This is a genomic window from Carboxylicivirga taeanensis (assembly GCF_051851475.1).
Lineage (GTDB): Bacteria > Bacteroidota > Bacteroidia > Bacteroidales > Marinilabiliaceae > Carboxylicivirga > Carboxylicivirga taeanensis.
Map to the genome: position 1 here is coordinate 576,716 of NZ_JBPUSJ010000001.1, position 57,671 is coordinate 634,386.

A 57,671-nucleotide genomic window follows, 5' to 3' on the forward strand; every position below is an offset into this window, starting at 1 on the left:
TAACAAAGGCTTAATTATCAGATAAAACCCATTTAACAATTACGTAACATGCGCTTTTTACATTTGCTCTCAAATAAAACTAATCATTATGAAAGCTCAATTGACCCTACTAATAGCCGCTTTGTTAATTAGCCTGTCGGGCCTTAACGCAACAGAAAAAGAACAGCCAAAAGTCACTTCCAGGGTTATAACCAGCAGCCTATCCGGAACAATTACAGATGCTGCAACTGGTGAAAACCTTGCTGGAGTAAAGGTGGTACTAAAAGAATTGGATACGGCTGTTTATACCGATTTCGAAGGGAATTTTGAATTTACTGATATTGCTCTTGGTAAATACACGGTAACTACCGATTATGTATCATACAAGTCAGCAAAAGCCCATGCTGTTAATACAACAGCTACGCCACCCCTGAAGATTGAATTGAAAACGGACCAGTGAGATTTAACCCATAAACATCAAAGGGACCACCATGTTTGGCAGCCCCTTTGATATACTAAGCTTTAATAGTTTTTTTGTCCAATTACTTTGCCGCTTTCGTCCCAGATGGTCCAGATGCTATCTTTCGTTCCCTGGTTGTAGGACATTTCGTAGCGTTTAACACCATTCTCATCCCAAATAAACCATTTACCGTGCTTTTTACCAAGCTTGTAGCTAGCTTCGCCGGTCTTCACACCTGTTGGTTCAAAGGTTAACCAAGTTCCATCCATTTTATTATTCGAAAACGAACGAACTTCTTTTACAGTACCATTTTCAAAATAAATAGTTGTAGTTCCTTGTTTTAAACCCTCTACAACATTCATCTCAATTTTTTTACCTCCCGATTCGTAATACTCTACGTACAAACCTGTGTAAAGCTCATTATTCTCATCGTAAAGTTTGCCGTCTTTCTCGGTCAGTTGTGCATTAAGAGATACACACCCAAACACAATCAATAATACTCCTACCAGCTTTTTCATAAGGCCTCCATTTTTAACGTTTATACCAACTCCCAAAAGTCCTGTGTGTATACTTTCGCATCGATATTACCGCACGAAACCTCATTTATCTTAACACAAAGTTAAGATTTAATTTACAGCCGCGACACATTCTAATGTTAAGTTTTACCGCGCATGCTGTAAAACAACTTTATTGAATTGCACTGGCAAAAACCTCAAGATTAAACTGTTTATCAGCCACGAAACGATTTTCGACCTTTTTAACTGTACAACATTCCACATAGTAGTCATGCTCAAAAAACAGCGTGATATGCTTTTGGACCGCCTCATTAAGGAACTCCTGCTTTTCTTTGATACTTTCCAGAGGTTGCGTATCGTAAGCCGATACCCAGGGCAAACGGATACTTGGAAGGACAGGAATTAAATCACCCATAAAAGCAATGGCGCCCTGCGGCGTATGGATAATGGGCAACACATTTCCCTGGGTATGCCCATTTAATAGTCTCACCTCTATACCGTCCATAATCATGCCATCATGCTCGATAAAGTTCAGAAGACCGGCTTCATAAACCGGCATCATGTTATCGGGAAAATAAACAACACCCTCGCGACTATTAGGCTGGACGTAGTTGTCCCATTGTGTTTTAGACACCCAGTGCTTCGCTTTTTCAAACATTAGCTGCGGCCGCTTTTTTTCGTCATAAACCACACAGCCACCACAATGATCCCAGTGCAAGTGGGTAAGTACCACATCGGTAATATCATCTGGCTGATAGCCGGCTGAAACGAGCGAATTTAGGAGTGTAGCCTCCCCGTTAAGGTAGTGCCACGAATAAAACTTATCGCTTTGTTTGGTTCCGGCACCTGTATCGATTAACACCTTGCGATCTCCCATATCGATTAACAGGCAACGCATGGTGAGGTTGCAATAATTATTACCATCGGCAGGATATTCCTTGCTCCACATCAGCTTTGGAATAACACCAAATAACGCACCGCCGTCGGCCATAAAATTACCTGTTTCGATTTTTAACAACTTCATTTAGCTTTCCCCCTTTTAATTATTGATTACTTTTACTTGATGAATTATTAAAAGCCTGCAAAGTTAGACTTTTGTAATAAGACAGCACAGAAACAGAAGAGTTGAATCAGACATAGATATTGTGTCAAAATATTATTGTATGAGAGTACATTTTATAGCTATTGGTGGCAGCGCTATGCATAACCTGGCCATCGCTCTCCACCTTAAAGGGTTTCATGTTACCGGTTCGGATGATGAAATATTTGAGCCTTCTAAAACACGGCTACAGAAGCATGGTCTACTACCAGCAAAGGAAGGCTGGAATCCCCAGGCTATTACAACTGAGCTGGATGCGATTATTCTTGGTATGCATGCCAAAAAAGACAATCCGGAATTACTGGCAGCCCAGCAGCTTGGTGTAAAAATTTACTCGTACCCGGAGTATTTATACGAGCAAACAAAAGATAAGAAGCGTGTGGTAATTGGAGGAAGCCATGGCAAAACAACCACCACGGCCATGGTTATGCATGTTCTAAAAACAATGGCCATCGATTTTGACTACATGGTTGGTGCACAACTGGATGGTTTTGATACCATGGTGAAGTTAACCCGGGAAGCGCCAATCGCTATTTTTGAAGGTGATGAATACTTATCTTCACCCATTGACCTAACGCCTAAATTTCATTGGTACAAGCCGCATATCGCCATGCTAACCGGCATTGCCTGGGATCATATGAATGTGTTTCCTACCTGGGAGAACTACATCAGTCAGTTTACAAAATTTGCCCAAAGGATAGAAAACCAAGGTGCCCTCATTTATTTTGAGGGAGATGAAGAATTACGAAAACTGGCGAAGAACCAAAAACAGGCGCTTCAGGTCATTCCTTACAACACCGCACCTCATCAACTTAAGGATGGCCAAGCCATTGTAGGCTGGGAAAGAAAAACCTATCCGATGGAAATATTCGGGGAGCACAACCTTCAAAACATGAACGGGGCCCGCCTGATATGCGAGCAATTGGGCCTGACTGCGCACGACTTTTTTACGGCCATGCAAAGCTTTAAGGGAGCATCGAAGCGTCTGCAGCTACTAAAAAAGAAGGAAGGAACTAATATTTATCTCGATTTTGCCCACTCTCCAAGTAAGCTGCAAGCCACCACTAAGGCGATGAAAGAACAGTTTACCAACAGGGCATTGATTGCTGTAATGGAGTTACACACTTTTAGCAGCCTGAATAAAGCTTTTCTGCCGCAATACAAAAATACCATGAATACGGCCGACAAGGCAATCGTGTATTATAATCCGGATGTTTTGGAACACAAGGGGCTTCCGGCCTTAACTCCCGAAGAAGTGATAGTTGCTTTTGGCAGAGAAGACTTGCAGGTGATGACTGACTCGTTGGAGCTTGTTAAGTGGCTGAAACAGCAGAATTACACAGACACTAACCTGCTAATTATGACATCGGGTAACCTCTCCGGCATCAATCTTAAGGACCTGGCCGAAGAGCTTATCTAACAAACTTTGTGAGTTGTAGTAATTGTAAGAGATTACTACAACTCAATTCCTATCAGCAACACATCGTCCACCTGCTTACAGTCTCCCATCCAATCATAAAAATCGTTTGAAAAGTGTCGCTCAAAGTGCGCCATGGTCTGATTAGGCTCCCCTTCCAGGGCTTCTCTAATGCGTTTAGCCTGATACTTCCGCCCTTTAGGTCCTCCTACCTGATCGGGCAGACCATCTGAGAAGATGAAGAACTGATCGCCTTTCTTATATTGAATAACATTATTCTCAAAATCTTTCTCAACCTTTTTAGCCAGCGGCTTGCCTCCAATACCCTTTCGCGAGCCTTTATAGACAGCTAACTCACCATCGCGGAGGTAATAAAGCGGGTTATGGGCCCCTGCAAATTGAAGTTCGTTGGTCGCCAAATCAATTTTTACCAAGGCCAAATCCATTCCATCACGCCCGTTGGACCCCTCCTGATCCTGTCGCAAAGTGCGGCGTACATCCAGATGTAAACTATCGAGTAATTCGGCCGCGGTGACATTCTCATTGGCACTCACAATGTTATTCATCAGGAAATAGCCGATAAAAGACAACAGGGCGCCTGGCACGCCGTGTCCAGTGCAGTCCACGGCAGCAATGTAGAAGTGATTATCCTTGATAAACATCCATGGGAAATCGCCACTAACCACATCTTTAGGACGGTAAAAGATAAAGGAGCGCGGGAAATACTGCTGCAGCACCTTGGTGTCGGGTAGTATAGCGGTTTGAATACGCTGTGCATAGTTAATACTGTCCGATATCTTTTTGTTTTTCTCTTTTATCTCCTGCTCAATCTTCTTGAAATCGGTCATATCATGCGCCACGAAGAGCACTGACTCCAAATCTCTGTCTTCGTTAAACTCAGGAATGGCCTTAATCTCCATAATTAAGATCTGCTCACCGGCCTCAACCTCAACCTCAGAAATTATCTGTTTCTCCTCGGCTCTGATTTGTTTTAATGACTCAAGCATATAGTCCTTGAATCGTTCATCGATATTTAAATCACCTACCCTGTTTTTAACCAAATCGGCAGCAGGGACACCAACAAAATTGGCTACTTTAGGATTGACATACACAAGCTTACCTCCGGTATTAATCCTGATAATCATATCTGGTGAATTCTCCGAAAGTGATTGCATCCGGCTTTTCATCCGTTCCTCTTTCTCTGCTCGCTTACGTTCGGTAATATCCTGAGTATTAAAAATAATTCCACGTATTGCCGGGTCGTGCAACAGGTTCTTTCCGGTGGTCTCCAGAAAGAGTTTCTCACCGCTTTTTTTCAGATAGGTGTATTGGGCCGACTTCTCGCCTCCTGGTGTTTCAAGCAGGTACTGAAACAGGTTATTGATCGTTTTATACCCGCGCGGAGTCATCAGTTCCGGATCCATTCCGGACACGTTATCCTCGGGTTCATAACCTAAAATATGGCGTACCGAAGGGCTCTCAAAAAGCAACTCTTGTTTTTCGTTATAGATGGAAATAAATTCAGACGCATTCGTCAGGAGCGCTTCAAGTCGTTGCTGAGCGTGCTCAACCTCCTGAATGTGTCCTTCCAGCAGCTTGTTGGATTTCTCCAATTCTTCCTGCGCTTCCAGCATTTCTGCCGCATTCAGCTGTAACTGCTTCTCATTTTCTTTGAGTGTTACAGTCATTTCCTGCGATTCCTTAAGCAGCATCTCTGTCTGCTCATTAATTTTGAGGTTGTAAAAAGTACGGCCAATGATACTGCTTAACTCTTGAGCAAATTTCAGTACATGCCTTGGCAGGCGCTCCTGCAGATAACCAATTTCAAACACCCCTTGTAACTGTTCTTCCTGCAAAAGTGGCACAATTAAGAGGCTCTTAGGCTTTCTTACGCCTAACAGACCCGATGTAATATGGAAGTAATCATCCGGAATTTCGGTGCGGTAAATCATTTGCTTTTCGTAAGCAACACTGCCCAGCAACCCTTTGCCCATAGGCACCACTTGCCTTTCAAAGCGCTTGCGATTATAGGCATAGGTGGCCACATTCACCAAATCCCTATCCTTTAAAAGATAAAGAGAGCCCTGCACACCGCCTGAATAATCAATTATCCCGCGTATCACATCATCGGCCAATTGATTAACCTTATTATGCGTGCGCAAAATATCTGAAATCTTTTCCTTTCCTTTTGAAATCCAATTATATGATTCCTCTTTCAGCTTTGTATTTCTCAGGTTAATTCCCAGGTTGTATAACGCTTCGGACAAATGCCCATCTTGTTGTTGAATATCATCCAGCTCCCCGCGGCCAATCTGCTCAGCTAACTCCACATTTTTAGTTAGTTGGCTTCTTAGTAATTCATTTTCTTGCTGCAGCTTTGACTTTTGCGCATTATTGTAATTTACAATAAACAGAATAACAAATGGCACAGAAATGACCAATAGGTCGATTGCCCACACCAGAATTGACCGGTGAATTGCTAATACATTACCCGGTGTCAGGTAAAGATTGTTGAAAGATAAAAATCCGGTCCAAACAAGAAGGAGGATAAAAACCAATCCCATTGACAATAAATACCAGTCGCGCTCTTTCAACACCGACATGGACAACAATTGCTTTATTTTATTGGATAATTTAAACATATCTTTCTTTTCTCAGATGTATTATTGAACGGATTGAAACTGACACCATACTTCTGGCAGATTGGTCTTTTTAAAGGTAGCTACCTCCAACAAAATACCCTTTTTGTTGCTTTGGATAAGCGGAAGTATATACAGATAAAGAGGTTTTGTACTTCCTGTCGCCGAGCCCACCTCGATATAGTCCGGGGGCACACTGTCAATTTCCAAAGCCCGGTTGTCGGCGATGGCCTGTGCATGTAATCCGTCAGCGGACTCAACAGCTGGCAACTCCAACTCTTCATCGATGCCATAAGTTTTAACCACACGATAATTTGTCCCGTCCAGACAATAAGCAATAGCAGCCATTGTTTCATACTGCTGTGTAAGCTCGTTAACCAGGGCCACTGCAGATTTCTTATCATACCCTTTAAACTGACGCTTTAAACGGTCGACAACAGCCTGACCATTGTTTTTATTCTTTTCAGTCTCTTCCGTCTGTTTTGTTTCAAGCACTTTTAATTTGGCTCTTAACCGTTCTATTTCGTTTTGCCGTTTAACACATTCTCTGTTTCTATGATCATCAGTGCCTTTAAGGCATAATTCCATGTAGTTTACCACGAAATATATCATAAACAACACTACAAGAAATGATAATATTTCAAACACGATAAAGCCAGACGACAATTGCTCTGCATTAAATGCATACTTAGCTAATGCTAACACAAAAAACAATGCCCCTAACCAGAAAATAGTTTTATTTTTCTTCATGTGTCTATAATTTATCAACAGCTGGTGTAGTTGTTATACTTAGATCAAGATAAATGGTTTAAATAATCTGCAATTTCATCGGGCGATAAAATCATATCAGGCTCAATGAGTCGTGCCACACTTTTGGGCATGGTATCCATTTCGCACGTTTTGGGGTCCTGTATGATTGTTATCCCTTTCTTTTCAGCAATATCTTTCATCCCTTTAGCGCCATCTTTATTAGCGCCGGTCAACACAATTCCAATCAGCTTGTTTCGGTATACGTAGGCAGCCGATGACAGGGTGTGATCGATGGCTGGCCGACTGTGATTAACAGGCTCCTCGGTTGATAGCGAAAAGGTGCCGTCATATTCGATGAACATGTGATAATTGGATGGTGCCAAATAGACTTTACCACTTGTAATTGGTTCCTTATCGTTTGGCTCAATCACATCCAGTTTAGATTTCAAGCGAATGCTTTCCACCAGGCCCGAACGCACGTGTTTTAAACGATGAAGACAAATGATAACAGGCAACGGGAAATCCTCTCTTAACTGCGATAACAGCTTAGAGACAACCGAAAAACTGCCGGCCGACCCTCCAATCACTACTGCTTTATACTTTGTTCGTATCATTAGTCTTTTAAAAAACTGTATTTACAATAAATTTTCTCCTTCTGATCAATACATTCAAAGCGCTCATTGCCGTTTGCCGGCAACTGCTCTTTTACACCTAAACACACGTAACCGCCTCCCATAAGCACTTTATCTATCATCGCCTGAACAGTTTCGTGATACTCTTTGGTGTAATAAAGCAAGCTGTTGCGTAAAATAACAAAATCGTACTTACTACCAGAGAGCTGCTCGATGCCACCTTTTGTAAAGCTAACGTTACTAAGCAAATCGGCATCAAAAAACGCCCCTTCAGAAGTATTGTTAAAATAATCGTCTAAACTGGCAGTTCCTTCGAAGCGCTTATAGTTATATGCATTTACATCATTTCTTTTGGCAGATAAAAAGCCCTTTTTTAAGGCTTCGATTCCCCTATCCGAAGTATTGTTAACCGTTACCTGCACCTGGCTGTAGCAGTTGATCTCCTTCAAAAGAATTAGCAGGCTGTACAACTCTTCACCCGAAGACACATCGGGAAACCACACTTTAAACCTTTTGCCAGTATAATTATCGGCAATGAGCTTTCGCAGCTGCCTCCAGAACCCGGCATCTCTAAAAAGCTCTGTGTTATTAACCGCGAAAAAATGGCAAAGCTGATCTACAAAACTGGCATCATCGAGGTTCTCGAGGAACTGCTCTGTTTTGCGCAAAGCATACTTTTCAAAAAACTGTCCGAGGCGCCGCTTCAAAAAGGAATGAGTCATGTAATTGAAAGGCAGTCCCAATTGTTGACTCATCTGCTCTGATAACATTCTGATTTCACTAATACTAAAACTTACTGCCATACTATTGATATTTAAAGTTAAAGGCATTGGTTTTAATATAAACCGGACCGCTTTTTTTAAACTTGGTATTGTAAAACCCCGTCAGGCTCTCATGATTCCCTAAGATCATAATACCCTTAGGATAAAGCTGATTATAAAACATCTGATACACTTTGGACTGTAGTTTGGCGTTAAAATAAATCAGCACATTTCTGCAAAAAATGATGTCGAATTTATTGTAAAAGGCCGCATCGTCCTTAACCAAATCATGCTGCCTCACCTCCACTTTATTACGCAAAAAATCTTTAGCAATAATTTTATCGTTGCCTGCATCGATATCAAAGTACTTACTAAAATCGATGTCATCAATCCCGTTTATGGGTGATTTTTTCAGAACACGCTTAAAGCTGGAAAGCTGCTTTTTATTAAACTGGTATTGATAACTCCCCCGTTTACAATGACGCAGCATATTGGCACTAATATCTGTAGCATAAATACGGGCTCGATCAAGCAAGCCCAACTCATGTAAAAGAATCATATTGGAATATACCTCCATACCGGAGCTGCAACCTGCATGCCAGATGTTAAAGGTCTTTTTACCTTTAAGCATTGGAAATATCCTTTCGTAGAAATTTGGCCACAATTCGGGATCGCGAAACAGTTCAGTTGTATTAACTGTAATGCCTTCCACTAAACGCTCAATAAACCCCTTATCATTTCGCGTTTTATCCAGTAACTCCTCAATTGATAAGTTGTTATCTGCAACCACCTTTTGTATGCGCCGATTTATTGAGTTATCTGAATAATCACTAAAATCGTATGGCGTATGCTCCTTCAACACTTGCAGATAATGCTTAAAATCCATTCTAATGGCTTTTTTGATTACCTAAAATAACTCAACCTCAACCTGCTGAATAAATGCGGTGTACGAATGATCTTCGCCAAATTCAGCTTCCGACAATAGGAAGAGCACCGGCTCTTCACTGCCTACTTTATTTTTAATTGGAGCTTCACGCCGCTCACCAATTATCTTAGTTTTTTCATTGGATACAAACGCTGAAATGAACTCATCATTATCAATGGAAGCTTGCGCAAAAAGCATGGAAACATGCTGACCAAGCACTTCACTTCGACTATATCCCCAAAGTTTTTCAGCAGCTGCATTAAAGAATTCAACGATACCATCCTTATTAGTGGTTATGATGGCATCCAGCGCTCCTTCAAGGGTTTTCTCGTTACGTATTTTAACCGCTTCAATTTCTTTAAATTGTTCGGTAACTTCCTTCTTCGCTTCTTCAAGCATAATGCCCAGCTCATCCTTACTGCGCTTCAGCTCTTCCTCCATATTTACCTGTTCGGTAATATCATTTTCAAGACTAAGAATCTTGATGATTTCCCCCTCATGATCAATAACTGGCGTATAGGTTGTAAGCAGATAAATTTCATCGCCCATTTTAGTACGTCTGCGCACTCGACCCTTAAAATTATGGCCGTTTCGCAAATCGGTCAGAATCTGATCAAGTTCCTCCACATCGTCCTTGAAAAAGAAAATCTTAATATTTTGACCTTCGATTTCTTCAGGATTATAGCGGAATGTTCTTAAAAAGTTCTGATTGACATTAATGAGGGTGCCATCAACTTCAAATTCGGAGCTTATAGCCGCATGATCAATGGCCTCCAAAATCCCTTTCATCTCCACTTCGCGCCTGTCACTCTCTTCCTGAGTTGCCTGCATCTCCTCCAGGTTCTGTCTCAACTCCTCTTCCTGCTGAAGCATTCGCTCGGCCTGGTTTTGAGTTTCCTTTAAGAGTTTGGTTGTTCGAATGGTATTTTGAACCGACGAGATGGTTAAGGCTATACTCTCGGCAATCTTTTCAACAAACTCGATCTCAAATTCTGCAAAATCTTTAAAGGAAGCCATCTCTATGACTCCAAAAATGGCATCATTGGTTTTAAGAGGTACGATGAGAATACTGCGCGGATTAGCTTCACCCAAACCCGAGGTAATATTTAAATAATTATCCGGAACATCGGTAAGATGAATGGTTTCCTTCTCCAGTGCACACCGCCCAATTAAACCTTCTTCCCAGTTAATGCGCTTATCGGCAAATTTCTTGCGGTCGTATGCCACACAGGCGGTTAATTCGAAATACTTATCGGTGCTGTTGATGGAGTTAAGCAGGTAAAATCCGGCCTGATTAATTTTCATATAATCCACCAGGTGTCGGATAATGTTATAGCTTAAGGCTTCAATGTTATCGTTATCCTTACGCAACAACTCTCCAAAATGTGCCAGCCCTTGTGTTACCCAGGTACGCTGCTCCTCTTCTACCCGACGCTGTTCTTCATCCTTTTTACTCTTTATGAGGTAATCGCGCAGGCGCAAGAGTGATTGTGTCAGCTTATCTTTTCGATCACTCAGCGCCAAATCCGCATCGAACTTATCTTGTCGTAAATTCTCTACAAATTCCAACACTTTTTCACTCTTCCCAGCTTCCTGCTTTATGTGCTTGCGCTGCTTACGAATAAACACCGCAAAATGTCCGGCTATTAAGTAGCCAGCCAAGCCGGTAATAAACGGTAAAAAGGTGATGACCCATAAGCCGGGAAAGAAACTGTATAAACCATACAGTGTTGGCTGTTGGTTAACATGCTCAAAAATACTGTTGCTCAAAAATAAGGTGAAAAGATAGATAACTAACCCGAGCATAAAACCACGCAAGGTATACCTGCTTCTCATATTCTTGATTTTGACCTTTGCCATATGAAATTTATTCTTTTAAATAGACGATTGGTAAAATTGTTAATAATGCGGTTACCTTAAACGGGATAACAAATAGGCCGCCATCTTATTCAATGGCAACACTTTATCTGCAGCACCCAACTTAACAGCTTCTTTTGGCATACCGTATACCACGGAAGAGGCTTCATCCTGAGCAATTGTGTGGGCGCCTGCCTCCTTCAATTCCAACAAGCCTTTAGCACCATCGTTGCCCATGCCAGTTAGTAAAATGCCGGTTGCATTGTTGCCCGCATAACGCGCGGCTGAGCGAAACAATACATCTACCGATGGACGATGACGGTTCACCAAAGGCCCTTCTTTTACCTCAACCATGTATTCTTTACCAACCCGTTTAAGTAACATGTGTTTATTACCAGGAGCAATCAATACCCTGCTTTGATAAAGCTTATCCCCATTCTCAGCTTCCTTTACCTCGAGATCACAGATGTTATTTAGGCTGTTGGCAAAAGATTTTGTAAAGCCTTCGGGCATATGCTGAACAATGGCTATACCAGGCACCTTAGCGGGCAACTCTTTTAAAAAACTGCGGATGGCTTCGGTGCCTCCGGTAGATGCGCCCAATACCACTATCTTTTCGGTGTCGATAATCTGCTTGAACCCGGTGGCTTTATTTAGCATCACATCGGCCGAATAACGGGGATGAACACTCGGTTTCACAACGGGTGCTGCTATGGTACGCCTTTTCAGTTTTACTTGTGCGGCTGCTTTTACTGCATCACACAGCATTATTTTCGATTCATTGATAAACTGCGCAGCGTTCATAGCCGGTTTACCAATAATTTCACTCGCCCCGTATTCCAGGGCTTTCATTGCTACCTCGGTGCCTTCTGTTGTAAGACTTGAAATCACTACGACCGGGATTGGGTGCTGCGACATAATTTTACGCAGAAAGGTCAATCCGTCCATCCGGGGCATTTCAATGTCAAGAGTTATAACATCCGGAATTTCTTTCATGATTTTTTTAACGGCAATAATTGGATCTGCTGCCGTGCCCATTACTTCAATGCCCGGATCAGATTCAAGGATGGATGACAAGCTCTGCCTGACAACCGCAGAATCATCAACGACTAATACTCGAATCTTTTTGTTCATGCGCAAAAATTTTTCGTTATCTGAAATCCCTACTCCCTTACATTCAGTCTTTCACAACAATCAATAAAAACACTCACTCATTTGTTTGGAACACCCACACTGGCTGGAAGCCAGCAGGTGTGTTTACTTATCACTTTCAACTGTATGCGACGCTTCGTGCAATACAGCTTTAATATACCTTTTTTTCAAGAAACTTATGCCTAACTTCCCCTGTATCGTTGAAAAAAATAATTTTCCGGCCTCTTCTTCCGCCTGTGCTTGAAGCCACAATTGGAATTCGTTTTTCCTCTAACATAAGACGCGCTACCCGAATGTTCCTTTCACCAATCATATTGGAGTTGCCAGTAGCTGTTTCAAGCAGCTCACCGCCTCCAAAAATTTTGGCCTGTATATTCCTGATATCGCTTCCCAAAAAAAGCATCCGTTCAACCAATTTATCAATCGCTATGTTCCCATATTTTGGTGATGCTAAATCGTTACCATTCCAGTTGGGGAGCATGAAGTGGTTCATTCCACCAATTTTCAACTTTGGATCCCACAAACAAATGGCAACGCAACTACCAAGTATGGTTTTAATCACATACGGGTCTTTGCTGGCAAACAGTGAAGAAGGGTATAGAAAGTGTTGCAAATATCTACTATCCATCTACCACTGTGTTAAAAAATCTCATCATCCTCATCAAAGAACACATCATTTCCATCGCCACTAAACCCTTCTACGATATTACGTGCTTCGGGCAGAACAATTGAGAAGGTTGAGCCCTCTCCTTTTTGGCTTTCGATGCCAATTTCTCCTCCTAACACATCCAGTAGTGCTTTAGTGATTGATAAGCCCAACCCGTGTCCACGATTGATTGAGTTAATCCCTGAATCCAGGCGTTTGAAGCGTTCGAAAATTATCTTCTGGTTCTTTTCTGATATTCCTGTTCCAAAATCCTGAACAGACGCGTGCAGCACATCTTCATCCACCCACATTTTAAGAATCACCTGGCTATCTTTATAACTGTACTTCAATGCGTTATTCAGCAGGTTGCTTAAAATAAGTTTTAATTTTTCGGAATCGGTTTTAAAGTAAAAGTTCTTTCCAAATCCGTGCTCAATATTAAACTCAATTTTAATATCGATACCCATTTTGCGGGAGATGATGTTGAAAGAGTCAACCACGGTTTGTACCAGGCTTCGAATATTAACTTTTGTGATGTTAGGAGCGATTTCTCCTGCTTCAATCTTAGCGGCCACAAAGATATTACGAAGCTGAAAATCGAGGTTAAAAGCTTCACTGTGTATAAGCGCTACCATTGAAACAACTTTCTTCCAGTCATTCTTTTCCACCGAAAGTATGGCTTTGGATAAACCAAGAATTGATGTAAATGGGTTTACTATTTCATTAGATATGTTTGAAATAAAGTGACTTTTTAAAGCTTCAGATTCCTTTAGTTTTTTTGTAACACCCTGGAAATCTTTCGATAACTCCTTCATCTCATTATCTAACTTTTTCCTTTCTTCAAGTCGTAACCTGAGTTCCCGTAAAAGTTGTTTGTCAGATAAGTTGCTCATAATTTATTTTTTATATTCCGGACTAATTATATTTTCCTAAAAATTGTTGGCCGTATATGCTCTAACGGCACATTCATTCCTGATAATGATTCGGAGTGACCAATAAAAAAGATCCCTCCCGGTTTAAGATAGTTACACAGTTTACTAATAACCCGCTCCTGCGTAACTCTGTCGAAATAAATCAACACATTGCGACAGAACACCACATCAAAAGTTTCATTCATGTCGTAATGGCTATCCATTAGATTAACATGCTTCAGCAAAACGTTGCGCTGCAATTCGGGCTTCACTCTAACGGTAGGTGTGACCCGATCCTTACTCTTCAAAAAATAGCGCTTCTTTAATTCTAATGGAATAACGGCTATTTTACTCTCGGCATACACGCCTTTGGCAGCTGTCTCCAGCACTTTATTAGAGATATCGGAGCCATGAATAGCGAAATTAAAACCGGGTGCTTCGCGCTGATACTCATTCAGCACAATTGATATTGTATACGGCTCTTCACCACTGGAACAACCAGCACTCCAAACTTTAAATAAACCACTCCCTTTGTGCTGGGGCAAAACTTCATTTCTCAAAAAATCGAAATGCACAGGTTCGCGAAAGAAATCTGTTTTATTAGTCGTTACTACATTCAGAAAGCTATATATCTCTTTCTTTTGCCCCTCTTTACTAAAAAAATACTCTTTGTACTCGCTGTAGGTGCGCATGTTTAGCTCGCGGAGCCGCTTTAAAAGACGCCCCTGCAACATCACACGTTTAACCGGTGGCATTTTAATGCCATACTCCTTATAGATAAAATCGCTAAACGCTTTAAAATCTTTTTCAGAAAGCTCTGCTTTAAAAGCATCCAGCTCTTTCTCCTTACCTATGTTACCCTCCCCAAACATCTGCCTGCTCCTACTTAACAGCCTTTATTATTTCGTCAAGGCTGATGATATCTTTCTCACTAAATATCTTATCCACATTCAAAATCATGACTAATTCATCAATTTTTTGATAAGACGCGGTGATATAACCAGGCTTGTAGTCGGTTTCAATTACCTTGAGCGAAGCATCGTCGGCTTCAAATACATCCGACACAGCATCCACCAAAATACCGATGTTCATCAGGCCACTACCATCTGCTTTATTAATTTCCAAAACGACGATACACGACTGAGGTGTGACCTCGACCTGACCGAGGTTAAACTTCACAGCAGCATCGACAATTGGAATGATCTGCTCACGATGGTCGGTGACTCCCTTAACATAGCTCATGCTTTCGGGAACAGACTTTGGTGTTGTATACTCTCTTATTTCGATGACTTTCTCAACGTGAACACCAAAAACATTGTTATCCAACGAAAAAGTAAGATATGCGTTAACTTCCTGGCTCATCCCTCTTTAATTTTCAATTTCCTGTACAACTTCAGTTAAATCAATGATGTGAATAAACTCATCATTTTTATAAATACTTCCCACAAATGTATGCACTAAACCTGTATTTCCATTGATAACAGATTCGCGCAACTCCGACTCTTCGAGATCAAAAACTTCCTTAACGCCGTCGACCACCAAACCTATTAATGACTCTGTTTTGTCATTGTCAGACACCACAATGACTGCAGTATCCTGTGTATTCTCAATGTCTTTAGCCTCCATCATCACCCTTAAATCGGCAATTGGAATAATATTTCCGTGCAGGTTAATCACCCCTAAAAGGTAGTCTTTTGTATTGGGCACCCACGTTACTTTATCAAATTCAAGAATATTACGTACTTTAAGTGTATCGAACGCAAATGCTTCTCCATTGATTAAAAACGATATAATTGATGTCATCTCTTCTAATTAATTAGTTTCTGGTTCGATATTTTTTTGCGGCATGATTATGAATGAGGCGGTTGGTATCAATCACCAAAGCAATTGTTCCATCGCCCAAGATAGATGCCCCTGAAATATTCTCTTGCTTTTTAAGGAAACGGCCAAGCGGTTTAACCACTGTTTGATATTCGCCTATCACCTGATCGACTAACAGTCCTACTCTTCTGTCTTCATATTTTACCAGAATCAACTGCTCAGTCCCTTTATTTTCAAGCTCCGTTTCGAAGGCCTCCCTTAGGTCAATGAACGGGTATTGGTCATCTTCGATGTTGACAACATGATTAAATGTTTTACCAAAAGAAACTGAATCAATGGCATATATTTTTTCAATATTGGCAATTGGGATAACGTATTGATTCTTGAACACGTTAACCAATAATCCATCAATGATGGACAAGGTCATTGGCAGCTCGAGAGTTAAAGTGGTGCCTTGGCCCATTTCTGAATCTAAGGATACTTCTCCACGTATTTCTCCAATCTTTTTCTTCACCACATCCATTCCAACACCACGACCAGATACATCAGTCACCTGCTCTTTTGTAGAAAATCCACTCAGGAACACCAGCTCGAAAATTTCTTTACGGGTCAGTTCAGTAGAACTATCAATCAGGCCCTTTGCAATGGCTTTTTTGCGGATGAACTCAGGATCAATTCCCTTACCGTCATCCATGACCTTAACAATAACGCTGGCTCCCGAATAAAAGGCCTTAAACAAAATGGTTCCTTTGGGCGATTTCCCGCTTTGAATACGTTCATCGGGAAGCTCAATACCATGATCAACTGCATTACGGATGATGTGTAAGAGAGGATCGGTAAGGTGTTCGATAATATTTTTATCGAGTTCGATGTCGCCCCCTTCAATCACAAAATCAATGTCTTTTTGCAACTCTTTAGAGAGGTCGCGCACTAATCGCTGAAAGCGCATCAACTCGCTTTGCAAAGGAATAAGACTGATTGAAAATGCATTGTCGCGTAATTGACGACTTAATTTTTGAATATTCTCAGCCAGGGCCAACGCGGCTGGGTTCCCATCATTTTCGGCAAACAGGTTTAATTGAGCCTGAATGGTTACCAATTCACTCACAAGGTTAACCAATTCGTCAATCTTGTTGGAATTAACCCGGATACTGGATATTTTATGTTCTTTAAGCTGAACCTTCTTTTTTAAGTCTTTCTTCTCATCACTGTCGTTTACCTGAGCAGCAATTGCAACCAGCTCCTCTTTTGAAAGTGCTTTTTGCTCTCTGGCAGCCTCCTCAATTTTGTCGTTCAGCTCGGTTGTAGTTAATAGATTACCGCTGCCAATTTGGGTGATTTTAATTTCACATTCATCTTCTACAAAAATGAATACATCCTTAATATCATTAACCGACTCACTGGTATTCAGCACTACCTGCCAGTGACAGTAGTTATTTACTGGATTAAAGTTATTTAGTACAGGTACTTTTTCATGATAGGCAATCACCTTGGCGGTGCCCATCGCGTGCAAATCATCCAGGAGATAAAATGGATTGGTTCCATTTTTTAAAATCTCTTCGTTAGGCTTTATTTCAATCAGGTAGGTTTTTGACCCATCGTCATCTACCTTTTCGGCTTTACTAACTTTTACGTCGGTTCTATCCATCACCGAATCACTGTTAGAAACCCGTTGCACACGTTCTATAAAGGCCTTCTGATTGTCAAGTTCATCTTGCTCCTCCACATCACCTACCTCGAGCATGTATTTAATATGGTCGATGGATTCAAACGTGAGCGAAATGATATCGTCAGTAATAACGAGCTTATTATTTCGAATCTGATCGAAAATTGTTTCGAGATGATGGGTAAATTCGCTCAACTGGTTAAAGCCAAACATAGCGCCACCCCCTTTAAGCGTGTGCATCGCACGGAAAATGCGCTCCACTATTTCTTTGTTCTCCGTATCCTTCTCGAGCAGCAATAATGCTTCCTCTAAATCGTGAACATTATCATTTGACTCCTCAACAAATTTTGCCTTAAACTTATCAATCATTATTTGCGCTTTTAACCTGTAATGGCGTTAAAGTAGTCTATCAACACCTCCTGCTCTTTTCCAGTTTGGGGTATTTGTGACTCATCACTAATTAGTAATTTTTGAATAACGGATACAGCTGATTTTGTTTGTTCAAGCATATAGGCGGTAATTAAAAGGTTCTTATTAAGTACCTCCTTATACGCCTGCTCAATTGGTGTTGCAATTTCAGGCAGGGCATTGAATCCCACCATTGGTGCCGTTCCCTTAATGTTATGCATGGTTCGTATAACCATCTCAATAGCATCGCGAGACAAGTTAACAGGCCTTGTTAGCTCTTGTTCAAGAACGGCCAGGTTTTCAGTTGTTTCCTTAATGAAAATATTTTTGATTTTCATTCTTTATCTCAAAACACGGGAAATGGCACTCAACAATTTGGCCGGAACGAAAGGTTTAATGATCCATCCGGTTGCACCAGCTTGTTTGGCTTCCATTTTTTTTGCGGCTTGCGACTCTGTTGTCAGGAACAAGATCGGAATATGCTTATAGTCTTCAATCTCTCTGATCTTTCGAATCAGGCCAAGACCATCAAGATTTGGCATGTGTAAGTCGGTAATTACAATATCAATCGCTCTACCATCCAGGAACTTTTGCGCGTCTTCACCATCTACTCCCACTAATACCTCATACCCTTCGTTTTGCAAGGTAAAGTTGACTACTTCGCGGATACTTTCTGAATCATCAACAATGAGAACTGTTTTAGCCATAATTATTGTTCTAGTTATTTTTTAGGTTAATTAATAACATACTGAAAACCTGAATTTTGAATCATCTTGGTAAGTTCATCATTCAACTCAGATTTTACTACTACTTTTTTTCCGTTCGCTGCTAAGGTTGCCTTAATAGCCAATACAAGCTGCATAAAGGTGACATCAACACTTTCCGGGCGTTCAATTTCAATTTGCAGATCTTTGCTGGCATTTAAGCCATCCTTAACCACACCGGTTATTCTTTCGATATGATTGATGATTAATTGTCCGGAAAAGCGCACAAGCGACTTTTCCGGCATTTCATCAATGGTCACTGTATATGGTAAGTTATCCATCATCTTCTCTTAGAACTTCTCGTAATTATCTAAATCAAAATCTTTATCAAAATTGGAAAAAGGATTTTCTGCCTTTTTGTGCGGCTTGGCTACGGGCTTTTCAGGGCTTTTGGCAGGTGCCTTTTTTACAGGTTTCTCCGTGGCAATTTTCACTTCAGAAGTCTTTGTTTCTTTGCCATTCATTTTTGGAGTCACTTTTACTTCCTTCGCATCCACCTTGAAATAGCTTACCACCTCATTCAGGTTATCGGCCAGGTTAGCCAGCACATCAGAACTTTGTGTCAGTTCGTCTGAAGATGACGCATTTTCCTGGGTAATCATATTCAGCTGTTGCATAGCCAGGTTAATTTGCTCGGCACCTGTTTTTTGCTCCATACTGGCAGCTGCAATTTCTTTAATGAGCTGAGTGGTCTTTTCAATATCAGGCACCAAAGCTTTTGCTTTTTTACCTGCTTCAGTCGACACCTTCAATCCGGTTGATACCAATGAAACGATTTCATCAGCGGCTGATTTACTTCTCTCGGCCAGCTTACGCACTTCGGCAGCTACAACTGAGAAGCCACGACCGTGCTCGCCAGCCCGGGCCGCTTCAACGGCCGCGTTAAGGGCCAAAATATTGGTCTGGAAGGCAATATCGCTAATAATGGTAATTTTCTCAGACACCTCTTTCATCACACTCGCAGACTGTGATGAAAGGTCATCAGCCACGGTAACATCCTTCGCTGTTTCCACCGTAATTTTCTCAGTTTCGATGGCGTTATCGGTGTTTTGATCAATGTTAGCAACCATTTCTTCAATGGAAGTCGAAACTTCCTCTGCCGATGCCGCCTGATCAGCCGATCCTTTCGACAGCTGCATAGAGCTGGACTTCAGCTGCGTACTCGATGTCACCAAATCGTTGGCATTAGACTTAATGGTGTTAACAGTATTTTTAAGGTTATCGGCCATTGCCACCAAGGCCTTAGCCAAGTCCCCAATTTCATCGTCCTGATCGACATCCACCGTAGCGGTTAAGTCGCCTTGCCCGATTGACCGGGCAAAAGTTACGCCTTTATTAAGTGGCGTTATAATGGAATTGTAAAGCAAGAATGCGGTTAACAAGGCACCTGCAATTACCAATAAACTCATGATAATAATAACCCACTGCAAAACTGTAAAGCTGCGGTTACTCCCCGACAGAGCCACATTTGTTTGCTCATCGTACTTGGCAGTCAGCGCCCTAATGTCCTTATCAATGCTTTCGCACAAAGTAATGATTTCACCACCATCCTGTACCATTGGTTCTACTTCAAACAGCACCATGGCATCCTCATAGGCCTCAAAAGAACTAAGGCTGCTCATCACATACTTTTGCATTTCAAACAAGGAATCGACCTCATTGAAAATGTCGGTGAGCATCTTTACATCTTCATCGTTTCCTTCTTCCACCCACTCCTTACTCAAAAGAAGCAGCTCGCTCTTTAATTCCTGATAGTCTTTCTCATGCAATTCTCCCAAACGCACTTTATCGGGCGTACCCGACTGTGTATCAATAAACACCCAACTACGGATGAGCATTTTCGAATCGTTTACTACATCGGCTAAACTTTCGAGCTTAGCAGATGAGGGAGAGTATAAACCTGTCAATTTTCTATTCAGATCTTTACTACTTGTCAGCGTTGAAAAGGTCCAGACACCGTTGATCACAATCAACAGCAGAATGATTCCAAACCCAGCCAACAATTTTTGGGCAATATTCAGTTTGATATTTTTCATGTTTACTTCTTATAAGCTAATTGCATTGGACATCCCTTCGAGCTTCGAGCTGATTTGCAAACCAACCTTTGCTGCATTGGTCTTATGGATCTCAAATTTAAGTTTCTGATCTCGAATCACAAAGTTTATCATAGCCCCATGATTACAGGCTCCTTCCGACTCGGTGATAATCAGTGTCCCTTTACCATTAACCTTATCAATAACAGTAGATGCGTACCTCGAGAAATTAACATTCGATGAGACGTACACTACCTGACAATCAACTATTTCTTCTGGCGATTTAAATTCTTTAATCACCACATTCTGAAACCCAAACTTTTTACCTGCAGATAATTTTGACATCCAATCAGCTACTTCCCGATCGCGCACAACGCCAATCACAAAATCGCCTTGTTTGGCAGCCTCCGTCCAACCGATGTGCCGGATGAAGCTCAGCGTAAAAACTGACTTGAACTTAGCTACTTGAGCTTGCCCCATCAAGGGCAGCAGCATTAAAGTCAAAATGAATAAAACCTTTTTCATAAATAAATCTGTCCTACAAAATTCAACATCTTAATTGGCTTTGGTACGCACGAGAGCCTATTATGTTACTTTTTACAACAATAATTTTATTTCATCGAAAAAAAGAATCGCATCTCGTTTTACTCTATTTGGGTCAATTCGGTTAACTTTGCAGGAGTTTTCCGCACTAGCCTAATGAACGTTTGGTCGCATTGATATCCTCAAACTATACATCAACTCAAAATAAGATAAAGTTGTTTAAGGAAATCATATTAATTGCATGAGTACTTTACCCAAACACGGTGCATAGGTATTGAAAATGAAATATAACAGACACATGAAATATACATCATTAAAGTTAGATACATCACTTTTTCTTTTGGAAAAAGCCAACGAAATACACAACGAACTAAGTGCCTTTTTATCCGATTTAAGCATCTCCACGGCCAGTATTATCAAGGTTGATTGCTACCTGCCAATGACCAATAAAGATGAATACACCGCATGCCATTCAGCTTTTGAGTCGACTATGGCACAGCTCTTTGGCTCCAGTAAACCTGCAAATACACTGATTAATCAAGAAACTGTAGGAGCAGGAAACCAGGCAATCTTCCGAATTGGCCTCATCGATCCTAAAAAGGCAAGGGTAACGCATAAACAGTTTCAGAAGCATGCCTATACCTTAGTGGAAATAAATGATGAAAAGGTTTTACTCTCAGGAAATATTCATTTCGACACTTCGGATGAGCTGCGGAACATTCAGCTGGCCTACGACTTTGCCGAACAGCTGTTGGACCATGAAGAGATGAATCTGGGACATATGGCCCTGCTGTCGGATTATATTAAGCAAGCAGAAAAAAGCAGGACGGATGATGAGAGCACCAATATGGCTGAAGAAGTTCGCACCCTCTATTTTGACCCAGTGTTATTTAAACATGGTTATCCGTTACAGCTAAAAAACAACAGTCGTCAAAGCGGCTACACAATTGACTTTATTGCAGCCTCAAAAGATGGGTTCCCAACGGCACAATATGCGTTCCAAAACAATGAGGACAAGCACTCAACTGTTGGATGCTACCTGCCTGCTCTACAGAAAATATTTATTGGAAATATACCGCTTAGTTCTGGCACTGAGGTACAAAATAAGACCCAAGAGGTGGTGAACGGCATTGCTGACATTTTGAAAAACTACAGCAAAACAACCAATGTGATTGACGAAATTAAGGTACGCGTGGCAGATGCGGCTCAGGTACGTGCTATTGAAGACCAGTTCACCAAACAACTGCCGCCTCACAAGCTCACTGTGCTAAAGCCAACTGCTCAACAATCCGCAGATAGCTTTATTGCTGAAGTGATTGTCACAAGCACTCTCTAATAAAATTAACCATTGCCGAACAAGCCCATTTTACCTATTTTCGCACAATTATAAAAAGAAGACGATTAACAGATGTGGATTTATATAGCACGCTTTATACTGCGTAACAGAATAGCCATTTTAATTGCTTTATTCCTGGTAACGGTATTTATGGGCATCATGTCGCGACAAATTGAAATGTCGTACCAATACGCCCCGTTATTGCCGGAAGACGACCCAACCTATCTGGAGTATCAGGAGTTTCTGAGCATCTATGGCACCGAAGGGAATATGGTGATAATTGGCCTTCAAAACGAGGACTTTTTTGAGCTTGAGGATTTCAACAACTGGCAAGACCTTTCAAAATCATTAATGGAGATAGAAGGGGTAACGTCGGTTTTTTCAATCGGTCAATCTTACAACCTTAAAAAAAACAGCCAGGAAAAATGCTTTGAGATAGAGCCCATTTTCCCCGATAAGGTAAGCTACCAAACAGAGCTCGATTCGCTTAAAAAAGTCTTTTACAGTCTGCCCTTTTACGACGAACTCCTGTACAACAAAAACACCGATGCCTATTTAATGGCACTCACACTTGATGCAGACATTTTGCACAGTAAAGAGCGGGTTGAACTGGTTAATCAGATTCAGAAAACCGGTCAGGCTTTTGTTCAAAAAACCAAGCAGGAAATTCATTACTCCGGACTTCCATACATTCGGGTGGTCACCGCTGAGATGATAAAGAAGGAGCTGAACATGTTTATTTTTCTGGCACTGGGCATTACTGCGCTGATAATCTTCTTGTTTTTCCGTTCCTTTAAAGTGGTCATGTTCTCAATGCTGGTGGTGGGTATTGCCGTTATTTGGGCTCTGGGTATTCAGGGCATTTTTGGCTATAAAATTACCATTCTAACAGGGATGATTCCGCCGCTTATTATTGTTATTGGCATTCCCAATTCGGTCTTTCTTCTTAACAAATACCATCAGGAATATCGCAAGCATCAAAATAAAATAAAGGCACTGCAACGGGTTATTCGAAAGATTGGAAATGCGACATTTCTCACCAACCTGACCACCGCCTCCGGTTTTGCTACTTTCATCTTTACAAGCAGTAAAATACTGGTTGAATTTGGGGTGATTGCCGCCATAAACATCATGGTGGTATTTATTTTATCCATCCTGCTGATTCCAATAATATTTAGTTTCCTCGATGGGCCCAAAGAGCGTCACCTGAACCACCTTAACAACCAAACCGTTGATAAGGCAGTTAAAGGACTGGTTCGCATCACCCTTAATCATCGCACAAAAATCTATTGGGTGGCCGGCTTCATGCTGTTTCTGGGCATTATTGGTATTTCAAAAATAAAAACCACAGGGTTTATGCTGGATGACATTCCGCACGACGATCCGCTTTACGTTGACCTCAAGTTTTTTGAGAGCAACTTCAATGGCCTCATGCCATTAGAGCTGATGATTGACACCAAAAAGCCCAACGGTGCTATTTCGGGAAGCAACCTGAAACGCATGGACAAGCTGCAGGAGGAGTTGAAAGAATTTGAGGCCATCTCACACCCGCTCTCAATGGTAGAAGTGGTGAAGTTTGCCCGTCAGGCATTTTACAACGGAAAGCAAAGCCATTATAAAGTACCAAGCAATCAGGAGCGCAACTTCATCCTTTCCTATGTTAATAAAAGTGATACGCAAAACACGGCCAACAATGGCCTGATCACTACTTTTATTGATTCAACCAAACAAAGGGCGCGACTAAGTTTTCGGATGAAAGATATCGGCACCACAGAGATGGCAGCGATGGATACAAAAATACGCGAAACCATTTCGAGCGTTTTCCCACCCGATAAATATTACACCTCCCTAACAGGCGCCAGTGTGGTGTTTTTCAAGGGAACCGATTACCTGGTGCGTAACCTGTTTACCAGCCTTTTACTGGCCATTGTGCTGATTGCATCCTTTATGGCCTGGATGTTTTCATCTAAACGGATGGTGCTGGTTTCGCTTATTCCCAACATTTTCCCATTGATTATGACCGCGGCGCTGATGGGCTTTTTCCATATTCCAATCAAGCCATCGACCATATTGGTATTCAGCATTGCGTTTGGTATCAGTGTTGATGACACCATTCACTACCTGGCCAAATACCGTCAGGAACTATCCGAAACCAATTGGAGCATTAGGGCCGCAGTGGTGTTGGCGCTAAAAGAAACAGGCGTTAGCATGATTTATACATCCATCATTCTGTTCTTTGGCTTTGGTATCTTTAGTGTGTCGCAGTTTGGGGGTACCGTAGCACTTGGCATTCTGGTAGCCGTCACACTCTTAATTGCCTTGTTTTCAAACCTTATTTTACTTCCTGCGTTGTTATTAACATTAGAAAAATCCATTACTAACCAGTCCTTTAAAGAGCCTCTGCTTCATATTTATGACGAAGATGAAGACATTGAGCTGGAAGAACTGAGGATAGAAAAAAAGAAAGACCTTAAATCAGTAAACAGCCATTAGTATGTACACAATATCTGACCTTCAAAAAATCGTTGAAAAAGAGCTGGCTAAACAAGATTACATTGTTGAACCGGCCAATTTATACCGCCCTATCGACTACGTGATGGGCATGGGTGGAAAACGCATTCGTCCGACACTATGCCTGGCCGGTTGCTATTTGTTTGATGATGATATACAAAACGCACTGAACCCGGGGTTATCGCTGGAGATTTTTCATAATTTCACCCTGCTGCACGACGACATTATGGATAAGGCAGATGTGCGACGCAACCAACCAACCGTGCATAAAAAATGGGATGAAAACACGGCCATCTTATCAGGCGATGCCATGTTGATAAAAGCCTATCAGTATGCAACGCTGACCGATGCCAGGTTTTTAAAAAAAGTATTGGACCTATTTAGCCAAACGGCTATTGAGGTCTGCGAGGGTCAGCAATACGACATGGAATTCGAACACCGCGATGATGTGAAGGTGGATGATTACCTAACGATGATTCGCCTTAAAACAGCTGTACTTCTGGCTGCCAGCTTAAAAACCGGCGCCATAGTAGGAGGGGCCTCCGATAAAAATGCTGATTTACTCTATGAATTTGGGGAGAACATTGGCTTAGCCTTTCAGCTGCAAGATGACTTTTTAGACGTGTATGGCAACATTGATACATTTGGGAAAGCTATTGGAGGAGATATTGTTGCCAATAAGAAAACATTTTTATTGCTTAATGCGTTACAATTGGCGTCGGGTTCATTGCGCGACGATCTTTTACATTGGATTAATGCAGAGACCTTTAATTCGGATGAAAAGATAGAAGCAGTTCGCAACATCTACAATACACTTGAGGTAGATGCATTGGCAAAAGATAAAATGGGTTTTTATTTCGACAAAGCCATAAATGCATTAAATCAGGTGGATGGACGCGAAACAATGAAGGATGAGCTCCGTAAGTTTGCAATGCAACTTATTGAGCGCTCCCGCTAGACAGAAACTTTAACAAAGCCAGAATAATACGCATAATATGGAAAAATTGGTTGGTACCATCATACAAATCGTTGGTCCGGTAGTAGACGTTAGCTTCGAATTAAGCGATGAGGAGCTGCCAAACATCTTGGATGCTCTAGAAATAAAGCGTGAAGGCCACCCTTCAATAATTATTGAGTGCCAGCAACATATTGGCGAAAGCACCATCCGCTGCATAGCCATGGATTCAACCGATGGCCTGATGCGAGGACTGGAGGTTACCCATTTGGGCAAACCCATCACCATGCCTGTTGGCGAAAGTGTTAAAGGTCGTCTGCTCAACGTTGTAGGTGATGCCATTGATGGCATTGGCGAGGTAAGCAAAGAAGGAGGTAACCCTATCCACAGAGACCCGCCATCATTTGAAGAATTATCAACACAAGCCGAAATATTATTCACGGGCATTAAGGTCGTGGATTTGATTGAACCTTATGCTAAAGGAGGAAAAATTGGTTTATTCGGCGGTGCCGGAGTAGGAAAAACCGTATTGATCCAGGAGCTGATTAACAACATTGCTAAAGGCCACGATGGACTATCGGTATTTGCAGGGGTAGGGGAGCGCACCCGTGAAGGAAATGACCTGCTGCGCGAAATGATTGAATCCGGGATTGTTAACTACGGCGAGGCCTTTAAAGAGGACATGGAGAAAGGTGGCTGGGACTTATCATTGGTGGACAAAAAAGCGCTGGATACCTCACAGGTAACCATGGTGTTTGGACAGATGAATGAGCCGCCAGGTGCACGGGCACGCGTTGCCCTGTCGGGCTTAACCGTAGCCGAGAGTTTCCGCGATGGAGACGGGACCGGCGCCGGACGTGATGTGCTGCTGTTTGTTGATAACATCTTCCGCTTTACACAAGCCGGTTCAGAGGTATCGGCACTATTGGGCCGCATGCCGTCAGCTGTAGGTTATCAGCCAACTCTCTCTTCGGAGATGGGAGCCTTGCAGGAGCGCATTGCCTCAACCAAACACGGCTCAATCACCTCAGTACAGGCCGTTTATGTGCCGGCCGATGACTTAACCGATCCGGCTCCGGCAACAACCTTTGCCCACCTGGATGCCAAAACTGTATTAAGCCGTAAAATTGCCGAGCTGGGTATTTATCCGGCGGTGGATCCGTTGGATTCGACCTCCCGAATGCTGACACCTGAAATAGTTGGTGATGATCATTACAGCACCGCTCAGGCCGTTATCGAGATACTACAGCGCTACAAGGAACTGCAAGATATTATTGCTATTCTGGGTATGGAAGAGCTATCGGAAGAAGATAAACTGGTAGTGCACCGTGCCCGCCGTGTACAGCGTTTCCTTTCACAACCCTTCCACGTTGCCGAACAGTTCACCGGTCTTAAAGGGGTCTTTGTATCCATTGAAGATACCATTAAAGGCTTTAAGATGATACTTAACGGGGAAGTGGATCAATACCCTGAAGCCGCTTTCAACCTGGTTGGAACCATTGAAGAGGCGATTGCCAAAGGTGAAGAATTGTTGAAACAAGCAAAATCAGCCTAATGGAAGATCTGCATTGCGAAATAGTAACACCGGTGAAAGTTATTTATGATGCACCCGTTGGATTAGTGACCGTTCCTGGCGAGAAAGGGCAATTTACCTTACTTAAAAATCACGCCCCCATTATTTCGGTGCTAAAAGAAGGCAAAATACGGGTGATAAGTAAAACCGGTCACGAGGAGTATTTTGACTGTAAAAGTGGCGTGTTAGAATGCGAAAACAACAAAGTGACCATCTTAATTCATAAGAGTTAAAAGTCAGTTTAGAAGATAACACCATTGAATCTCGGCAATACCCCGGGATTTTTTTATTTTTGCGAATAATCTAATAGCTGAAAGAAAGGGCTGAAGCGCCTCCTTTTATCTCAATACAAACAAAGCATGAAAATCCTTATAATCCGTTTAAGCTCAATTGGTGACATCATTCAATGCATGTCGGTGGTAACCGGACTGAAGAACAAGTTTCCGGAAGCAGAAATTCATTGGGTAGTCAGGGCTGATATGGAATCATTGGTGCGCATTGATCCACGCATCGATCACATTTGGGCGTTTGACCGTAAAGAAGGATTTGGTGGTGTTTTTAAACTCGGTTCCAGACTGAAAAGGGAACAGTTTGACCTGATTTATGACGCCCACAGTAACATTCGCTCAAACATCCTTAAACTGGTGCTCTGTCCATTTGGGCTCTGTAATCTGTTTAAAAGAAATAAGCTGGTCACCCGCCATAAGGATCGCCTCAAGCGTTTACTGCTATTCCGCTTCGGCATCAACCTGTTACCTAAACCATTTAAGGCTTTGGACTCCTTCCGTCACCCGCTAAAAAAGTGGGACGTAAGCGAGTTTAACACCCCTTTTAGCGACTGGAATTTTCCACGTGAAACAGAAGAAAAGATTGAACAACTGGTTCTGAAACAGCTGCCCGACCCCCGAAAGTTTGTTACTCTGGTTCCATCAGCCGCCTGGGAACTAAAACGTTGGCCAGTCAATTACTGGCAAGAGCTGGTAACCATAAGAAAAGACCTGCACTTTGTGGTACTGGGAGGACCAGGTGATACTTTTTGTGAAGAAATTAAAGCGTCCGCACCCGAGCGGGTGATTAACCTCGCTGGTAAAACATCTCTAATGGAGAGCTTTTGTGCTGTTTGGCATTCCCCTTATGTGATTAGTGGTGATACCGGGTTTTTACATGCTGCCGACTTATTTCAGAAGCCCGGTCAGGCAATCATTGGCCCAACGGCCTTTGGCTATCCATCGAACCCGAAAATGAAAGTGATGGAGGTGGATTTACCTTGCCGCCCATGTACCAAAGATGGCAGCACCAAATGCAAGTTAAAAGAAGAAAGGAAATGCCTGATGGACATCTCCCCTCTATTAGTTGCCAAGTCAATTGACTTATAGTTATTTCTGCTGAGATTGAATAAAGGCTACCACTTCCTGGTGGCCGTTTGATTGGGCAAAATCCAAAGACGATTCGCCATCCACATCTACCATTGAAAGGTCGGCTCCGTGGGCAACTAAAAGCTTTACGACATCCAGCTGGCCTTCGGAGGCCGCCATCATAACCGGTGTCCACTGCTCCTCGCTGTCGGTAGCATTAAGATTGGCACCCGCCTGTATCAGCGTCTCCACCGCTTGTGTAAACGGGCCGGTTGATGCAAACATCAAAGCGGTGCGGTTCACGCCGTCCACTGCATCTACCTTGGCGCCTTTTTCAAGTAAAACCGAAATAATATGATGATGTCCGTTATAAGCTGCCAGCATTAAAGCACTGTGCTGGTTATCGTCCGTGGCATTCACATCAACGCCACTACTAATAGCTTCCTTTACCTTCTCAAGATCGCCCTCTAAAGCAGCTTGAAAATAAGCTGACATACTGACGCTCAGTGCCTCTGTCGGCACAGCATCTGCCTGATCCAACTCGTTGCTTTGCTTTGCATCCTTCTTACCCGATGACTGACAAGCCATTAGGACAATCATCAATGTCACACCAGTCAGTGTTACTAATCTCTTCATTCGACTATTTTATTATTAAATTGCTCATGTATAAATGCCGTTTTAATTCCACAGCTATCGTGACTAATAGATGGCCTCTGCCACCTTTTTGGTGCTTGCAGTAGCCATCATGGTATAAAAGTGCAGAATGGGCACATTGTGTTCTATCAGCTCTTTAGCCTGGTGAATGCACCACTCAACACCCACCTGTTTGACCTCATCATTGTTTTTACATTTACGCATTTCCCTGGCAAAATCCTCAGGAATATCCACATGAAAGATTTTAGGTAACACTGTTAACTGATTCATTAATGTAATCGGCTTTAAACCGGGAACAATAGGAACGGTGATACCCATTTCCCGAGCTCTGTTTACAAACTCGAAGTACTTTTTATTGTCGAAGAACATTTGCGTAACAATGTACTCCGCACCGGCATCTACCTTTTGCTTTAACCAGTATAGATCCGAGTCCATATTAGGCGCCTCCTCATGCTTTTCGGGATAACCCGCCACGCCATAACTAAAAGGTGTATCAAAGGCATCGACCAGCGTACCATCGAGAAACTGACCCGCATTTAGTTCATTCACCTGCCTTACCAAATCCAAGGCATATTGATTCCCCTCTTCAGAGGCCCCGGCAAATTGCTTTTTACTGGCATTATCGCCTCTTAACACAAGTATATCGTGAATACCCAAGAAATTCAGGTCAATTAAGGCATACTCGGTTTCGCTCTTAGTAAAACCACTGCAAATAATGTGTGGCACCACCTTTAATCCGTACCTGTGCTGGATCGACGCAGCTACAGCCACTGTACCGGGCCGTTTGCGGATAACCCGGCGCTCATATAGACCATTGGCGGTATCCTTGTACTGCATCTCATCCCTGTGGGAAGTTATATTGATGTAAAGCGGGTTAAACTCCTTTAGTTGGTCAATGGTGTTAAACACTTTATCAATGCTATTCCCTTTGAGAGGTGGCAATAATTCAAAGGAGAAACCGGTTTTTACGGTTGATTTTATTTGTTCTGCTACGGTCATTATATCAATTGTGATTTGTTGAATCGTTGATTTGGAAATTTGCTGATTTGTAGACTTGAACTTATCAATTCAACAAATCAGCAAATCAACATTTCGACAATATCATTTTACTTATACTCCAAATTCAGAGGAATCCATTTTTCAACCTCTTGTTCGGTGCAACCTTTTCGCTTGGCAACATCCTGCACCTGGTCCTTACCAATTTTGCCAAGGCCAAAATAGATGGCATCCGGATGCGCCAGGTATATACCGCTTACCGAAGCATTAGGATACATGCTGTAGTGCTCGGTTAAGGTAATGCCTGCATTCTCCTCGGCCTGCAAGAGGTCAAAGAGGGTGCGCTTCTCACTATGATCCGGACAAGCCGGATAACCCAGTGCCGGACGAATACCGCGGTAACGCTCACGAACCAGGTTCTCGTGGTCAATCACCTCATCGGGAGCGTAACCCCAAAACTCCGTTCTGATTCGATAATGCAACAACTCAGCGAAGGCTTCAGCCAGGCGATCGGCCAATGATTTTAACAGGATGCTGCTGTAATCATCATGATCAGCTTCAAACTGCTCCAGCCACTTTTCAATTCCAATGCCCGCTGTTACGGCGAAACCGCCAATATGGTCGAAACGCTTGCTTTCTTTAGGTGCCACATAATCACTCAAACAGTGGAACACCTTTTTACCAGGCTTATCTTGTTGCTCGCGCAGATGATGGAACGTGGCCATCACCTCCTGTCGCGATTCATCGGTATACACCTCAATATCATCACCTACACTATTGGCCGGAAAGATGCCAAACACCGCGTTGGCCTGCAGCATATGCTCATTCTCAATCCGATCCAACATGGCTTGCGAGTCGCGATACAGCTTCAAGGCCTCCTCGGCTTTCGCTTTGGCGTCGTCGGTGCGGTAGCGTTCCAGCCACTTGGCTTTCGAAGCCTCATCCACCACCGAATCCATATCCGTGTAGTTACCCGTAAGGCGCCAGGCCTGGTAAAAGAACGTCCAGTCAATGAACTTACGAATCTCACTTATGGGATAATCCTCCAGCACGCGTACACCGGCCTCTGCGGGGAGTGGGGTAATGGTATTAGACCAGTCGATTTGGTGCTTTCGGGCCCGCGCCTCTTCAATGGGCAACAGACTGATGGTTTTTTTACTGGCATTGCGTTCACGCAGGCCTTCGTATTCCTGCTTAACGTTTTGCACGAACTTCTCTTTCTCTTTGGCTGAAAGCAAGGCACTCACCACCTGCGCACTCTTTGAAGCATCTTTGACGTGAACCACCGGACTGTCATACTCCGGTTCAATTTTTACAGCCGTGTGAATTTTTGAGGTAGTAGCCCCCCCAATCAACAATGGGATATTGAAACTGTTGCGCTTCATCTCCTTAGCTACATTCACCATTTCCTCGAGCGAAGGTGTAATCAACCCACTTAACCCGATGATATCGGCACCATGCTCAATCGCCTTCTTTAGAATTGCTTCGGTAGGCACCATCACCCCCAAATCGATTACTTCGTAGTTGTTACAGCCTAATATTACGCCCACAATATTTTTACCAATATCGTGCACATCACCCTTTACGGTCGCCATCAATATTTTGCCATTGGTTTTAGCTCCTCCGGTCAAAGCTTTTTCCTCCTCAATAATAGGCTGAAGAATGGCCACTGCTTTTTTCATCACACGCGCAGTTTTCACCACCTGTGGCAAAAACATCTTACCGCTTCCAAACAGTTCACCCACCACATTCATCCCATCCATCAGGGGCTGCTCAATAATATCAAGAGCCGTTGGGTACTTTTCCAAAGCTTCAGCTACATCTACGTCCAGGTAGTCGCTGATGCCTTTCACCAGGCAATGGCTCAGACGCTCTTCCAGGGTTCCTTCACGCCAGGCTGCTTGCTGGATTTCGCCTTGTGCCTGCTGGGTGTTTTTTATTTGCTCGGCATACTCTACCAAACGGTCAGTCGCATCACTGCGCTTGTTTAATACCACATCTTCGACATATGCCAGGAGTTCTTTGGGGATATCATCATATACCTGCAGCATGGCCGGATTCACAATTCCCATATCAAGACCTTCCTGAATAGCATAGTATAAGAATACTGAGTGAATGGCCTCGCGCACCACATTATTCCCTCTAAACGAGAACGATAAATTACTAATACCTCCACTAATGTGCGCATGTGGTAGGTTTTCTTTTATCCACTTACAGGTTTTAATAAAGTCGACTGCGTAGTTATTGTGCTCCTCAATGCCTGTTGCAATGGCCAGCACGTTCGGATCGAAAATGATGTCCTGAGGCGGGAAGTTCACTTTTTCGGTCAACAGTTTATAAGCCCTGCTACAAATTTCTTTACGCCGTTCAAAAGTATCGGCCTGTCCTTTTTCATCAAAAGCCATCACTACAACGGCAGCGCCATACTTTTTAATGGTACGGGCATGCTCAAGAAACAGTTCGTCGCCTTCTTTAAGGCTGATACTATTGACCACAGACTTACCCTGCAGACATTTCAACCCAGCTTCAATCACCTCAAATTTAGAGGAATCAACCATCACCGGCACTTTCGACACATCCGGGTCAGACATAAGCATATTCAGAAAAATCACCATCTCTTCTTTCGCGTCGAGCATGGCATCATCCATGTTTACATCTACTATTTGTGCCCCATTTTCAACCTGATGACGGGCAATATCCACTGCCTCTTCATATTTCTTCTCCTTTATTAAGCGCAAAAACTTACGAGAGCCGGCCACGTTACAACGTTCACCAATATTCACAAAGTTGGCCTCTTTACGCATCTGCAAGGATTCCAACCCACTTAGGTGCGTAATGGGAGAGGGCTGCACTTTTTGATGCCCATCGTACTTGGCAGCTACTTTAGCCATGGCGGCAATGTGCTCAGGCGTAGTTCCGCAGCAACCACCAATAATATTCACCTTGCCATCGGCCATCCAGTGCTCCACTAAAGCCGACATCTGAGAAGGCGACTGATCATACTCGCCAAACTGGTTTGGCAAACCCGCATTAGGGTGAGTACTGATATAGAAAGGGGCATTTTTTGACAATTCAGTCACATAGGGTTCCAGTTCCTCTGCGCCTAGCGAACAGTTAAGACCAATACTGAGAATGTCCATGTGCGAAATGGAATCGATAAAGGCCTGTAGCGTTTGCCCCGATAGGGTACGTCCGCTGGCATCGGTAATGGTTCCAGACACCATAATTGGCAATTTACACGCTTCCTCTTCAAACACTTCATCAATGGCAAACAGAGCGGCCTTGGCATTAAGTGTATCAAATACGGTTTCGATCATCAGCAGGTCAGCCCCTCCTTTGATAAGAGCTCTTACCTGCTCTTTATAGGCTTCTTTGACCTCATCAAAACTGGTTGAACGGTAGCCCGGATTATTCACATCTGGCGATAAAGACAAGGCCTTATTCAGTGGTCCAATGGAGCCACAAACAAAACGAGGTTTATCAGGATTTTTCGCGCTATAGACATCTGCCACTTCACGGGCGATACGAGCCGATTCGAAGTTGATGTCCCACACGGCCTCCTGCATGTCGTAATCGGCCTGCGAAATAGAAGTCGCATTAAAGGTATTGGTTTCAATAATGTCAGACCCTGCCTCTAGGTATTTGGCATGAATTTCCTTGATTATATCGGGCCGGGTTAACGACAAAATATCATTATTCCCTTTGATGAGCATGTGGTGATTTTTAAAACGCTCGCCTCTGTAATCTTCTTCCTCAAGCTTATAGGTCTGAATAAGGCTTCCCATGGCGCCATCAAGCAGCAGTACCCGTTCTTTGATGACTTTATACAACAATTCTGTTCGCGTCATATTGATTCTATGAATTTGAAAATTGTGGTTAATGTTTTTATGGTATTTGGTGTTTTACTTCAACTCAAACGGAGCAGTAAAAAGCAACTTCAGGTTAACTAACAATCCAATATCTTAATAGTTAGACCTGAATTAGCAAAATTACTATAATTTTTTTCCAATGAGATAAATAATGGCAGGAAGTGCCACACTGCGGCAGTTACAACCTGTATTCCCCATCTTCTCTGATTGATAATCAACCTTTAACCCGCGATTTTGTTATTTTTGAACAGACTAATCAATGTTCCTGATGACCACAACCAAACTCAAGATACTATTATTACTCGTTGCATGTCCCACTTTGCTGTTCAGCCAGTCGAAGATGGACATCATCAACAACAGCGAAAAGGCCGTTTTTGATGTGCGCACCTACAACAGTAATAAGCAGCTGACGGCCTCAGCTTCAGGCTTTTTTATAAGCAGCGATGGCCTTGCCATAACAATGGGGCAGGTTTTCGAAAAGGCAGATTCAGCCGTGATTACACTCAGAGGAGGAAAAAAGGTGGAAATAGAGCGAATCCTGTCGGTTCACCCAAACAGCAACATGGTGCTGATCAAAGTTAAACCGACGCGGCAAAAAACCTTCAGCTATTTAATTCCCGCCAAACAGTCCTTTACCAATAATGAGGAGCTCCTCATTTTTACTCATCCACTCGAATCACCGGATGGCATGACCCTGGCACCTGTAAAAAACCTGAGCTATTTCCATTACATTTCAAGGGTCGGCATTATTGACGGTCCGTTTACCTCTTTGTCTGCTGGTGCTCCCGCTATCTCGGACAAAGGACTGCTTTGTGGCATCCTTAACGTTTCGGATAATGGCTCACACAAAATACTCTACAGCAGCCACCTGCTGAACGACAGTAACTGGGTCAACATTAACCGGCCTTTTAGAAATACGTGGAGGCCAACAATACAACCCCTCTTTAATTCTCTGCTCAGCCAATCGCTGCTCAATATTAGCTGCCACGAATATGTTGAAGCAGCTAAAAATCTGAGCCAGCACATCAAAACGCACCCCAGAGACTATAAAGCCCATTGTCTAAGGGCATATGCCCGATTCAAATATGAGAACCTTACAGGGAGCCGCGCTGACTTTGAACTGTGCCAGGAGCTTAATCCGAATGGGTTTCTTCATCCATACTACCAAGGGCTTTTCCAATTGACAGAACAAAAAAATAGTGAGGCCCGCAATAGCTTTGAGACCTGTCTGGATAGGAAACTAAATTTCGCCCCGGCCATTATTCAACTTGCCAGGCTCAATTATGAGTCAAACAAGGCAGCACAAACAGCATTTGAATGGTACTCCGCCGCCATAGAGGCCGATTCGCTTTTAGCCGAGGGCTACTACGAACGGGCCCTGCTAAGAATGAAGCATTCTTCCTCCATGGATGGAACATTGAACGATATCGATAAAGCCATTTACCTCAACCCTGATTTACCGGGCCTCTTTTCCATACGCGGGGCCATTCATTTCAAGGAAAAAGACTACCTGCCAGCGATCAGTGATTTAGACCTGGCCATCGAGAAAGACCCAACAGATGTGCATGCCTGGTTTACACGCGGCATGGCTCACTATAACATCGGCATGCACGAAAAAGCCTGTTACGACTGGGACAAAGCCGGTCGATTAGGTAATTACGAGGCATTTACTTACCTGTCACGTTACTGTAAAGGAGTGAAGCTGGACAGTTACGACCGTTAATCAGCCCGTTTTTTATACCTTTGTATCTTTAATTTTGAATTATGATAACACAAGAAATACTTAAAGATTTATCGGGACGCGAGTTAGCGTTAAGGAGGTATCTTTGACATCGATCGTAAAAAGGTTGAGATAGAAGAAGAAGAGCTCCGATCACAGGCTCCTGATTTTTGGGACGATGCCCAAAAGGCAGAACAGCAAATGAAGAAACTGCGCGAGCTGAAAAGCTGGGTTTCGGACTATGAAGAGGTGGCCTCAGCAGTGGAAGACCTGCAGGTACTCTTTGATTTTCAGAAAGCAGGTGAAGCCGAAGCCGACGATGTGGACCAGCAGTATGAGCATGCGAAAATGCTTCTGGAGAACCTGGAGCTGAAAAACATGCTGCGCCGCGAAGAGGATAAGATGGGTGCTGTATTAAAAATAAATGCAGGAGCAGGTGGCACCGAAAGTCAGGATTGGGCGGAGATGCTTATGCGCATGTACATCCGTTGGGGGGAGTCGCACAACTACAAAATTAAAGAGGTTAACTACCAGCCTGGCGATGAAGCCGGGATAAAAACGGTGACCCTCCAGTTTGAAGGCGACTTTGCCTATGGCTACCTGAAGAGTGAAAACGGCGTGCACCGCTTAGTCCGTTTGTCGCCTTTTAATGCCGCCAATAAGCGCATGACATCGTTCACTTCGGTGTTCGTCATTCCGCTGATTGATGACACCATTGACATCGATATTAACCCCAGTGATATAACCTGGGAAACATTTCGCTCGGGAGGTGCTGGTGGACAGAATGTGAATAAAGTGGAAACAGGTGTTCGACTGCGACATGCGCCATCGGGCATTGTAATTGAAAACACCGAGTCACGCTCGCAGCTGGGTAATAAAGAAAATGCCATGCGTTTATTGAAATCTCAATTGTACGAGATTGAACTACGCAAAAAGCTGGAGGAACAAAACAAGGTAGAGTCACAAAAGAAAAAAATTGAGTGGGGATCGCAAATACGCTCGTATGTAATGCAACCCTATAAACTGGTTAAAGACGTGCGCACCAGCTACGAAACTTCTAATGTGCAGGCGGTGATGGATGGTGACATTGATGGTTTTATCAAAGCCTACCTGATGGAGTTTGGTGGCGAAGAAGTTTTTTAAACAAATGCTGCGCGTTATAGGTTAAATGAGTAGCAATAAATTAACAAGGTATGATTACAATATTACATAACCCACGATGCTCAAAAAGCCGTGCCGGCTTAGCGCTTCTGGAAGAAAAAGGTGTTGAATTTGAAGTGTGTAAATACCTCGATGATGCCTTAACGCCTGATGAGTTGGAAGAAATTGTTGACAAACTGGAGATCAGTCCATTGGATTTGATTCGTAAAAACGAAGAAGTTTATAAAACCGAGTTTGCCGACAAAGAATTGTCTGATGAAGAGTGGATATTGGCAATGCTTGAATACCCGCAACTCATTGAACGACCAATCGTTATTAACGGAGACAAAGCCGTTATCGGACGTCCAACAGAACTTATTGAAACTATTCTTTAACAGAACAGCCACAACAACAAATATAAAAACCGTTTAGCAAACAAGTCGCTAAACGGTTTTTTTAATATACCGGGAACAAATTCCCGGCCATCGAACCGTCTTTTTATCGGTAAGACTGACTACCCGAACTGCTGGTACCCGTCACTTTGATTGGGCCCTGCTCAATAATCAGATTTTTTCGACCACTACTCCCTTTTGCACTTAAGCTACCCGATGAAGCACTTAAAGCAAAGCTCAGCTCCTCTGCATCATTGCTTAGCTCCATAGATACGCTGCCCGATGATGATTTGAAAGTTGAATGGCCTGTTAGCTTGATGTTGGTGCCTCGCTGACTTCCGCTATTTGTTGACAGATGAACAGCACCTGTAACATTGTTCAAACTAATGCTGCCCGATGAAGCACCGGCCCGCACATCGCCTCTGACATTGCTAATTTTAAGGCTCCCGGAGCTAGCCTGGGCATAAAGATTATTTCCAATCGTTGCGATGGACTGACCACCCGATGAAGTTGTCACATCGGCTTCGCCCTTTACACCTTCTACTTTAATACCTCCCGACGAAGCTTTGGCTTTTAGATTGCCGCCTATGGTCATGTGTTTCTGACCGCCTGAGGAAGTAGTGGCGCGCACATCCCCTGCTATATCGGCCGTTGAAATACCTCCTGATGAAGCTTCAGCGCTTAGGTCAGAATCAATATTCTCTGCTTGAATACTCCCACTGGAAGTCTCCAGCTTCACAACCGCTTGTCCAACATTTGAAACATGAACACTCCCACTTGAGTTCTCCACATCAATATTCGTACTTTTCGGAACTTGTAATTCAAGCTTGCCTTTTACATTTCGTAACGAATTAGGTCGATCAATCCACACACGCAAGGTGCTGCCCGTTACATTGTGCCTAATTTTTACCTCGTAGCGTTCAGCCCCGGTTATTTCACCAGTCAGGCGCACATCGCTGCTATTAACACCCGAAATATTTACGTAACAAAACGATCCTTCCACCTCCACCGTTGTAATGTTGCTGAAGGAGGCATCCACTTTGTCAATCACATCTTGTGCATCAACCAATGGCAGCGTCATTAACGCGGCCATAAGTATCCAGCACCTTAATCTTGAAACTTTCATCATAGTATAAATTTGGTGTAAATTATTTGCTCACATAATAGGCCTGTCGGTCCTATCGAAAAATAGGACGCTCCAATGAGTGAATAAGTTACAGCTCTTCAGTACTTTTTTCAACAATAAGCAATAAATAATACTACCAACACGGGCTCGATGTATCCATAGAATAGTCACTACGCAACTTTTTTCATCAGGCATTGTTGCTTTCTTGAAACACAAAATACTTGTGCATTATAAGTGATTGATTAATTTTGAAACATGGCAGATATGACAACAGAAGAGTTTGAAAAGGAGTGGGACCAACTGATTCTTAAGTTCAGCAAACATTTTAAAGTTGAGGCAGAATATGAATTTATTCTGTTTATGCTTGGTATTCAGGAAATGGGCTGGGGCTTTCGTGAGTTCACCAAAACCGAAAAAATGGATCTGATTAATGTAGCCCGCTGCCGCATTTTGGTGCGTCAGGGTGTAATTAAAGAAACAGGCATTGACAGTGAAGGCTTTCCTATTTTTGAGAGTACAGCCAAACTAAAATCCATGATGCCGTCCTACCAGAACCAGCTCATCAAAAAAGGCCTCATCGACTATTTTAAAGACCTGGAGTTTGCATAACACCAATTGAACTAACAATATTACCATGAAGTATTTATTATCAATCAGCCTGGCCGTTATTCTATTTACAGCCTGTAAGCAGCAACCCAAAGAAGGGGTTATGCTGTTGATGGAAACCTCTAAGGGAACCATGAAGATTAAGCTGTATGACGAAACGCCACAGCACCGCGATAATTTTGTGAAACTAGCCGAATCGGGTTACTATGACTCCTTACTTTTTCACCGGGTTATCAACGAATTTATGATTCAGGGTGGCGACCCCGACTCTAAAGGGGCAGCCCCGGGAGCGATGTTAGGGAATGGCGGCCCTGGCTATCAGGTACCAGCCGAAATTAATTACCCGACGCTTTTCCATAAAAAAGGGGCACTGGCAGCAGCCCGCACAGGCGATAATGTCAACCCTGAGCGCAAATCATCGGGTTCGCAATTTTATATTGTACAAGGCAAAACCTACAACGACGAAGGATTTAGTGCCATTGAAAAGCGCTACCAGGATATGAAACGCCAACAACTCTTCTACCAAACACTCGAAGAATACAAAGACACCCTTCAAACACTGCAGCAAGCCGGTAACCAGGAAGGTTTTATGGGCATGCGGGTGCTCATTGAAGAAGAGGTAGAAAAAAAGTTGGCCAGCGCACCTAAGCAAACCATTCCGGAGTCGGTAAAAGAAGTATACCGTACCCAAGGCGGAGTGCCCCATCTGGATGATAACTACACCGTATTTGGCGAAGTTGTTGAAGGCTTAGAAGTAATCGATTCCATTGCCACCGTTTCAACCAACCAAATGGACCGTCCACTGGAAGATGTGTACATCCTTAAAGTAGAAGTGCTAAAATAGTTAAGAGAATATTAAATGACCAATCCGGTAGCTGAGCTTTGTTTCGACTACCGGATTCTTTTTTTATATCTTGCATTCTCAAACAGAATTACCATGCAAAAATATCTTCTTCTCATAATTAGTCTATTGTATTTTACGGCTGTTAGCGCGCAGGAGCCCATCTACTATGTTAACATATCAACCAACCTGGGAACCATGAAGGTGAAACTGTACAACGAGACACCTAATCACCGTGATGCCTTCTTAAAACTGGTTGGTGAAAAGCATTTTGACGGCACCCTGTTTTATCGCGTTGTGAAAGGCTTTGTTATTCAAGGTGGTTCATCCGACTCGCGCAATGCAGCTCCCGGTAGAGCCATTGGTTATGGCAAGGCCATCAATATTGATGCAGAATACCATGATAATTGCTTTCACAAACGAGGAGCCCTCTGCGCCCCTCGTCAGCCCGAAGAGGTAAACCATTTTAAGATGTCGGACGTGTCGCAGTTTTACATTGTTCAGGGACGCAAATACACCGACAAAGAGCTGGATTTAATTGAGAAGGCCACCAACAACCCCATCAAGATAGAGCTCAAAAGACAATACTACCTGCCCCACAAAGAAGAATTGGCCCGCTTAAAAAAAGAAGATCCAAAAGCTTTTAACAAGTTGTTGCGAGATATTAAAGACAAAATAAATTTTCACTACAGTATATCAGATAAGATAGAGTTCAACGAGGCCCAACGCAAAGCCTACAGTGCGATAGGCGGCACCCCCGAACTGGATGGTGACTACACAGTTTTTGGAGAAGTGGTAGCTGGCCTGGATGTGGTCAATAAAATTGCCGCTGTACCGGTGGACAAAAATAACCGCCCGCGTACCGATGTGAAAATTAAAGTGAGTATTGTAACAAAGTAAGGCATGCAGATAAATTCTTTACACTTTAAACCAACACTATTTAATCGCATTAACAACCTTTTTTTGAGCCTGTTGGTCGCCTCTTGCTTGATGGCGTGCAACAGCCAAACTGATAAACAACAGAGAACGATAGATACATTCAAAGGCTCCTATCAGGATAACGCTAAAGGCATCGTCAGCCTGCGCACCTTTGATCACTACACGCGCCGCCTGCAGGATGGATACGGCTTTTATGTGGCCCCCGACCTGGTGATAACCAACCTGAGCTTTATCAAAGGCGCCTACAAGGTCAAAGCTTCACCATTGGATCTCGATGATTTCTCAACAGTAAAAGGCTATGTGGCCTATGATCTTGACCTGGATCTGGCACTCCTAAAAGTCAGTCGCCGAAACCTCAACTACCTCAGTATTAAAGATGCCACCTTCAAAGCAGACTCGGTATATCAGCTCTTTAGAAAAAACCGTCAGCTGTTCTATCATCAAGGACAAATGGGAAAGGAAACGGCTAACGACAGCATCTCATTTAAAAGTTACCAGGGGGAGTTTAAACCGGGCAACCCGGTATTTGCTCATAGCCATCGGCTGGCGGGCATGGTTCAGGAGTCTGGTGACAGCACCCGCATTTTAGATGCTCAATGGATTGGCCAGCTAATCAAGCATAAAGAAAAACAACCTCAATCGATTTATGAGCTACGAAATAAGTCTAATAAGGTCTATATTTCGCACACGCAAGTAAAAGGCTTCCGCATCATCACCAACATGGGCAACATCGAAATTGCACTGTCTGATGAAACGCCCCGCTATCGCGATAATTTCATTAAACTGGTCAGCGATCATTTCTACGACAGCCTTCTGGTGCATCGGGTTATCAAAGATTTTTTAATTCAAACCGGAGCAGCCGATTCCAAATACGCGAAAAAAGACGATGTGGTGGGCTGGCAGGGACCAGGCTATACCCTAAAGATGAATATTGTTCCTGAGCTGTTTCACAAGCGAGGCATGCTGGCAGCATCTAAGCTGCCTGAGGATCGCAACAAGCACAACCGCAGCGATGGGTCCCAGTTTTACATTGTGGCCGGGCGCCTGTTTAGCGATGCTGAGCTGGATGATTTGGAAGCAGAAAAAGGGATTAAGTACACAGCTGAGCAACGGCGGGCCTACACAACTGTTGGCGGTGCCCCTTATCTGGATGGTGACTATACCGTATTTGGCTGGGTCACCAAAGGCATGGAAGTAGTAGACCGGATGGCCGCTGTTAAAACCTATGCGGTTGACAGACCCGTTGATGAAATACGGATTAAAACCATTCAATTTCTTAAAAAATAAGTTTTCATCCTGATATCAACAGCTATTTAAGGATAAATACCCGATCCGGCAAAAAAAAAGATTTGGGCATTATGCATCCATCATCCCAATCGTTTTATTAATTTTGCAAGTCGCTTTAATCAAGTAATTAAACAATCATGTTAGATAAAATCAATCAATTAGCTGAAGAAATTAAAAGCCTTGTCGCTTCAACGGCTGAAGAGGCTGAACAACTGAGAATAAAATATTTAAGTAAAAAAGGCCTGGTTTCTCAGCTGTTTGATGAGTTTAAGACCATTCCCAACGAACAAAAAAGAGAAGTAGGCCAGGTACTTAATACACTTAAATCTCAGGCTACTGATAAGATTAATGAGCTTAAGGAAAACTTTGCTTCAAACGGAGATGGAAAAGTAGGCATGGACCTTTCACTCCCTGGAACTTCATTTGAACTGGGAAGCCGTCACCCTTTATCAATTGTTAAAAACGAAATTGTTGATATCTTTTCACGTTTAGGCTTTACTGTCGCTGACGGTCCGGAAATTGAAGATGATCACCACGTATTCGAAGCACTTAACTTCCCACCTGAACACCCGGCACGTGACATGCAGGATACATTCTTTATCGCCACCAACCCGGATGTTCTGTTGCGTACCCATACCTCATCGGTTCAGGTACGAGTGATGGAGAAGCAGCGTCCACCCATGCGTGCCATTTTCCCCGGACGTGTGTTCCGTAACGAAGCCATTTCGGCACGTGCCCATTGCATCTTCCATCAGGTAGAAGGGCTGTTCATTGATAAAAACGTTTCTTTTGCCGACCTCAAACAAACCTTATTGTACTTCTCTAAAGAACTCTTTGGAGCTGATACCAAAATTCGTTTGCGCCCATCTTATTTCCCATTTACAGAGCCTTCGGCCGAGATGGACATCTCCTGCTCATTATGTGGTGGCAAAGGGTGTAACGTATGTAAATACACAGGTTGGGTAGAGATACTTGGATGTGGCATGGTAGATCCGGCTGTGTTAGAAGCCAGCGGCATCGATAGCAACGAGTACACTGGTTTTGCCTTTGGTATGGGCATCGAGCGTATCACCATGCTCAAATACCAGATTAAAGACATCAGACTGTTCTTTGAAAATGATAAGCGCTTCCTCGAGCAGTTTAAATCTGCTGAGTAAACATAAATATTATAAAACATTAAAAAACCCCTGTTTCGTTCGAGCAGGGGTTTCATTTTAATGGTTTCTAAAAGTCAAAATTTGATGTTTAATAACATTTTTTAAACTATTCGACCACCCGAATTTCGGTTGTAACCGGGATCGCTTTTTTATAAAGTGCCGACACACCACAGTATCTTTCCTCAGACAAACTCACCGCTTTTTCCAACTTATCCATTGGCAAATTCTGGCCTTTAAATTCATAGATTACGTGCATCTTCTCGTAATACTTAGGGTGCTCTTCTGTCAAATCTCCCTCTACAATTATCTGTAAATCTTCAATTTCCACACGCATCTTCTTTAGGATAGATACCACATCCATACCGGTGCACCCCGCCAGGGCAGTTAACATTAATACCTTTGGACGCGTGCCTTTATCTTCTCCTCCATTTTCAACACCTGCATCTAAAATTAATTTGTGTCCGAATAATTCGGTTTCCCAGGACATGTTCCCAGTCCATTTAATACTTGTTGACGTTTTCATATATTAATCTATTTAGATATTTAAGATAATGTTATTATCTAACCTTTTTATATCTTTGCCTCAAAATTATGACATTTATCACTTTTTTATTCATTCAGTTGTATTCAAGTTATGAAAAATATTCAAAGTGTCCCTTTCAGCGACGAAGTAGATTTGCTGTCATATGAAATCTTCAGCGGGTTAACAGAAGAGGAACTAGACTCTTTGACGCAGTCAATGAGCTGCACCCTCCACAAACGGGGTAACATTCTTTACCACGAAGGTAGTCGTATTAATGGAGCTTATGTAGTTATTAAGGGGATATTGAAGATCTACAAAACCGGATTTGACGGGAAAGAGCAGATCATCCGCTTTGCTAAAGATGGTGATTTAATTGGGTTTAGGTCGGTTGTGAGCGATGAATTGGCCTGCACAACTGCAAAGGTGGTTAATGATGCGGTGCTGTGTTACTTGCCTTCCGATGTGCTAACCAGTTTAATAAAGGTTAATCCTGAGTTTGCCATGTCGCTAATGAAATTGACTTGCCGGGAATTGGGTGAATCCAACAAGTTCTTAACCGATATTGCTCAAAAAACAGTGCGAGAGCGACTGGCCGAAGTGCTGCTGCTATTAATGGATACATTTGATTTGGATGAAGATAATACACTCCAGATTTCATTAACCCGCGAGGAACTGGCAAACATGGTTGGTACCGCTACCGAATCTGTTATCCGTCTGTTATCTGAATTTAAGTCTGATAAACTGATTGAACTGAATGGGCGTAAGATTAAGTTGATTAATATCCCTAAACTCATCAAGATAGGCAATGTGTATATCTAATCGCAAATCGTCTAAAAAAATACTTAACAGCTAACTAAGAACGCCTGAACTTGAACAATTCAGGCGTTTTTGTTTTATCCTAATTGTATTTTTAACGGAGGGATTGGAAAATCCTTTCCACCACGCGACAATCCTTGTCTCAACGGTGTTATTTCGGCAGGCTCTCCTAACTTTGCGCTTAAAGCGGCTAATACGGCAGAGCCGGTAGGTGTGCACAACTCATGTTCAATAGGCCCCAGCTTACAAGGTAAACCATGCTTTTCAAATATTATTTTAGTTGCTGGCGCTGGTACCGGCAGGTAACCATGCGAAAACGTAATATGTCCGCCTCCCAAACTCACCGGCGAGAGCAGTATCGCTTCGGTTGGGGCCTCCAACAGTTGCAAACCCATCACTGCTCCTGTAATATCAATAAGAATATCCTGCGCTTCATGTAAGTAGGCATCCTCGTGATGTTCATGCTCATGGTCGGCTCCTTCATGGTGATGATGAGCATGAATATGATCGGTGAGAAAGGTGTTCTCTTTATGCGCTTTAATTTCTGCTTTTACCAGCACCTCTAAAGCTCTGAAGCCAAATTGCTGATAGGGCTCTTCAATTCCGAGTTCGGCAAATATGGCTTCAAGCAAATGATAGGCCCGGTGGCCAGACAGGTGCCCGTGATGATGCTCTATATTGATGTGAAGCCGCTGCGCACCATCGTGCGAGAGTGAGGTTGTGATAGAGGCCACGCCAATTTTTTCAGCGGCCAGTGTCATGGCTCCAAGCATCTTCTTCTCATCAGCACCAGCCGATATAAGTGCGGCTGCAAACATGTCGCCGGCAATGCCTCCTGTTGCGTCAATTAATAATTGCATATTGGTAAAGGGCTATGAGCTAACATCTGCAGTTGATAGCTCTTATTATACATTAAATTCAACTTTTCCGTAATGGTTGCATTACAAAACGATTTCATCTTCTTCAGCCAAAATTCCTCTGTTGATAAAGCTGTTGTGAGGCTCCAACACTTCGATAATAGAACGCACGTGTGCCGAGGCCTTCTCGCCAATCAATTCGCTGTCTGATGCAAAGTGCAAAGGGGCAAATGATTTATACTTTAGCAAGTCAATGTCTTCAAAATCCTTTGGAAACCCTTTTGGAGGGCGCTTTAACTTGTCTTCAAATAGTTGAGGAAACACCCGTGTAAATTTTTCATCGTGGATAATGGCCTTGTACTCATCCGCAAAATTATAAATCTCTTTACGGATCGCTTTTAGCACATCAGCCGGCGGACAATAACTGCCACCCGCTACCATAGAAGCACCCGGCTCTACATGCAGATAGTACCCTGCTAAACTACTTTTGCGTCCTCCTTTGGCAACAAAACCACCCATGTTAGTTTTATAAGGCGATTTATCTTTAGCAAAGCGCGTATCTCTGTAAATGCGGAACACACAGTCCTTTGGTGTTAAAACTCCCACACTCGGATCAACAGCATAAACCATGTCGATAAAATGCTGCATCGATTGCTCAAAAGAGGCCTTGGCCTCCATATAAAAAGCTTTGTTATCGTTAAACCAATCTCGATTATTATTAGCCTTAAGCTGAGATAGAAAATCAAATACAAAAGGGTCGACCATATTATAGTGTTTGTAGATGAATGCGTAAAATACAAATTTAGCTTAATAGTTAAACAGGCACAAACACGAAGTTACTAACTAACAGGCAAGGTTTTTTTAATAAACATTAAACAGCAATAGGACGAATGCACCCAAAAACCTTGTGTTATTACCAAAGGCACATTAAATTTGGCACAGGGAGAAAATTAGAAACTTTGACCCAATGAACGAATGACAAACTATGCTATTATTGTTGCCGGAGGTAGCGGCACTCGTATGGGAAGCCATATTCCCAAGCAGTTTCTTAAAATTAATGGTCTACCGGTTTTAATGCATACCATTACTACTTTTTACAACTTCGACGCTTCTTTACAACTGATTCTGGTACTACCTGAGGATCAGATGGCCTATTGGCAAGAACTCTGCCAACAGCATCAGTTTACCATTGAACACTCTATCGCCAAAGGAGGGACTACTCGCTTTGAGAGTGTTAAAAACGGACTCCGGCACATTAAAGCACCTGCATTGGTTGGTATACACGATGGCGTGCGCCCATTTGTATCGCCCGATACACTTAAACGCTGCTATCACCATGCCAAAGCCTTGGGCAATGCAATTCCCGTGCTCGATGCCTTTGAATCGGTGCGACAGGTTAATGACGAATGCAGCAAGGCCCTCGATCGCTCTACTATTAAGCTGGTACAAACGCCTCAGGTATTTCATACCGACAACCTGCTTCCGGCCTATAACCAACCATACACGCCTCTCTTTACCGATGACGCCTCTGTGGTAGAAGCCTACGGCAAAACCATCCACCTGGTGGCTGGTAACCGCGAAAATATTAAGATTACCACCCCTTTTGACCTGGTATTGGCAGAGGCATTTATCAAGGCTGGATTTGAGGAAGTAGAGGAGGAGGAAGATGAAATTGCTCTGTAAACTTTAAGGACCCACATCCAATTATGCCGAAAATGCCATCTTCTCACTAACGCAAGCTGTGGTGAGACCAATCTGAAGAGGCGGGAAGTCAATTTAATAACGATTAATGGCAAGAAGCTTACGTTAGTCAGAAGGTGATTAGGTAATGGTCGTTCACCTTATCACCTTTCAAAAAAAGGCCTAAGCATATAAATGTGTATGTAATTGCCTTACCCAATTAATTAGATAAAAAAATAGCCGCTCTCGCAATGAGAACGGCTATATGTAGCTTATCGGTCTATCGTATTAATAGCGGTAATGCTCTGGCTTGTATGGGCCATCAGGATTTACGCCAATATAGGCTGCCTGCTCATCGCTCAGACGGGTAAGTTTAACACCTAACTGCGCCAGGTGCAAACGAGCAACTTCCTCATCCAGGTGCTTAGGCAAAGTATAGACGCCTACCTCGTAGTTATTTTTCCAGATTTCAATCTGGGCCAGTGTTTGGTTGGTAAACGAGTTACTCATCACAAAACTTGGGTGACCAGTGGCATTTCCAAGGTTAACCAAACGTCCACGGGACAACAGGATAATACTATGCCCATCGGGAAAACGGAACTTATCAACCTGCGGCTTGATGTTAATCTCTTCAATGCCCGGATAGTTTTCCAGCTTTTCAACCTGAATCTCATTATCAAAATGACCAATGTTACATACAATGGTTTGGTCTTTCATTTGCGCCATGTGATCAACAGTAATCACATCTTTGTTTCCGGTGGTCGTTACCACAATGTTAGCTTCGCACAAAGCGTCTTCAACAGTTGACACCTCAAAGCCTTCCATGGCGGCTTGCAGAGCACAAATAGGGTCTATCTCGGTTACGATTACTCGCGCCCCGAAACCACGCATACTCTGCGCACAACCTTTACCCACATCACCATAACCACAAACCAACACCGTTTTACCGGCCACCATCACATCGGTACCACGCTTAATACCATCGGCCAAACTTTCACGACAGCCATAAAGGTTATCAAACTTAGATTTTGTAACAGAATCGTTAACGTTAATTGCAGGGAACAATAGCTCACCACGCTCCATCATCTGATACAGACGGTGTACACCAGTAGTTGTCTCTTCACTTACGCCTTTAATGTCATCAGCAACTTTCTTCCAGCGCTGTGGATCTTCATTAAAAGTGCGCTTTACCAAGGCCATCAGCTCGCGAAAATCCTCACCTTCGCTACTGTAATCAGCCTCTAAAATGGCTGGGTTACTTAAAGCTTCAACTCCTTTGTGAATCATTAAAGTAGCATCACCACCATCGTCTACAATCATTTCAGGACCAAGGCCATCTCCAAAATTCAAGGCTTTTTCGGTACACCACCAGTACTCCTCAAGCGTTTCGCCTTTCCAGGCAAAGACCGGCACACCCGCCTCTGCAATTGCCGCGGCTGCATGGTCTTGTGTACTGTATATATTACAGCTACACCAGCGCACAGTTGCCCCTAACTCAACCAGTGTTTCGATTAAAACAGCCGTTTGAATAGTCATGTGCAACGAACCCATGATGCGTGCTCCTTTCAAAGGTTTTTCAGCCCCATATTTTGCCCGAAGTGCCATTAATCCAGGCATCTCCTTTTCGGCTATATCAATTTCTTTTCTCCCGTATTCAGCCAAACTCAGGTCAGCTACTTTAAAATCAGCCATAACTGTTATCTTATTTTGTTGATTTCTATTTAAAAAGGATTACAAAAGTAGTAAAAATTCTTTGAAAAAGCTGATAGCCAATTGCTACTGCTCTGAGGCTTTTGAAGAACAGGGGAGAAGGATGGTGTGAGCTGATGATTAATTGCCCTGTCAAGATATAATGAACCTAATGCAGCCGAAAGTCATCCTTCTGAGGACGACGCGGTTAATGAAGGATACAATAATCGATAAATAGAGGGCTGCTCCATACATTATGCCTGAGCTACAATGGCTCGGATGGTTACTTCGTCCTTTTTCAATTGAGCAATCAACTCATCAACATTGGTAAATTTTTGCTCATCTCGCACACGGCTGATAAATTGCAGTTCCACCTCTTCGGAATATATATCGTGGTTAAAATCAAAGATATGCACTTCCAGTGAACGATGATCAACATTGTGATTAACGGTTGGCCGATAACCAATATTTAACATGCCCCCATAATCTTTTCCCTCAACCCGCACCTTTACGGCATACACCCCATCGGGTGGAATAAGTTTGTGCGGCTCCTCCACTTCAATATTAGCCGTTGGGTAGCCGATGCGTCGTCCCAATTGCTGACCGCCCACAACACGCCCCGAAACGGTGTAACGGTAGCCCAATATTTTATTGGCCGCCTGCATTTGTCCAGCCAGCAAATGAGTCCGAATATCTGTTGAGCTGGTTTGCATGCCATCTGTTAGCACGGCCTCCACCATAGAAATTTGGAAATTATACTGACGTGCAAAGGTCTGGTATTCGTCATAGCTGTGCTGACGCCCCTTGCCAAACCGGTGATTATATCCAACCATCAAATGGTAGATACCCAGCTTATCGATAAGAATTTGTTGTATAAACTCTTCTGCTGTAAGGTTAGCAAGTTCGAGTGAAAATGGAATCAACACCAGGTGGTCAATGCCCAACTGACCAAACAGTTTGGTACGCTCCTCGGGCGAAGTTAAAAACCTCAGCTTATCAGCATCCTGCTTAAGCACCATGCGTGGGTGCGGCCAAAAGGTAATCACCACCGACTCGCCATCTACTTCTTTGGCTTTTTCGGTAAGGCGCCCTAAAAGCACCCGATGGCCTGTATGCACCCCATCAAACATGCCGATGGTTATAACTGGCCGCTGTGCTTTGAATTTTGATAAATCGGAGTGTACCTTCACAGAAAAAGTTTTGCGCAAAAATACTATTAAAGCGGCAAGAGTCAAGTTAAATGGCTTCAGAATATTACATTGTGAGTGAGAGGCAAGTATCAGCTCACCCTCTAACTTACTTACTCAGAATGGGGATAAACCTCCTGACTCTCATCGCAAAAGTGCCCATCTTTTTTAACCCTTCCTGTTATTTTTTACACTGATTTCAAGTTTCGTCATTCTTTCAGAAATCCATGAGTGCCTTTAATTTTTTATAGCCTGTCCGGCTAACTTTTAGCTTACAGTGAGAATTGAGAATGGCCAGAAAGGTATCTTTATCATACGGCTCAAGCCTTTCAATCTTCTCAACATTAACAATATAACTGCGATGAGTTCGAACAAAGCGGTTTTCGGGCAAGTGCTGTTCGAAGTACTTCATGGTCTTGGACTTCAGATAATGTCCTCCAGCCGTATGCAACATGACATAATCATCGTGTGCCTCAATATACAGCAAGTTATCCAGACTAATAACCTCTAGTTTAGTGCCTTTTTTAACCACAATACGCTCCAGCTGACTCTGCTGACTTACAGTAAGTGGATCCAACTGCTTATGCACTAACTCCCCGGTTCGAATTTTAACAAGTACTTTCTCTAGGGCTGCATCAAATCGTTTTTCATCATAAGGTTTCAACAAATAATCAACCGCATCAAGCTCAAAGGCCTTCAGTGCATACTCATCATAAGCGGTGCTAAAAATAACGTGCAGGGGCTCTTCGATGACCTCAAGCAATTCGAGTCCGCTAATTTTGGGCATTTGAATATCCAAAAACAAAATATCCGGTTGCACTTCCTTAATGGCTTTTATGGCTTCAAATCCGTTGGCACACTCACCTGCCACCTCAATCTCTGCATGCTTTTTAAGGTAAGCTCTGATAATGCTTCGGGCAGGTGGTTCGTCATCAATAATGAGTGCTTTATAACTAATCATGGGTATAGATTTACTGGATTAAACAACCGGCCACGCCTATGGAATGCGTAACACCACCTCAAAATAATGATTTTCAGAATTAATTGACAGCAAATCGGAGCGGTTATAGATTAACTGCAACCGCTCACGCACATTGGCCAGTCCCACACCTTCACCTTTATGGCTAATTGCATCGGCATCATGATTGTTAATAATGCTAAACTCCAGTTCATCACCTATCATCCGGCAATACGTGCGTATCGTTACCGGCTCGGTACTTTCGTAAACTCCATGTTTGACAGCGTTTTCGAATAGAGGCTGCAGGATGAGCACCGGTACCAAGTGTGCTTTGCAATTTTGCGGTACATGCGACTCACAGAGTAAGCGCTCGCCAAAACGTACTTTCTCAATATCAAGATAGCGTCCAATATTTTTTAGCTCCTCACTTAAAGGCAACAGCACTGCTTCGTTCTTTTTGAGTGAATAGCGCATAAACTCAGAGAGCTTGTTTATCATTTCGCGGGCAGCATCGGCATCGGTTATGGTTAAAGCACTTACACTGTTTAAACTATTGAATAAAAAATGCGGATTGAGCTGGGCTTTTAAAGCATTCAACTCCGTCTCCCGCAATAAACGATTCATCTGCTCATGCTGTCGGTTTTTCTCTTCTACTTCATTGTAAAAAATAAACATGTAATACACCATTACAAACACAATAAACAGTAGTCCGCCAAAAGCACCTCTAATAATGAAGGCATTCGTGTTAAACAACAAATCGATAGCATCTTCGGCAACAAGAATCCGAAATAGGCCATAAGCCATTAACAACCAGCTGCCAACCAAAATAATGCCTGCAATCAGGTACTGAATGAGCAGGCTGAGCCAATCCTTCTCCCGATCGATATAGCGTATCGGGTACCAAATGCTCAGCCCCATAAAAAACATTAAGACGTTGACTATTAAACTATCGAGAATGGCCAAATTGAAAGGCAGCTGATAAACTACTGCATTGATGAAAGCATACACAAGGGCCACAATCAGCCAAACAAAACCATATAGTTTAAAAATACGCGTTTCTGAAAAAATGGGGTGGTTCATAATAAAGAGTGATTAAATGCTTCTTATTTCACCCCCACCAAAAATGGCAACCCCCTTAATAATGATCGTTTTGGAAGGGTCGACACCGGTTTCAGAAAAAAAGTTGCGCTTATCCGCAAATCCCCCAAAAATAGAAACCACCTCTGTTTTGACATTCCAATCGCGCGGAACAATAATCTTTGTTCCACCAAACACCATGGCAATATCCAAAACAGCACCTTCGGGTGAGAGTAAGCAGCGATCGAGGTACACATCGCCACCACCAAAAACAGCCGTTATCTTTCCCCCTTTAAAATTTTTGGATTCAACCTGCGTAACACCGCCACCAAATATATCGACTTCATCAATAAACTCATCCGCACCTTTTGAGGTTCTGTACATGGGCGCCTGCTCGCGCCTTTTAAAATAAAAAGCCCCACCAATTAAAATGATTAATACCGGCCAGAATTTAAAAATATCGCGGTAACTGATGCCATCAATCAGGTGTGGCAATAGATAAAACGCACCAATGGATAAGGTGATGAGGGCGGCTGTATACTCCTTTTTTATCAGGTTAAAGATCCCAATAGCCACAAATATCATAGGCCAACGAAAAATCACGTCAGTTACCTCATAAGGCAGATATCCCAGGTTACCGAGCAATAACAACACACCTATTGCAATGAGAAAGCCTCCTAAAAGACCTCGCTTATTACGCTTTTTTCCTTCTTTCATATCATTAGATTTAAGTTAATTATACCTTTTTGCACTAAAGTAATGTAACTCAAATGACAATGCGAAAGAAATTCGGCCAACTGCGAAATTAAGCCGGTAGTCTGCGAAAAACCAGCTAAACTTAATCACACAGCTTATAGTTTGAAGTAAATGCCTCCTCTGTAGCCCAGCCCTTTAATAAGATCTGTTTCGCTCGCAAATCCCACAACATCACTTGTCAGCTCGGCATTTAAATACAGGAATGATGAAATTTTCACTAATAGTCCAGCACCCGCAAACAAGCTTAACCCTGTTTGGTTGAAACTGCCATTTTTATGAATAAGGTGCATGTTGATACCCAGATCGAATTTTGGTTTAATCCGCTTATAAGCCATCTGATACTCAAAGGCAATCGGAATCGTATAAATCTTATAATCACTGATTTCAAAACCTGTTGCTGTCTCTGATAGCAGGGTGTTAGTTGTGAATAGCAAACCCGATTTGGCATATACATTTTCATTATTTTGAGGCAACCAAAAGTAAAGCTGAATCCCGTACTGAGATTTATAATCCGCGAACATATTGGCTTTATAATACCCAAATACCGGCTCTACAGCTAAACTAAACTTCCTATCCTGCTTTGAATAGACTATACACTCAGTACTATTGCACTTTAAGTCATGGTAATCTTTGGCCAACTTAGTCAGGTTTCGCGAGTTGGGATGAGTAATACTTTCAATTTGTCGACTTAACTCAGGAGCATCATTAAAGTAGGATTTCAGAAAACCTATGTGTTGAGTGGACTGGACACCGTAATATTTGCCTTCTTTAACCACGGTTGTTTTCCTATACGGCAACGTAACAACCGTTGAGTCGTTATATGTAATCAGGAAAAAGTTACCTTCAGCTGTGCGGTAATAATAAAGATCTTTCTCACCATCAACCAGATACTCCACAAAAGCATCGGCTAATTCATCATTCTCGTGTTTTACTTTTTTTGAAACATAATACTTGCCCTTGGTAAATCTGTAGCTACGTATATCAAAAGGACGATATTGCTTTTCTTGGCCTTCTGCATTCATAAAATTACACAGCTGGCTATTTCGAACGTTGCCCCGAAAGTCAATCAACCCTTTTATTGTATCTCCGTTAAGTTGGACAATGTAACCTGGTCGATAATCGGATTGCGAAAAGGAAAGTGTACTGATCAGTAGAAACAAGGAAATTAAGGCCGTCTTCATTTAATATAATTTAATTTTATTCTGTGCAAATAAACTAAAATTATATCATATACCTAACTGAAAACAGCCTTATAAAGGGCTTAAAGCGCCCCAAACATTTCCAGCATCTGCCGCTGTTCATTATCGTCAGATTTGTAATAGCTGTCGATAAAACTTTCAGCTCCAGACCATACTGTGAGAATATTACCCTGGAAATTATCGCGCATGGCGGGCGTGGATTCGGCCCTGAATTTTAACATATCTTCCACCTGTACCATCGATACCTCAGGCTTCCGCCAGGAGCAGGTGGCTACCTTAAAACCCTTCATGGCAAAATACACGGCTGTTTTATCGGGTCGTTCGTAGTGCCAGTCGCAGATAAAAACATCTTTCGGTATCAGATCGATGGCGCGATGCGTATTGTTCATACTTGCTTCCCACATACCAATCCCTGTGGTTTTACCATCAATTAAACGATCGCCCCACATCCATAATTGACGGTTTTTGAGGGCCAGATGATTCCGAATCTTAGTCACTTCATTGGCATAAAGAACAGCTTTATCATGCCCGCTGCAACGTGGACAATTATCATCGCCAATGTAGAATACCTCGTCTAAACCGGCATGAAAGGCTGAGGCTTCAAAGGCTTCCATAAGCTCATCAACAAGCGCAAACACCACTTTATGCACATCGGGGTGCAGGGGACAATAGCTTTTGCAGTATAAGCCATGTTCATTGGGCCATTCATACTTGTCCATCATCGGAATATGAGGTGTTTCATCAAATTCGGGATACACTTTCAACAAATTCTCTAAGTCTTCGGCCCATGACTGATGCCCCAACAGATTAATTTGCGGAACAATGTTTATTGAATGCTTTTTGCCCATTGCAACCAGGCGCTTCACATCCTCGTTACTTAGAGTCTCTTTATCGCGAAGCTCAGGATGTGACTGGTAGGCATAATTATAATCAACACGTAATATCAGGGTATTAATTTGCAAGGGAACCAGTTCCTTTTCAACAAAGCCAATAAACTTATCAACGTGGCCGGCCTGTGGTGCTGCAATACTAAACCCACGAACCGGCAGCAAGGAGTCAATTTTACTTTGTGCCAACAGCGGCATCGATATTAACAATAATAAAATAATAAGGTTTCTCATAATAATATATTTTTAGTCTATCAATCGACTAAAGATAGTAATCTTAAAACAATATGATTGACGAAAGGTGATAATCAGAGAAGTGCAGCTTCCAGTAACAGGAGCTGATAATGCCTATGGCTGTTCGTTCACAAAGGCCATCATTCCATTTAAGTAGGTGTTGAAATCTATTTTCTCACTGCTTGAGTTGAGACAAACCACCACCATATTATGGGACGGAATAACCGTCACCCTCTGTCCTCTGTACCCATTAAAGAAGTACACATCAGCGGGCAAGTCGGGCATTAACTGACGAGATGCATTGAGCCACACATGCGCTCCATACTGACCTGACGATTGTTTAGCCGGAGTGGTGCTGTAGGCCACCCACCACGTGGGCAATAGTTGGTTCCCCTGCCAGTTTCCATTATTGAGATATAGCATTCCTAAACGCGCCCAGTCGCGTGCAGAACAATAGCCATATGAAGAAGCCACAAAATTACCTTGCGCATCTGTTTCAATCAGGCTATGCTGCATCCCAATGGGCGCAAACAAAGCCTGCTGAGGATATTGATAATACTCCTGATAAGTATCAAAACAAGAGCGGATAATTCCTGAAATAATATTGGTGGTGCCCGATGAGTAACTCCAGATTGCATTCGGCTTGGCAGCAACAGGTGCGGAACAGGCGTAATCAACCATGTCATTTTCGATGTACAACATACGCGAAACATCGGTTAAACTGGTGGTGGAGTAGTCCTCATTCCATTGTAACCCGCTACTCATCTGCAGCAGATTAGTTAAGGTAATAGACTGACGTTCATCACTACTCCATGCTGCAACGAGGCCCGACTGGTTAATTTGTAAGCGACCTTCCTCAACGAGTCGACCCACTATGGCTGCCGTTAGTGTTTTTGTCATGCTCCAGCCTAATAAAGGTGTGTATTCATCGATGCCTTCTGCATATTGCTCGGCAATAAGTTGCCCATCCTTAACCACAACAACTGCGCGAGAGATGGAAGTAAACTGCTTATTGATGTATGCTCTGAGCTTATGAACCTCTATATCTGCCGGAAAGGTATCAGCGATTAGCTCTCCCATAGGCCAGGCTAAATTTGTTAATAACGGTTTGGGAGCAGGAACTTTCCCTTCAATACTACTAAATCCTTTGGGAAAGAGGGTAGAGCCAGTCTCATCGGTATTTACAGCAAACTGCGAAACCACCCCAAGAACAGTACTGTTCACCACTCTGTCGTCGTAGTCAACCTCGTTATGTATATAATTAAAGGGGAATTTACTTAGTTCTCGGCGTTCAACTTGTTCCTGTGTTTGACCTTCGACAAAAATGCCAGAACACAGCATTTTAGCTGAGTAGCCGGTTGCTCCACGCAATAATGGGTACAGCACCCATCCGGCAGCTATCAACAACACAATAGCAATAATTGCTACCCATTTAAACCATCTTCCGAAATAGGACATGCGCTCGATTTAATCATTAGGCATGATAACGGTAAAAAAGTATGGCGCCTCAATAGCGGATAGGACTGCCAGACAAAATACCGTTTTCATGATAATAAAGGCCTAATAAATGTAAGATAATTAAGCCCCAAACGCCATTCTGCCTGAAAATATTTAGGTAAAAAATAGTACTCCCGTCAGAAAAATTAAGTCGCTTAGCCCATCATAGAGAAGAAAAGCGTTCCGATGGTGAGGTATAGAAACATGCCTATGATATCGTTCAATGTGGTGACAAAGGGCCCGGTAGCCACTGCCGGATCGATTTTTAGTCGATTAAGAAACAGCGGAACAAAGGTGCCAAACAAATTAGCAAAAACAACAACTGAGAACATGGCGGCACTCACCGTCAAGGTCAGTGCCAGATCGGCCCCAACCACTTTATTGTAGGAAAATATCAGGATGGTTAACAGGGAGGCATTTAAAAGAGATATCCCCAACTCTTTGAGCAACTTTCGCCAGCTGCTGTCCAGACCGACAGAACCGGAAGCCAAAGACTGCACCACGATAGCTGAAGACTGAATACCAACATTACCACCCATGGCGGCAATGAGGCCCATAAAAAAGGCTAATTGCGGGTGCTCATCGAGCACATCGACAAACCCACTGATTACGCGTGAACCCAAAATACCGCCCAACATGCCAATCAGCAGCCAGGGAATACGTGCCCTGGTGTGCTGCCACACGCTGTCTGACGGTTCAACATCCTCGGTGATACCTGATGCCAGCTGGTAATCCTTTTCAGCTTCTTCGCGCATCACATCCACCACATCATCAATGGTAATGCGCCCAACCAATCGGCCAATGGAATCCACAACCGGCAAAGCTACCAAATCGTACTTATCCATGATGTAACTGACATCTTCAGCATCCACATCA

At 42.9% G+C, this 57,671-nt stretch carries 54 protein-coding genes (1 of these 54 cut by a window edge); 18 read left to right on the plus strand and 36 right to left on the minus strand.

Annotated elements, in window-relative coordinates:
• The first annotated feature begins 88 nt into the window (after nt 1-88).
• Nucleotides 89-439 carry a carboxypeptidase-like regulatory domain-containing protein gene (locus tag ACSX1H_RS02480; RefSeq protein WP_439181987.1) on the plus strand — a complete coding sequence of 117 codons (351 nt, stop codon included), beginning with the start codon at nt 89-91 and terminating at the stop codon, nt 437-439.
• Nucleotides 440-501: 62 nt separating this feature from the next.
• On the opposite strand, the gene ACSX1H_RS02485 is transcribed toward ACSX1H_RS02480, so the two are convergent.
• Nucleotides 502-957: a toxin-antitoxin system YwqK family antitoxin gene (locus tag ACSX1H_RS02485; protein WP_439181988.1), complete on the minus strand. Its 456-nt coding sequence runs from the start codon at nt 955-957 to the stop codon at nt 502-504.
• A 169-nt stretch (nt 958-1,126) separates the two neighbouring features.
• Nucleotides 1,127-1,978: an MBL fold metallo-hydrolase gene (locus ACSX1H_RS02490; RefSeq protein WP_439181990.1), complete on the minus strand. Its 852-nt coding sequence runs from the start codon at nt 1,976-1,978 to the stop codon at nt 1,127-1,129.
• Nucleotides 1,979-2,117: 139 nt separating this feature from the next.
• Between ACSX1H_RS02490 and ACSX1H_RS02495 the strand changes: the two genes are divergently transcribed.
• Complete coding sequence (locus tag ACSX1H_RS02495; protein ID WP_439181991.1) at nt 2,118-3,473, plus strand: UDP-N-acetylmuramate--L-alanine ligase; 1,356 nt, start codon at nt 2,118-2,120, stop codon at nt 3,471-3,473.
• Between the two features lie 35 nt (nt 3,474-3,508).
• Here ACSX1H_RS02495 and ACSX1H_RS02500 read toward each other — a convergent pair whose 3' ends face one another.
• The 18 genes from ACSX1H_RS02500 to ACSX1H_RS02585 form a co-directional block, all read right to left on the minus strand.
• Complete coding sequence (locus ACSX1H_RS02500; protein WP_439181992.1) at nt 3,509-6,112, minus strand: PAS domain S-box protein; 2,604 nt, start codon at nt 6,110-6,112, stop codon at nt 3,509-3,511.
• Nucleotides 6,113-6,133: 21 nt separating this feature from the next.
• The gene (locus ACSX1H_RS02505) at nt 6,134-6,859 is read right to left on the minus strand and encodes a hypothetical protein (RefSeq protein WP_439181993.1); all 726 of its coding nucleotides are present in this window, start codon (nt 6,857-6,859) and stop codon (nt 6,134-6,136) included.
• 44 nt (nt 6,860-6,903) lie between these two features.
• Entirely contained in the window at nt 6,904-7,473 is a 570-nt protein-coding gene (locus ACSX1H_RS02510) for a chemotaxis protein CheB (protein ID WP_439181994.1), read from the minus strand.
• Nucleotides 7,473-8,294 (minus strand): CheR family methyltransferase, encoded by an 822-nt coding sequence (locus ACSX1H_RS02515; protein WP_439181995.1) that lies wholly within the window; start codon nt 8,292-8,294, stop codon nt 7,473-7,475. Before ACSX1H_RS02515 ends, ACSX1H_RS02510 begins: the two co-directional genes overlap by 1 nt.
• Nucleotide 8,295: 1 nt before the next feature.
• On the minus strand, nt 8,296-9,138 hold the full coding sequence (locus tag ACSX1H_RS02520) for a CheR family methyltransferase (protein WP_439181996.1): 843 nt from the start codon (nt 9,136-9,138) through the stop codon (nt 8,296-8,298).
• A 21-nt stretch (nt 9,139-9,159) separates the two neighbouring features.
• Nucleotides 9,160-11,037: a PAS domain S-box protein gene (locus ACSX1H_RS02525; RefSeq protein WP_439181997.1), complete on the minus strand. Its 1,878-nt coding sequence runs from the start codon at nt 11,035-11,037 to the stop codon at nt 9,160-9,162.
• Between the two features lie 51 nt (nt 11,038-11,088).
• On the minus strand, nt 11,089-12,168 hold the full coding sequence (locus ACSX1H_RS02530; RefSeq protein ID WP_439181998.1) for a protein-glutamate methylesterase/protein-glutamine glutaminase: 1,080 nt from the start codon (nt 12,166-12,168) through the stop codon (nt 11,089-11,091).
• A 169-nt stretch (nt 12,169-12,337) separates the two neighbouring features.
• A complete protein-coding gene (locus ACSX1H_RS02535) occupies nt 12,338-12,814 on the minus strand; it encodes a chemotaxis protein CheD (protein WP_439181999.1) in 477 nt (158 codons plus the stop codon).
• An 11-nt stretch (nt 12,815-12,825) separates the two neighbouring features.
• Nucleotides 12,826-13,725: a sensor histidine kinase gene (locus tag ACSX1H_RS02540; RefSeq protein WP_439182000.1), complete on the minus strand. Its 900-nt coding sequence runs from the start codon at nt 13,723-13,725 to the stop codon at nt 12,826-12,828.
• A 26-nt stretch (nt 13,726-13,751) separates the two neighbouring features.
• The gene (locus ACSX1H_RS02545) at nt 13,752-14,615 is read right to left on the minus strand and encodes a CheR family methyltransferase (RefSeq protein WP_439182002.1); all 864 of its coding nucleotides are present in this window, start codon (nt 14,613-14,615) and stop codon (nt 13,752-13,754) included.
• Nucleotides 14,616-14,625: 10 nt separating this feature from the next.
• Nucleotides 14,626-15,105, minus strand: coding sequence for a chemotaxis protein CheW (locus tag ACSX1H_RS02550; protein ID WP_439182003.1), 480 nt, complete (start codon nt 15,103-15,105; stop codon nt 14,626-14,628).
• Between the two features lie 6 nt (nt 15,106-15,111).
• Entirely contained in the window at nt 15,112-15,546 is a 435-nt protein-coding gene (locus ACSX1H_RS02555) for a chemotaxis protein CheW (protein WP_439182004.1), read from the minus strand.
• A 13-nt stretch (nt 15,547-15,559) separates the two neighbouring features.
• The gene (locus ACSX1H_RS02560) at nt 15,560-17,599 is read right to left on the minus strand and encodes a chemotaxis protein CheA (RefSeq protein WP_439182006.1); all 2,040 of its coding nucleotides are present in this window, start codon (nt 17,597-17,599) and stop codon (nt 15,560-15,562) included.
• Nucleotides 17,600-17,610: 11 nt separating this feature from the next.
• Nucleotides 17,611-17,976: an Hpt domain-containing protein gene (locus ACSX1H_RS02565; RefSeq protein ID WP_439182007.1), complete on the minus strand. Its 366-nt coding sequence runs from the start codon at nt 17,974-17,976 to the stop codon at nt 17,611-17,613.
• Between the two features lie 3 nt (nt 17,977-17,979).
• On the minus strand, nt 17,980-18,345 hold the full coding sequence (locus ACSX1H_RS02570; RefSeq protein WP_439182008.1) for a response regulator: 366 nt from the start codon (nt 18,343-18,345) through the stop codon (nt 17,980-17,982).
• Between the two features lie 26 nt (nt 18,346-18,371).
• The gene (locus ACSX1H_RS02575; RefSeq protein ID WP_439182009.1) at nt 18,372-18,686 is read right to left on the minus strand and encodes a hypothetical protein; all 315 of its coding nucleotides are present in this window, start codon (nt 18,684-18,686) and stop codon (nt 18,372-18,374) included.
• A 6-nt stretch (nt 18,687-18,692) separates the two neighbouring features.
• Nucleotides 18,693-20,438: a methyl-accepting chemotaxis protein gene (locus ACSX1H_RS02580; protein ID WP_439182010.1), complete on the minus strand. Its 1,746-nt coding sequence runs from the start codon at nt 20,436-20,438 to the stop codon at nt 18,693-18,695.
• 9 nt (nt 20,439-20,447) lie between these two features.
• On the minus strand, nt 20,448-20,960 hold the full coding sequence (locus ACSX1H_RS02585) for a YfiR family protein (RefSeq protein WP_439182011.1): 513 nt from the start codon (nt 20,958-20,960) through the stop codon (nt 20,448-20,450).
• A gap of 316 nt (nt 20,961-21,276) precedes the next feature.
• Between ACSX1H_RS02585 and ACSX1H_RS02590 the strand changes: the two genes are divergently transcribed.
• From ACSX1H_RS02590 to ACSX1H_RS02615, 6 genes are all read left to right on the plus strand, one after another.
• On the plus strand, nt 21,277-22,314 hold the full coding sequence (locus tag ACSX1H_RS02590; protein WP_439182012.1) for a hypothetical protein: 1,038 nt from the start codon (nt 21,277-21,279) through the stop codon (nt 22,312-22,314).
• A 72-nt stretch (nt 22,315-22,386) separates the two neighbouring features.
• A complete protein-coding gene (locus tag ACSX1H_RS02595; protein WP_439182013.1) occupies nt 22,387-24,807 on the plus strand; it encodes an efflux RND transporter permease subunit in 2,421 nt (806 codons plus the stop codon).
• 1 nt (nt 24,808) lies between these two features.
• Nucleotides 24,809-25,783 (plus strand): polyprenyl synthetase family protein, encoded by a 975-nt coding sequence (locus ACSX1H_RS02600; RefSeq protein ID WP_439182014.1) that lies wholly within the window; start codon nt 24,809-24,811, stop codon nt 25,781-25,783.
• A 37-nt stretch (nt 25,784-25,820) separates the two neighbouring features.
• Complete coding sequence (gene atpD, locus ACSX1H_RS02605; protein ID WP_439182016.1) at nt 25,821-27,335, plus strand: F0F1 ATP synthase subunit beta; 1,515 nt, start codon at nt 25,821-25,823, stop codon at nt 27,333-27,335.
• The gene (atpC, locus tag ACSX1H_RS02610; RefSeq protein WP_439182017.1) at nt 27,335-27,586 is read left to right on the plus strand and encodes an ATP synthase F1 subunit epsilon; all 252 of its coding nucleotides are present in this window, start codon (nt 27,335-27,337) and stop codon (nt 27,584-27,586) included. Before atpD ends, atpC begins: the two co-directional genes overlap by 1 nt.
• Before the next feature lie 126 nt (nt 27,587-27,712).
• A complete protein-coding gene (locus ACSX1H_RS02615) occupies nt 27,713-28,729 on the plus strand; it encodes a glycosyltransferase family 9 protein (protein WP_439182018.1) in 1,017 nt (338 codons plus the stop codon).
• Here the strand turns inward: ACSX1H_RS02615 and ACSX1H_RS02620 are convergent, their stop codons facing one another.
• The 3 genes from ACSX1H_RS02620 to metH all read right to left on the minus strand — a co-directional run bounded on the left by ACSX1H_RS02620 (nt 28,730) and on the right by metH (nt 34,206).
• A complete protein-coding gene (locus ACSX1H_RS02620; RefSeq protein ID WP_439182019.1) occupies nt 28,730-29,344 on the minus strand; it encodes an ankyrin repeat domain-containing protein in 615 nt (204 codons plus the stop codon). It abuts the gene before it with no gap.
• A 63-nt stretch (nt 29,345-29,407) separates the two neighbouring features.
• The gene (gene metF / locus ACSX1H_RS02625) at nt 29,408-30,361 is read right to left on the minus strand and encodes a methylenetetrahydrofolate reductase [NAD(P)H] (RefSeq protein WP_439182020.1); all 954 of its coding nucleotides are present in this window, start codon (nt 30,359-30,361) and stop codon (nt 29,408-29,410) included.
• Nucleotides 30,362-30,468: 107 nt separating this feature from the next.
• Nucleotides 30,469-34,206, minus strand: coding sequence for a methionine synthase (gene metH / locus ACSX1H_RS02630; RefSeq protein WP_439182021.1), 3,738 nt, complete (start codon nt 34,204-34,206; stop codon nt 30,469-30,471).
• A 289-nt stretch (nt 34,207-34,495) separates the two neighbouring features.
• On the opposite strand from metH, the gene ACSX1H_RS02635 reads away from it, so the two are divergent.
• The 3 genes from ACSX1H_RS02635 (at nt 34,496) to arsC (ending at nt 37,482) form a co-directional block, all read left to right on the plus strand.
• Complete coding sequence (locus tag ACSX1H_RS02635) at nt 34,496-35,950, plus strand: trypsin-like peptidase domain-containing protein (protein WP_439182023.1); 1,455 nt, start codon at nt 34,496-34,498, stop codon at nt 35,948-35,950.
• Nucleotides 35,951-35,991: 41 nt separating this feature from the next.
• Nucleotides 35,992-37,090 (plus strand): peptide chain release factor 2 gene (gene prfB, locus ACSX1H_RS02640; protein ID WP_439182024.1). Its coding sequence is split into 2 segments (ribosomal slippage): nt 35,992-36,054 and nt 36,056-37,090, totalling 1,098 coding nucleotides; the frame shifts between segments, so codons are not numbered across the junction.
• A gap of 50 nt (nt 37,091-37,140) precedes the next feature.
• Nucleotides 37,141-37,482 (plus strand): arsenate reductase (glutaredoxin), encoded by a 342-nt coding sequence (arsC, locus tag ACSX1H_RS02645; protein ID WP_439182025.1) that lies wholly within the window; start codon nt 37,141-37,143, stop codon nt 37,480-37,482.
• Nucleotides 37,483-37,585: 103 nt separating this feature from the next.
• On the opposite strand, the gene ACSX1H_RS02650 is transcribed toward arsC, so the two are convergent.
• Nucleotides 37,586-38,608, minus strand: coding sequence for a DUF4097 family beta strand repeat-containing protein (locus ACSX1H_RS02650; RefSeq protein WP_439182026.1), 1,023 nt, complete (start codon nt 38,606-38,608; stop codon nt 37,586-37,588).
• A gap of 252 nt (nt 38,609-38,860) precedes the next feature.
• Between ACSX1H_RS02650 and ACSX1H_RS02655 the strand changes: the two genes are divergently transcribed.
• The 5 genes from ACSX1H_RS02655 (at nt 38,861) to pheS (ending at nt 43,435) form a co-directional block, all read left to right on the plus strand.
• Nucleotides 38,861-39,214 (plus strand): hypothetical protein, encoded by a 354-nt coding sequence (locus ACSX1H_RS02655; protein ID WP_439182027.1) that lies wholly within the window; start codon nt 38,861-38,863, stop codon nt 39,212-39,214.
• A gap of 25 nt (nt 39,215-39,239) precedes the next feature.
• Nucleotides 39,240-40,055 (plus strand): peptidylprolyl isomerase, encoded by an 816-nt coding sequence (locus ACSX1H_RS02660; protein WP_439182028.1) that lies wholly within the window; start codon nt 39,240-39,242, stop codon nt 40,053-40,055.
• A gap of 93 nt (nt 40,056-40,148) precedes the next feature.
• The gene (locus tag ACSX1H_RS02665; RefSeq protein WP_439182029.1) at nt 40,149-40,952 is read left to right on the plus strand and encodes a peptidylprolyl isomerase; all 804 of its coding nucleotides are present in this window, start codon (nt 40,149-40,151) and stop codon (nt 40,950-40,952) included.
• Between the two features lie 3 nt (nt 40,953-40,955).
• Entirely contained in the window at nt 40,956-42,278 is a 1,323-nt protein-coding gene (locus ACSX1H_RS02670; protein WP_439182030.1) for a peptidylprolyl isomerase, read from the plus strand.
• 137 nt (nt 42,279-42,415) lie between these two features.
• Entirely contained in the window at nt 42,416-43,435 is a 1,020-nt protein-coding gene (gene pheS / locus ACSX1H_RS02675) for a phenylalanine--tRNA ligase subunit alpha (protein WP_439182031.1), read from the plus strand.
• A gap of 106 nt (nt 43,436-43,541) precedes the next feature.
• Here pheS and ACSX1H_RS02680 read toward each other — a convergent pair whose 3' ends face one another.
• Complete coding sequence (locus ACSX1H_RS02680; protein ID WP_439182033.1) at nt 43,542-43,958, minus strand: OsmC family protein; 417 nt, start codon at nt 43,956-43,958, stop codon at nt 43,542-43,544.
• A 111-nt stretch (nt 43,959-44,069) separates the two neighbouring features.
• Between ACSX1H_RS02680 and ACSX1H_RS02685 the strand changes: the two genes are divergently transcribed.
• On the plus strand, nt 44,070-44,777 hold the full coding sequence (locus ACSX1H_RS02685; RefSeq protein ID WP_439182035.1) for a Crp/Fnr family transcriptional regulator: 708 nt from the start codon (nt 44,070-44,072) through the stop codon (nt 44,775-44,777).
• A gap of 74 nt (nt 44,778-44,851) precedes the next feature.
• Here the strand turns inward: ACSX1H_RS02685 and larC are convergent, their stop codons facing one another.
• Together larC and ACSX1H_RS02695 are read right to left on the minus strand one after the other, a co-directional pair.
• Nucleotides 44,852-45,634: a nickel pincer cofactor biosynthesis protein LarC gene (larC, locus tag ACSX1H_RS02690; RefSeq protein ID WP_439182036.1), complete on the minus strand. Its 783-nt coding sequence runs from the start codon at nt 45,632-45,634 to the stop codon at nt 44,852-44,854.
• Between the two features lie 81 nt (nt 45,635-45,715).
• Nucleotides 45,716-46,396, minus strand: coding sequence for a DUF2461 domain-containing protein (locus ACSX1H_RS02695; protein ID WP_439182038.1), 681 nt, complete (start codon nt 46,394-46,396; stop codon nt 45,716-45,718).
• 210 nt (nt 46,397-46,606) lie between these two features.
• On the opposite strand from ACSX1H_RS02695, the gene ACSX1H_RS02700 reads away from it, so the two are divergent.
• Nucleotides 46,607-47,314, plus strand: a complete 708-nt coding sequence (locus ACSX1H_RS02700) for a 2-C-methyl-D-erythritol 4-phosphate cytidylyltransferase (protein ID WP_439182040.1) — start codon at nt 46,607-46,609, stop codon at nt 47,312-47,314.
• Between the two features lie 285 nt (nt 47,315-47,599).
• Here the strand turns inward: ACSX1H_RS02700 and ahcY are convergent, their stop codons facing one another.
• The 9 genes from ahcY to mgtE form a co-directional block, all read right to left on the minus strand.
• Nucleotides 47,600-49,003, minus strand: coding sequence for an adenosylhomocysteinase (gene ahcY, locus ACSX1H_RS02705; protein WP_439182042.1), 1,404 nt, complete (start codon nt 49,001-49,003; stop codon nt 47,600-47,602).
• Between the two features lie 251 nt (nt 49,004-49,254).
• Nucleotides 49,255-50,190 carry a bifunctional riboflavin kinase/FAD synthetase gene (locus ACSX1H_RS02710; RefSeq protein ID WP_439182044.1) on the minus strand — a complete coding sequence of 312 codons (936 nt, stop codon included), beginning with the start codon at nt 50,188-50,190 and terminating at the stop codon, nt 49,255-49,257.
• A gap of 214 nt (nt 50,191-50,404) precedes the next feature.
• Nucleotides 50,405-51,148, minus strand: a complete 744-nt coding sequence (locus ACSX1H_RS02715) for a LytR/AlgR family response regulator transcription factor (protein ID WP_439182046.1) — start codon at nt 51,146-51,148, stop codon at nt 50,405-50,407.
• Between the two features lie 36 nt (nt 51,149-51,184).
• Nucleotides 51,185-52,225: a sensor histidine kinase gene (locus ACSX1H_RS02720; RefSeq protein ID WP_439182047.1), complete on the minus strand. Its 1,041-nt coding sequence runs from the start codon at nt 52,223-52,225 to the stop codon at nt 51,185-51,187.
• Between the two features lie 12 nt (nt 52,226-52,237).
• On the minus strand, nt 52,238-52,939 hold the full coding sequence (locus tag ACSX1H_RS02725; protein WP_439182048.1) for a LiaF transmembrane domain-containing protein: 702 nt from the start codon (nt 52,937-52,939) through the stop codon (nt 52,238-52,240).
• A gap of 134 nt (nt 52,940-53,073) precedes the next feature.
• Nucleotides 53,074-54,159: a hypothetical protein gene (locus ACSX1H_RS02730; protein WP_439182049.1), complete on the minus strand. Its 1,086-nt coding sequence runs from the start codon at nt 54,157-54,159 to the stop codon at nt 53,074-53,076.
• A gap of 80 nt (nt 54,160-54,239) precedes the next feature.
• Entirely contained in the window at nt 54,240-55,298 is a 1,059-nt protein-coding gene (locus ACSX1H_RS02735; protein ID WP_439182051.1) for a family 20 glycosylhydrolase, read from the minus strand.
• Nucleotides 55,299-55,412: 114 nt separating this feature from the next.
• Nucleotides 55,413-56,756 (minus strand): serine hydrolase domain-containing protein, encoded by a 1,344-nt coding sequence (locus tag ACSX1H_RS02740; RefSeq protein WP_439182052.1) that lies wholly within the window; start codon nt 56,754-56,756, stop codon nt 55,413-55,415.
• A 194-nt stretch (nt 56,757-56,950) separates the two neighbouring features.
• Nucleotides 56,951-57,671: the 3' portion of a magnesium transporter gene (gene mgtE, locus ACSX1H_RS02745; protein ID WP_439182053.1), read on the minus strand. Its footprint extends 644 nt past the window's final position; only the last 721 of its 1,365 coding nucleotides appear in the window; its start codon lies beyond the right edge, outside the window; the stop codon is at nt 56,951-56,953.

Excerpts from the sequence above, each read along its gene's own strand:
- ACSX1H_RS02735 (WP_439182051.1), bottom strand. The coding sequence starts at position 55,298 with ATGAGAAACCTTATTATTTTATTATTGTTAATATCGATGCCGCTGTTG.
- ACSX1H_RS02590 (WP_439182012.1), top strand. The coding sequence starts at position 21,277 with ATGAAATATACATCATTAAAGTTAGATACATCACTTTTTCTTTTGGAA.
- ACSX1H_RS02535 (WP_439181999.1), bottom strand. The coding sequence starts at position 12,814 with ATGGATAGTAGATATTTGCAACACTTTCTATACCCTTCTTCACTGTTT.
- ACSX1H_RS02650 (WP_439182026.1), bottom strand. The coding sequence starts at position 38,608 with ATGATGAAAGTTTCAAGATTAAGGTGCTGGATACTTATGGCCGCGTTA.
- ACSX1H_RS02490 (WP_439181990.1), bottom strand. The coding sequence starts at position 1,978 with ATGAAGTTGTTAAAAATCGAAACAGGTAATTTTATGGCCGACGGCGGT.
- ACSX1H_RS02720 (WP_439182047.1), bottom strand. The coding sequence starts at position 52,225 with ATGAACCACCCCATTTTTTCAGAAACGCGTATTTTTAAACTATATGGT.
- ACSX1H_RS02620 (WP_439182019.1), bottom strand. The coding sequence starts at position 29,344 with ATGAAGAGATTAGTAACACTGACTGGTGTGACATTGATGATTGTCCTA.
- ACSX1H_RS02505 (WP_439181993.1), bottom strand. The coding sequence starts at position 6,859 with ATGAAGAAAAATAAAACTATTTTCTGGTTAGGGGCATTGTTTTTTGTG.
- ACSX1H_RS02525 (WP_439181997.1), bottom strand. The coding sequence starts at position 11,037 with ATGGCAAAGGTCAAAATCAAGAATATGAGAAGCAGGTATACCTTGCGT.
- ACSX1H_RS02575 (WP_439182009.1), bottom strand. The coding sequence starts at position 18,686 with ATGATGGATAACTTACCATATACAGTGACCATTGATGAAATGCCGGAA.
- ACSX1H_RS02580 (WP_439182010.1), bottom strand. The coding sequence starts at position 20,438 with ATGAAAAATATCAAACTGAATATTGCCCAAAAATTGTTGGCTGGGTTT.
- ACSX1H_RS02615 (WP_439182018.1), top strand. The coding sequence starts at position 27,713 with ATGAAAATCCTTATAATCCGTTTAAGCTCAATTGGTGACATCATTCAA.
- ACSX1H_RS02565 (WP_439182007.1), bottom strand. The coding sequence starts at position 17,976 with ATGAAAATCAAAAATATTTTCATTAAGGAAACAACTGAAAACCTGGCC.
- ACSX1H_RS02560 (WP_439182006.1), bottom strand. The coding sequence starts at position 17,599 with ATGATTGATAAGTTTAAGGCAAAATTTGTTGAGGAGTCAAATGATAAT.
- larC (WP_439182036.1), bottom strand. The coding sequence starts at position 45,634 with ATGCAATTATTAATTGACGCAACAGGAGGCATTGCCGGCGACATGTTT.
- ACSX1H_RS02695 (WP_439182038.1), bottom strand. The coding sequence starts at position 46,396 with ATGGTCGACCCTTTTGTATTTGATTTTCTATCTCAGCTTAAGGCTAAT.
- ACSX1H_RS02660 (WP_439182028.1), top strand. The coding sequence starts at position 39,240 with ATGAAGTATTTATTATCAATCAGCCTGGCCGTTATTCTATTTACAGCC.
- ahcY (WP_439182042.1), bottom strand. The coding sequence starts at position 49,003 with ATGGCTGATTTTAAAGTAGCTGACCTGAGTTTGGCTGAATACGGGAGA.
- ACSX1H_RS02480 (WP_439181987.1), top strand. The coding sequence starts at position 89 with ATGAAAGCTCAATTGACCCTACTAATAGCCGCTTTGTTAATTAGCCTG.
- ACSX1H_RS02530 (WP_439181998.1), bottom strand. The coding sequence starts at position 12,168 with ATGAACAAAAAGATTCGAGTATTAGTCGTTGATGATTCTGCGGTTGTC.
- ACSX1H_RS02485 (WP_439181988.1), bottom strand. The coding sequence starts at position 957 with ATGAAAAAGCTGGTAGGAGTATTATTGATTGTGTTTGGGTGTGTATCT.
- pheS (WP_439182031.1), top strand. The coding sequence starts at position 42,416 with ATGTTAGATAAAATCAATCAATTAGCTGAAGAAATTAAAAGCCTTGTC.
- arsC (WP_439182025.1), top strand. The coding sequence starts at position 37,141 with ATGATTACAATATTACATAACCCACGATGCTCAAAAAGCCGTGCCGGC.
- ACSX1H_RS02540 (WP_439182000.1), bottom strand. The coding sequence starts at position 13,725 with ATGAGCAACTTATCTGACAAACAACTTTTACGGGAACTCAGGTTACGA.
- ACSX1H_RS02495 (WP_439181991.1), top strand. The coding sequence starts at position 2,118 with ATGAGAGTACATTTTATAGCTATTGGTGGCAGCGCTATGCATAACCTG.
- ACSX1H_RS02715 (WP_439182046.1), bottom strand. The coding sequence starts at position 51,148 with ATGATTAGTTATAAAGCACTCATTATTGATGACGAACCACCTGCCCGA.
- ACSX1H_RS02685 (WP_439182035.1), top strand. The coding sequence starts at position 44,070 with ATGAAAAATATTCAAAGTGTCCCTTTCAGCGACGAAGTAGATTTGCTG.
- ACSX1H_RS02595 (WP_439182013.1), top strand. The coding sequence starts at position 22,387 with ATGTGGATTTATATAGCACGCTTTATACTGCGTAACAGAATAGCCATT.
- ACSX1H_RS02725 (WP_439182048.1), bottom strand. The coding sequence starts at position 52,939 with ATGAAAGAAGGAAAAAAGCGTAATAAGCGAGGTCTTTTAGGAGGCTTT.
- atpC (WP_439182017.1), top strand. The coding sequence starts at position 27,335 with ATGGAAGATCTGCATTGCGAAATAGTAACACCGGTGAAAGTTATTTAT.
- ACSX1H_RS02635 (WP_439182023.1), top strand. The coding sequence starts at position 34,496 with ATGACCACAACCAAACTCAAGATACTATTATTACTCGTTGCATGTCCC.
- metF (WP_439182020.1), bottom strand. The coding sequence starts at position 30,361 with ATGACCGTAGCAGAACAAATAAAATCAACCGTAAAAACCGGTTTCTCC.
- ACSX1H_RS02520 (WP_439181996.1), bottom strand. The coding sequence starts at position 9,138 with ATGGATTTTAAGCATTATCTGCAAGTGTTGAAGGAGCATACGCCATAC.
- ACSX1H_RS02555 (WP_439182004.1), bottom strand. The coding sequence starts at position 15,546 with ATGACATCAATTATATCGTTTTTAATCAATGGAGAAGCATTTGCGTTC.
- ACSX1H_RS02500 (WP_439181992.1), bottom strand. The coding sequence starts at position 6,112 with ATGTTTAAATTATCCAATAAAATAAAGCAATTGTTGTCCATGTCGGTG.
- ACSX1H_RS02655 (WP_439182027.1), top strand. The coding sequence starts at position 38,861 with ATGGCAGATATGACAACAGAAGAGTTTGAAAAGGAGTGGGACCAACTG.
- ACSX1H_RS02550 (WP_439182003.1), bottom strand. The coding sequence starts at position 15,105 with ATGAGCCAGGAAGTTAACGCATATCTTACTTTTTCGTTGGATAACAAT.
- ACSX1H_RS02515 (WP_439181995.1), bottom strand. The coding sequence starts at position 8,294 with ATGGCAGTAAGTTTTAGTATTAGTGAAATCAGAATGTTATCAGAGCAG.
- ACSX1H_RS02665 (WP_439182029.1), top strand. The coding sequence starts at position 40,149 with ATGCAAAAATATCTTCTTCTCATAATTAGTCTATTGTATTTTACGGCT.
- ACSX1H_RS02585 (WP_439182011.1), bottom strand. The coding sequence starts at position 20,960 with ATGAAAAAGGTTTTATTCATTTTGACTTTAATGCTGCTGCCCTTGATG.
- ACSX1H_RS02545 (WP_439182002.1), bottom strand. The coding sequence starts at position 14,615 with ATGTTTGGGGAGGGTAACATAGGTAAGGAGAAAGAGCTGGATGCTTTT.
- ACSX1H_RS02600 (WP_439182014.1), top strand. The coding sequence starts at position 24,809 with ATGTACACAATATCTGACCTTCAAAAAATCGTTGAAAAAGAGCTGGCT.
- metH (WP_439182021.1), bottom strand. The coding sequence starts at position 34,206 with ATGACGCGAACAGAATTGTTGTATAAAGTCATCAAAGAACGGGTACTG.
- ACSX1H_RS02670 (WP_439182030.1), top strand. The coding sequence starts at position 40,956 with ATGCAGATAAATTCTTTACACTTTAAACCAACACTATTTAATCGCATT.
- ACSX1H_RS02680 (WP_439182033.1), bottom strand. The coding sequence starts at position 43,958 with ATGAAAACGTCAACAAGTATTAAATGGACTGGGAACATGTCCTGGGAA.
- ACSX1H_RS02740 (WP_439182052.1), bottom strand. The coding sequence starts at position 56,756 with ATGTCCTATTTCGGAAGATGGTTTAAATGGGTAGCAATTATTGCTATT.
- ACSX1H_RS02570 (WP_439182008.1), bottom strand. The coding sequence starts at position 18,345 with ATGGCTAAAACAGTTCTCATTGTTGATGATTCAGAAAGTATCCGCGAA.
- ACSX1H_RS02510 (WP_439181994.1), bottom strand. The coding sequence starts at position 7,473 with ATGATACGAACAAAGTATAAAGCAGTAGTGATTGGAGGGTCGGCCGGC.
- ACSX1H_RS02730 (WP_439182049.1), bottom strand. The coding sequence starts at position 54,159 with ATGAAGACGGCCTTAATTTCCTTGTTTCTACTGATCAGTACACTTTCC.
- atpD (WP_439182016.1), top strand. The coding sequence starts at position 25,821 with ATGGAAAAATTGGTTGGTACCATCATACAAATCGTTGGTCCGGTAGTA.
- ACSX1H_RS02700 (WP_439182040.1), top strand. The coding sequence starts at position 46,607 with ATGACAAACTATGCTATTATTGTTGCCGGAGGTAGCGGCACTCGTATG.